This window comes from Methylobacterium fujisawaense (assembly GCF_014138435.1).
GTDB classification, from domain to species: domain Bacteria; phylum Pseudomonadota; class Alphaproteobacteria; order Rhizobiales; family Beijerinckiaceae; genus Methylobacterium; species Methylobacterium fujisawaense.
Genome location: NZ_JACJIM010000008.1, coordinates 166,579 through 222,740 on the forward strand (window position 1 = coordinate 166,579; position 56,162 = coordinate 222,740).

50 protein-coding genes, 1 tRNA gene and 1 pseudogene (2 of these 52 only partly in view) are annotated in these 56,162 nt (G+C 70.8%); 18 read left to right on the forward strand and 34 right to left on the reverse strand.

The features are described 5' to 3' along the window. On the reverse strand, positions 1–1,244 hold the beginning of the coding sequence (locus GGQ91_RS23525) for an amino acid adenylation domain-containing protein (RefSeq protein ID WP_182592960.1). Its footprint begins 1,702 nt before the window's first position; only the first 1,244 of its 2,946 coding nucleotides appear in the window; it begins with the start codon at positions 1,242–1,244; its stop codon lies off the left edge, out of view. Between the two features lie 185 nt (positions 1,245–1,429). On the opposite strand from GGQ91_RS23525, the gene GGQ91_RS23530 reads away from it, so the two are divergent. Genes GGQ91_RS23530 through GGQ91_RS23540 form a run of 3 tightly spaced genes read left to right on the forward strand, consistent with a single transcriptional unit; the run spans position 1,430 to position 5,206 of the window. Beyond that, the gene (locus GGQ91_RS23530) at positions 1,430–2,434 is read left to right on the forward strand and encodes a GNAT family N-acetyltransferase (RefSeq protein WP_246410877.1); all 1,005 of its coding nucleotides are present in this window, start codon (positions 1,430–1,432) and stop codon (positions 2,432–2,434) included. A gap of 31 nt (positions 2,435–2,465) precedes the next feature. Beyond that, positions 2,466–3,797 (forward strand): lysine N(6)-hydroxylase/L-ornithine N(5)-oxygenase family protein, encoded by a 1,332-nt coding sequence (locus GGQ91_RS23535; RefSeq protein ID WP_246410879.1) that lies wholly within the window; start codon positions 2,466–2,468, stop codon positions 3,795–3,797. After that, the gene (locus GGQ91_RS23540; protein WP_182592962.1) at positions 3,794–5,206 is read left to right on the forward strand and encodes an MATE family efflux transporter; all 1,413 of its coding nucleotides are present in this window, start codon (positions 3,794–3,796) and stop codon (positions 5,204–5,206) included. Before GGQ91_RS23535 ends, GGQ91_RS23540 begins: the two co-directional genes overlap by 4 nt. A 24-nt stretch (positions 5,207–5,230) precedes the next feature. On the opposite strand, the pseudogene GGQ91_RS28275 reads toward GGQ91_RS23540, so the two are convergent. After that, a pseudogene (locus GGQ91_RS28275) lies at positions 5,231–5,731 on the reverse strand (sigma factor); the annotation flags it as partial. 360 nt (positions 5,732–6,091) lie between these two features. On the opposite strand from GGQ91_RS28275, the gene GGQ91_RS23545 reads away from it, so the two are divergent. Continuing rightward, positions 6,092–6,487, forward strand: a complete 396-nt coding sequence (locus tag GGQ91_RS23545) for a DUF3307 domain-containing protein (RefSeq protein ID WP_043756514.1) — start codon at positions 6,092–6,094, stop codon at positions 6,485–6,487. 34 nt (positions 6,488–6,521) lie between these two features. Here GGQ91_RS23545 and GGQ91_RS23550 read toward each other — a convergent pair whose 3' ends face one another. Then, complete coding sequence (locus tag GGQ91_RS23550; protein WP_182592963.1) at positions 6,522–8,777, reverse strand: SLC26A/SulP transporter family protein; 2,256 nt, start codon at positions 8,775–8,777, stop codon at positions 6,522–6,524. A gap of 296 nt (positions 8,778–9,073) precedes the next feature. Here GGQ91_RS23550 and GGQ91_RS23555 point away from each other — a divergent pair, with 296 nt between their 5' ends. Next, entirely contained in the window at positions 9,074–10,501 is a 1,428-nt protein-coding gene (locus GGQ91_RS23555; RefSeq protein WP_182592964.1) for a hypothetical protein, read from the forward strand. 4 nt (positions 10,502–10,505) lie between these two features. Here GGQ91_RS23555 and GGQ91_RS23560 read toward each other — a convergent pair whose 3' ends face one another. From GGQ91_RS23560 to GGQ91_RS23625, 14 genes are all read right to left on the reverse strand, one after another. Next, on the reverse strand, positions 10,506–10,775 hold the full coding sequence (locus GGQ91_RS23560; RefSeq protein WP_043357569.1) for a hypothetical protein: 270 nt from the start codon (positions 10,773–10,775) through the stop codon (positions 10,506–10,508). A gap of 149 nt (positions 10,776–10,924) precedes the next feature. After that, complete coding sequence (gene ssuD / locus GGQ91_RS23565; RefSeq protein WP_043382379.1) at positions 10,925–12,100, reverse strand: FMNH2-dependent alkanesulfonate monooxygenase; 1,176 nt, start codon at positions 12,098–12,100, stop codon at positions 10,925–10,927. A 19-nt stretch (positions 12,101–12,119) separates the two neighbouring features. After that, positions 12,120–12,971 carry an ABC transporter ATP-binding protein gene (locus GGQ91_RS23570; RefSeq protein WP_043382382.1) on the reverse strand — a complete coding sequence of 284 codons (852 nt, stop codon included), beginning with the start codon at positions 12,969–12,971 and terminating at the stop codon, positions 12,120–12,122. After that, positions 12,971–13,753, reverse strand: coding sequence for an aliphatic sulfonate ABC transporter permease SsuC (gene ssuC / locus GGQ91_RS23575; protein ID WP_182592965.1), 783 nt, complete (start codon positions 13,751–13,753; stop codon positions 12,971–12,973). Before ssuC ends, GGQ91_RS23570 begins: the two co-directional genes overlap by 1 nt. Further along, positions 13,753–14,775 (reverse strand): sulfonate ABC transporter substrate-binding protein, encoded by a 1,023-nt coding sequence (locus GGQ91_RS23580; RefSeq protein WP_182592966.1) that lies wholly within the window; start codon positions 14,773–14,775, stop codon positions 13,753–13,755. The genes ssuC and GGQ91_RS23580 overlap by 1 nt, the downstream gene beginning before the upstream one ends. An 18-nt stretch (positions 14,776–14,793) precedes the next feature. After that, positions 14,794–15,753 (reverse strand): aliphatic sulfonate ABC transporter substrate-binding protein, encoded by a 960-nt coding sequence (locus tag GGQ91_RS23585; protein WP_182592967.1) that lies wholly within the window; start codon positions 15,751–15,753, stop codon positions 14,794–14,796. An 8-nt stretch (positions 15,754–15,761) separates the two neighbouring features. Continuing rightward, complete coding sequence (gene msuE / locus GGQ91_RS23590; RefSeq protein ID WP_043355222.1) at positions 15,762–16,337, reverse strand: FMN reductase; 576 nt, start codon at positions 16,335–16,337, stop codon at positions 15,762–15,764. A gap of 445 nt (positions 16,338–16,782) precedes the next feature. Next, the gene (locus GGQ91_RS23595; protein ID WP_043382391.1) at positions 16,783–17,145 is read right to left on the reverse strand and encodes a hypothetical protein; all 363 of its coding nucleotides are present in this window, start codon (positions 17,143–17,145) and stop codon (positions 16,783–16,785) included. Between the two features lie 145 nt (positions 17,146–17,290). Continuing rightward, positions 17,291–18,331: a sensor histidine kinase gene (locus GGQ91_RS23600; protein ID WP_043355225.1), complete on the reverse strand. Its 1,041-nt coding sequence runs from the start codon at positions 18,329–18,331 to the stop codon at positions 17,291–17,293. Then, entirely contained in the window at positions 18,318–19,826 is a 1,509-nt protein-coding gene (locus GGQ91_RS23605) for an ATPase domain-containing protein (protein WP_043355227.1), read from the reverse strand. The genes GGQ91_RS23600 and GGQ91_RS23605 overlap by 14 nt, the downstream gene beginning before the upstream one ends. A 272-nt stretch (positions 19,827–20,098) precedes the next feature. Next, positions 20,099–21,625, reverse strand: a complete 1,527-nt coding sequence (locus tag GGQ91_RS23610; RefSeq protein WP_182592968.1) for a carbohydrate porin — start codon at positions 21,623–21,625, stop codon at positions 20,099–20,101. An 84-nt stretch (positions 21,626–21,709) separates the two neighbouring features. Then, complete coding sequence (locus GGQ91_RS23615) at positions 21,710–22,636, reverse strand: Gfo/Idh/MocA family protein (RefSeq protein WP_075379945.1); 927 nt, start codon at positions 22,634–22,636, stop codon at positions 21,710–21,712. Position 22,637: 1 nt separating this feature from the next. Then, complete coding sequence (gene araD1 / locus GGQ91_RS23620) at positions 22,638–23,618, reverse strand: AraD1 family protein (protein WP_182592969.1); 981 nt, start codon at positions 23,616–23,618, stop codon at positions 22,638–22,640. Between the two features lie 72 nt (positions 23,619–23,690). Then, positions 23,691–25,298, reverse strand: a complete 1,608-nt coding sequence (locus GGQ91_RS23625) for an aldehyde dehydrogenase (NADP(+)) (RefSeq protein ID WP_182592970.1) — start codon at positions 25,296–25,298, stop codon at positions 23,691–23,693. A gap of 150 nt (positions 25,299–25,448) precedes the next feature. On the opposite strand from GGQ91_RS23625, the gene GGQ91_RS23630 reads away from it, so the two are divergent. Then, positions 25,449–26,189 carry an FCD domain-containing protein gene (locus GGQ91_RS23630; RefSeq protein WP_182592971.1) on the forward strand — a complete coding sequence of 247 codons (741 nt, stop codon included), beginning with the start codon at positions 25,449–25,451 and terminating at the stop codon, positions 26,187–26,189. Positions 26,190–26,229: 40 nt separating this feature from the next. Here the strand turns inward: GGQ91_RS23630 and GGQ91_RS23635 are convergent, their stop codons facing one another. Together GGQ91_RS23635 and GGQ91_RS23640 are read right to left on the reverse strand one after the other, a co-directional pair. Further along, the gene (locus GGQ91_RS23635; protein ID WP_182592972.1) at positions 26,230–28,029 is read right to left on the reverse strand and encodes an IlvD/Edd family dehydratase; all 1,800 of its coding nucleotides are present in this window, start codon (positions 28,027–28,029) and stop codon (positions 26,230–26,232) included. Continuing rightward, positions 28,026–29,189 carry an aldose epimerase family protein gene (locus GGQ91_RS23640; protein ID WP_182592973.1) on the reverse strand — a complete coding sequence of 388 codons (1,164 nt, stop codon included), beginning with the start codon at positions 29,187–29,189 and terminating at the stop codon, positions 28,026–28,028. The genes GGQ91_RS23635 and GGQ91_RS23640 overlap by 4 nt, the downstream gene beginning before the upstream one ends. A gap of 160 nt (positions 29,190–29,349) precedes the next feature. Between GGQ91_RS23640 and GGQ91_RS23645 the strand changes: the two genes are divergently transcribed. Beyond that, complete coding sequence (locus tag GGQ91_RS23645) at positions 29,350–30,675, forward strand: sugar MFS transporter (protein ID WP_053610134.1); 1,326 nt, start codon at positions 29,350–29,352, stop codon at positions 30,673–30,675. Positions 30,676–30,704: 29 nt separating this feature from the next. Next, positions 30,705–31,568, forward strand: a complete 864-nt coding sequence (locus GGQ91_RS23650) for an SMP-30/gluconolactonase/LRE family protein (protein WP_043352263.1) — start codon at positions 30,705–30,707, stop codon at positions 31,566–31,568. A 292-nt stretch (positions 31,569–31,860) separates the two neighbouring features. Here GGQ91_RS23650 and GGQ91_RS23655 read toward each other — a convergent pair whose 3' ends face one another. Further along, complete coding sequence (locus GGQ91_RS23655) at positions 31,861–32,082, reverse strand: DUF6894 family protein (protein ID WP_043382412.1); 222 nt, start codon at positions 32,080–32,082, stop codon at positions 31,861–31,863. 238 nt (positions 32,083–32,320) lie between these two features. On the opposite strand from GGQ91_RS23655, the gene GGQ91_RS23660 reads away from it, so the two are divergent. After that, on the forward strand, positions 32,321–32,527 hold the full coding sequence (locus tag GGQ91_RS23660) for a hypothetical protein (protein ID WP_043382414.1): 207 nt from the start codon (positions 32,321–32,323) through the stop codon (positions 32,525–32,527). Between the two features lie 562 nt (positions 32,528–33,089). Then, positions 33,090–34,154 carry a LacI family DNA-binding transcriptional regulator gene (locus GGQ91_RS23665; protein ID WP_236952898.1) on the forward strand — a complete coding sequence of 355 codons (1,065 nt, stop codon included), beginning with the start codon at positions 33,090–33,092 and terminating at the stop codon, positions 34,152–34,154. A 38-nt stretch (positions 34,155–34,192) separates the two neighbouring features. Here GGQ91_RS23665 and GGQ91_RS23670 read toward each other — a convergent pair whose 3' ends face one another. Genes GGQ91_RS23670 through GGQ91_RS23680 form a run of 3 tightly spaced genes read right to left on the reverse strand, consistent with a single transcriptional unit; the run spans position 34,193 to position 37,960 of the window. Further along, positions 34,193–35,941 (reverse strand): ABC transporter ATP-binding protein, encoded by a 1,749-nt coding sequence (locus GGQ91_RS23670; RefSeq protein ID WP_043382420.1) that lies wholly within the window; start codon positions 35,939–35,941, stop codon positions 34,193–34,195. A 13-nt stretch (positions 35,942–35,954) separates the two neighbouring features. After that, positions 35,955–36,719, reverse strand: coding sequence for a siderophore-iron reductase FhuF (gene fhuF / locus GGQ91_RS23675; protein WP_043382424.1), 765 nt, complete (start codon positions 36,717–36,719; stop codon positions 35,955–35,957). Then, the gene (locus GGQ91_RS23680) at positions 36,716–37,960 is read right to left on the reverse strand and encodes an MFS transporter (protein WP_043382488.1); all 1,245 of its coding nucleotides are present in this window, start codon (positions 37,958–37,960) and stop codon (positions 36,716–36,718) included. Before GGQ91_RS23680 ends, fhuF begins: the two co-directional genes overlap by 4 nt. A 222-nt stretch (positions 37,961–38,182) precedes the next feature. On the opposite strand from GGQ91_RS23680, the gene GGQ91_RS23685 reads away from it, so the two are divergent. The 3 genes from GGQ91_RS23685 to GGQ91_RS23695 all read left to right on the forward strand — a co-directional run bounded on the left by GGQ91_RS23685 (position 38,183) and on the right by GGQ91_RS23695 (position 43,198). Next, positions 38,183–38,401, forward strand: a complete 219-nt coding sequence (locus tag GGQ91_RS23685; protein WP_043356299.1) for a hypothetical protein — start codon at positions 38,183–38,185, stop codon at positions 38,399–38,401. Positions 38,402–38,554: 153 nt separating this feature from the next. Beyond that, positions 38,555–41,416 (forward strand): hybrid sensor histidine kinase/response regulator, encoded by a 2,862-nt coding sequence (locus GGQ91_RS23690; protein WP_075379937.1) that lies wholly within the window; start codon positions 38,555–38,557, stop codon positions 41,414–41,416. 6 nt (positions 41,417–41,422) lie between these two features. Beyond that, positions 41,423–43,198, forward strand: a complete 1,776-nt coding sequence (locus tag GGQ91_RS23695; RefSeq protein WP_182592974.1) for a sensor histidine kinase — start codon at positions 41,423–41,425, stop codon at positions 43,196–43,198. A gap of 228 nt (positions 43,199–43,426) precedes the next feature. On the opposite strand, the gene GGQ91_RS23700 is transcribed toward GGQ91_RS23695, so the two are convergent. The 3 genes from GGQ91_RS23700 to GGQ91_RS23710 all read right to left on the reverse strand — a co-directional run bounded on the left by GGQ91_RS23700 (position 43,427) and on the right by GGQ91_RS23710 (position 45,495). Next, complete coding sequence (locus tag GGQ91_RS23700) at positions 43,427–43,816, reverse strand: phage holin family protein (protein WP_043356297.1); 390 nt, start codon at positions 43,814–43,816, stop codon at positions 43,427–43,429. A 79-nt stretch (positions 43,817–43,895) separates the two neighbouring features. Then, positions 43,896–44,318 carry an RNA polymerase sigma factor region1.1 domain-containing protein gene (locus tag GGQ91_RS23705; RefSeq protein ID WP_182592975.1) on the reverse strand — a complete coding sequence of 141 codons (423 nt, stop codon included), beginning with the start codon at positions 44,316–44,318 and terminating at the stop codon, positions 43,896–43,898. Positions 44,319–44,400: 82 nt separating this feature from the next. After that, positions 44,401–45,495 carry an acyltransferase family protein gene (locus GGQ91_RS23710; RefSeq protein ID WP_043382429.1) on the reverse strand — a complete coding sequence of 365 codons (1,095 nt, stop codon included), beginning with the start codon at positions 45,493–45,495 and terminating at the stop codon, positions 44,401–44,403. A gap of 810 nt (positions 45,496–46,305) precedes the next feature. On the opposite strand from GGQ91_RS23710, the gene GGQ91_RS23715 reads away from it, so the two are divergent. The 4 genes from GGQ91_RS23715 to GGQ91_RS23730 all read left to right on the forward strand — a co-directional run bounded on the left by GGQ91_RS23715 (position 46,306) and on the right by GGQ91_RS23730 (position 48,284). After that, positions 46,306–47,085 (forward strand): hypothetical protein, encoded by a 780-nt coding sequence (locus tag GGQ91_RS23715; protein ID WP_182592976.1) that lies wholly within the window; start codon positions 46,306–46,308, stop codon positions 47,083–47,085. Between the two features lie 70 nt (positions 47,086–47,155). Next, positions 47,156–47,232: transfer RNA gene (locus GGQ91_RS23720), tRNA-Arg, on the forward strand. Positions 47,233–47,591: 359 nt separating this feature from the next. Continuing rightward, the gene (locus tag GGQ91_RS23725) at positions 47,592–48,089 is read left to right on the forward strand and encodes a hypothetical protein (RefSeq protein ID WP_182592977.1); all 498 of its coding nucleotides are present in this window, start codon (positions 47,592–47,594) and stop codon (positions 48,087–48,089) included. A 33-nt stretch (positions 48,090–48,122) separates the two neighbouring features. After that, on the forward strand, positions 48,123–48,284 hold the full coding sequence (locus GGQ91_RS23730) for a hypothetical protein (protein WP_182592978.1): 162 nt from the start codon (positions 48,123–48,125) through the stop codon (positions 48,282–48,284). Positions 48,285–48,693: 409 nt separating this feature from the next. Here GGQ91_RS23730 and GGQ91_RS23735 read toward each other — a convergent pair whose 3' ends face one another. The 5 genes from GGQ91_RS23735 to GGQ91_RS23755 form a co-directional block, all read right to left on the reverse strand. After that, positions 48,694–49,089, reverse strand: a complete 396-nt coding sequence (locus GGQ91_RS23735; protein ID WP_182592979.1) for a hypothetical protein — start codon at positions 49,087–49,089, stop codon at positions 48,694–48,696. Further along, positions 49,086–49,304 (reverse strand): hypothetical protein, encoded by a 219-nt coding sequence (locus GGQ91_RS23740; RefSeq protein WP_182592980.1) that lies wholly within the window; start codon positions 49,302–49,304, stop codon positions 49,086–49,088. The genes GGQ91_RS23735 and GGQ91_RS23740 overlap by 4 nt, the downstream gene beginning before the upstream one ends. 572 nt (positions 49,305–49,876) lie before the next feature. Further along, positions 49,877–50,740 (reverse strand): hypothetical protein, encoded by an 864-nt coding sequence (locus GGQ91_RS23745; RefSeq protein ID WP_182592981.1) that lies wholly within the window; start codon positions 50,738–50,740, stop codon positions 49,877–49,879. Next, positions 50,737–50,937, reverse strand: coding sequence for a helix-turn-helix transcriptional regulator (locus GGQ91_RS23750; RefSeq protein ID WP_182592982.1), 201 nt, complete (start codon positions 50,935–50,937; stop codon positions 50,737–50,739). Before GGQ91_RS23750 ends, GGQ91_RS23745 begins: the two co-directional genes overlap by 4 nt. A 185-nt stretch (positions 50,938–51,122) precedes the next feature. Then, complete coding sequence (locus tag GGQ91_RS23755) at positions 51,123–51,563, reverse strand: hypothetical protein (RefSeq protein ID WP_182592983.1); 441 nt, start codon at positions 51,561–51,563, stop codon at positions 51,123–51,125. A gap of 100 nt (positions 51,564–51,663) precedes the next feature. Between GGQ91_RS23755 and GGQ91_RS23760 the strand changes: the two genes are divergently transcribed. After that, complete coding sequence (locus tag GGQ91_RS23760) at positions 51,664–52,740, forward strand: hypothetical protein (protein WP_182592984.1); 1,077 nt, start codon at positions 51,664–51,666, stop codon at positions 52,738–52,740. Positions 52,741–52,849: 109 nt separating this feature from the next. On the opposite strand, the gene GGQ91_RS23765 is transcribed toward GGQ91_RS23760, so the two are convergent. The 3 genes in view from GGQ91_RS23765 to GGQ91_RS23775 are tightly spaced (at most 12 nt apart) and all read right to left on the reverse strand, a layout consistent with a single transcriptional unit that may run on beyond the window. Continuing rightward, a complete protein-coding gene (locus tag GGQ91_RS23765; protein ID WP_182592985.1) occupies positions 52,850–53,416 on the reverse strand; it encodes a hypothetical protein in 567 nt (188 codons plus the stop codon). 12 nt (positions 53,417–53,428) lie between these two features. Further along, complete coding sequence (locus GGQ91_RS23770; protein ID WP_182592986.1) at positions 53,429–56,104, reverse strand: bifunctional DNA primase/polymerase; 2,676 nt, start codon at positions 56,102–56,104, stop codon at positions 53,429–53,431. 8 nt (positions 56,105–56,112) lie between these two features. Then, positions 56,113–56,162: the 3' end of a hypothetical protein gene (locus GGQ91_RS23775; protein WP_182592987.1), read on the reverse strand. 463 nt of this gene lie beyond the right edge of the window; 50 of the gene's 513 nt are visible here — the last part of the coding sequence; its start codon lies beyond the right edge, outside the window; it ends in the stop codon at positions 56,113–56,115.

Consider the following 56,162-nt stretch of genomic DNA (forward strand, 5'->3'; position numbering starts at 1 on the left):
GGGCCGCCGATCGGCGCGTAGGGCTCGTCGAAAGTCGCGTCCGGCGGCACCGCCCAGATCAGCGGCGAGATCACGCATTCGGTCGGGCCGTAGCCGTTGATCAGCAGCCGGGGCTTCAGGGCGCGTCCGAGCCGCGCGAAGGTCTCCCGGGGCATCCCCTCCCCGCCGAAGGAGTAGACCTGGACCGAAGGGGCCTCGCCCAGGCGCTCGGCCCAGTCGGCGAGCTGGCCGATGAAGCTCGTGGGGAAGCCCGCATGGGTCACCCGGTGCCGGCGGATCTGCGCCAGGGTCTCGGCGGCGGTCCAGAGGTCGGGGCCGCGCAGCACGATGCAGCCGCCGGCCACGAGGGGCGTCATCCAGCGCTCGTGGGCGCCGTCGAACGCGAAGGACAGGACATGGAGCTCGCGCGACTCCGCGTCCATCGCGTAGGCCGCGGCCGTGGTCCGGCAGTGCATGGCGAGCGGGCCGTGTTCCACGAGCACGCCCTTCGGCATGCCGGTGGAGCCCGACGTGTAGATCAGGTAGGCGGCATCCCCCGGCTCCGGCATCACCGGGACGGCGGCGGCTCGGTCGGCTTCCAGGGCGGCGGGATCGAGCCGGGCGAGGCCCGCCGGAAGCTCCAGGCGCGCGGCGATCGCCGGCGTCGTGACGCAATGCGCGATGCCGGCATCCGCCAGCATCAGCTGCACCCGGGCGGCGGGGTATGCGGGATCGAGGGGCAGGAAGGCCGCGCCGGCCCGCAGAACCCCGAGCAGCGCCACGATCATCTCCGGCGACCGCTCCAGCGCCACCGCGACGCGGTCCCCGCGCCCGATCCCCCGGGCCGCGAGCCCGGCCGCGAGGGCGCAGGCCTGGGTGTCGAGCTCGCCCCGGGTGAGCGTCCGGTTCCCGAACACCACCGCCGGCCGCCCGGGCTCGGCCGCGGCGAGGCGGGCGAGCCGGGCCGGGACGCTCTCGCGGTCGGCGTCGGGGGCTGGCTCCGACAGGGGGACGGCTTCGGGTGCGTGCGCCGGATCGGCGATCCAGTCCCGCGCCGCCGCGATCCCGCAGGGGCCGTATGCCCGGCTCCAGCCGGCGGGCAGCGCCTGGCCGGCCGGCCAGAAGGCGCCGTGCCCGGCCCGGTCGAAGGCCACCACCACCGGTGCCAGGGTCCAATCCCCGGCCGCGTCCGCGGTCGTGTCCCCGCCCGTGTCCGCGATCGCCGCCTCGTCCGCCATCGCCGCCTGGCCGGTCTGCCTGTCCATCCGCTCGCTCCTGCGCCGCTCCGGGCCTCGATGAACTGACGGTTGAGGCGGGGGGCCGTTCACGGCGGCGCCCCGGGGCCTCCGGGCCGCCCCCGCACGAAAGGTCTGAACGCCGGGCGGCCCCATCCGTCAGGGAGGTGCCGGCGACACGCGGAGGACGGATGACGGACGCTTCGAGGCCCAGCATGTCCAGGGACGGGATGCACGACGACACGGCGCACGCCGACGCGCGGGTGCCGCTGGCCCTGGAGGGGACCCGGGAGGTGCCGGTGATCCGCCTCGCCGGTTCGGTCGAGCCGGCGGCCGCCGTGGATGCGATCCTGGCGCGCGCCGAGGCGCTGACCGCCGAGGACACGCGGGTCTTGCGCATCGCCGTGACGGCCGATCCGGCGACGACCGGGCGGCTGCTCGACCTCGGCGCGGCCCGGCGCAGCGGCGACGGGGTCGAGATCCTGCCGGGGCTTCTCTGGCAATGCGCCGCCCGCTGGCTTCCCGCGGTCCGGCCGCCGTTCCCCGAGCTGTTCACCGCCACGGACGGGCGCCGCCACCCGCTGCGGCCCGGGACGCCTGCCGGCACGGTCTACGCGCGGGCGATCCCCTGGCTCGGCCGCACCGTGAGCTTCCGCACGATGACGGAGCCCGGCGACGTCGCCCTGTTCTCCGCCTGGATGAACGATCCCCGGGTCGCCGCGATCTGGCAGGAGACCGGCACCCTCGCGGCGCATGCCGCCTACATCGCCAAGCTCCAGTCCGACCCCGCGACCCTGCCGCTGTTCGGCTGCCTCGACGGGAAGCCGTTCGGCTATTTCGAGCTGTACTGGGCGCGGGAGAGCCGCCTCGGGCCGCTCTACGAAGCCGGGCCCTACGACCGCGGCTGGCACGTGGCGATCGGCGACGAAGCCGTCCGCGGGCGGCCCGTTCTCTCGGCGTGGCTGCCGTCGCTGATGCATTACCTGCTCCTCGACGAGCCGCGCACGCAGCAGATCGTCGGCGAGCCCCGGGCCGATCACGCCCAGCAGATCCGGAATCTTCACGCCTCCGGCTTCGCGACGATCGCCACCGTCGACTTCCCCCACAAGCGGGCGGCCCTGGTCGCCCTGTCGCGCGAGCATTTCGTCCGCGACCGGCTCTGGGTGCCGGGCGCGGCCGCCGCCGACGCGGCGCCGCGGCCTCCCGCCGTGCCGGCCTAGACCGCCCCCCGAGCGAACAGAGATGCGAGCGATGACGGATCACCCCGCGACCGACGACATCATCGGCATCGGCTTCGGCCCGGCCAACCTGTCCCTGGCCATCGCCCTGCGCGACGCGATGGGCAACGGGCCGCCGCGGACGTCCCTGCGGTTCATCGAGCGGCAGGATCGGTTCGGCTGGCACCGGGCGATGATGCTGCCCGGCGCCGACATGCAGATCAGCTTCGTGAAGGACCTCGTGTCCCTGCGCGATCCGACGAGCCCGTTCAGCTTCCTCAACTACCTGCACGTGAAGGGGCGGCTCAGCACCTTCCTCAACCTCAAGACGTTCAACCCGTCCCGGGTCGAGTACAACGACTACCTGGCCTGGGCGGCGGACCATTTCTCGGACGTGGTCGCGTATGGCGAGACCGTGGAGGCCGTGCGGCCGGAGATCCGCGACGGCCGGCTCGCCGCCTTCGTGGTCGAGGCCCGGGACGGCGCCGGGACGCGCCGCCTGCGCCGCTGCCGTCACCTCGTCGTGGCCGCGGGCGGCGACCCGGCGATCCCCGCCCCCTTCGCGGCCCACGCGCAGGACCGGCGGCTGATCCACTCCTCCTGGTACCTGCCGGGGATCGCGCAGGCCCTCGGGGCGCCGCGCTTGGACGGGCCGGAGCCCCGCATCCTGGTGGTGGGCGGCGGCCAGAGCGCCCTGGAGATCGTCACCGATCTCGGCGCACGCTACCCGCGGGCGCTCGTCGACCTCGCGATCCGCGGGCCCGCCCTGAAGCCCGCCGACGACAGTCCCTTCGTCAACGAGATCTTCGACCCTGCGGCCGTCGACCGGATCCACGGCGCCCCCGCGCCGGTCCGGGCCGAGCTGATCGCCGCCCACCGCGCCACCAACTACGCGGTGGTCGACGCCGACCTGATCCAGGACTTCTACGCCACGCTCTACGAGCAGACGGTGAGTGGCGTGACCCGCTACCGGCTGCGGCGGAGCACCCGGGTGGTGGCGCTGGAGGCGGCATCGGAGGGCTTGCGCGCGACCCTGCGCGACGACGTCGCCGGCACCGAGGAGCGGCAGAGCTACGCGGCGGTGATCTGCGCCACCGGCTACCAGCGCGCCGCGGTGCCGGCGATCCTCGATCCCGTGCGCCCGTTCATGGCCGGCGAGACCGCGGACCGGCACTACCGCCTGCCGCTGGAGCGCGCCGAGCCCCGGGTGAGCCTGCACCTCCAGGGCTTCAGCGAGCCGACGCACGGTCTGACCGAGACGTTGCTGTCGATCCTGCCCGTGCGGGCCGGCGCCATCGCGCAGACGATCCTCGAAGAGGAACGCGCCGCCCGGGCGGCCATCCGGTCGGCTGCGGCGGCCCCGTGAGGCGGCCGGTCGATCTCGACCAGGACCGGGTCGTCGCCCTCGTCCTGCGGTTGTCGGGGCCGGCGATCCTCGGCATCTCGGCCCACGCGCTGCAGATGCTGGTCAATGCGTGGTTCGTGGCCGATCTCGGCGCGGCCGCGATCGCCACCATCGCCATCGCGTATCCGGTCACGCTGCTGGTCGCGGCGCTCGGCTACGGGGCGGGGATCGCGGCGGCCTCGCAGGTCTCCCGCGCCCTCGGGGCGGGGGACGACGACCGCGCCGCGGCCTCTGCCGGCCTCGGCTTCTGGCTGAGCCTGCCGGCCGGGCTCGCCGTCACGGCCGCGATCGTCGCCGACACGCCGTTCTGGCTGCGCCTCCTCGGCGCCGATGCCGCCCTCGCCGCGGAGGCCGCGCCCTACACGGCGCTCGCCACGGTCGGCACGGCGCTGATGCTGGTGATGATCGTCGGCGGCTTCATCGTGCGCGCCCAGGGCCATGCGCGCCTCAGCGGCGCAGTCATGGTCGGCAGCTTCGGCCTCAACATCCTGCTCGACGGGGTGCTGATCCGGGTCTGCGGTCTCGGCACGGCGGGAGCCGGCTGGGCGGCGATCGGCGCGCAGCTCGCGGGGGCGGCCGCTTACGGCCTGCATTTCGCCCGGGCGCGGGGGCCGGACCGCATCAGCGTCCGATGGCCCGGCAGCCGGGTCGGGCGGGCGGCTCTCGCCGAGGCCCTGACCCTCGCCGTGCCGGCCACCGGCTCCAGCCTCCTCGCGGCCTTCGCGATGGCGCTGTTCGTGGAGGCGGCCGCCCCCTATGGCGACGCCGCCGTCGCCGCGCAGGGCATCGCCCTGCGGCTGACCCTGGTGGCGGCGCTGCCGCTCCTCGGGACGATGGCGGGCGCCCAGGCCGTCCTCGGCCACGCCGCCGGTGGCGGCCGCCGGGATCGCCTGCACCGCGCCCTCGTCTTCGTGCTCACCGCCGCCCTCGCCTATGGAGCCATCGTGGGCGGCCTGATGATCGTGCTGGCCGAGCCCCTCGCGGGCCTGTTCGCGCAGGATCCGGGGACCGCCCGGGAGGGTGCGCGCGCCACCGCGATCTTCGCCGTGGCCTTCATGCCGGTGGGCCTACAGCTCACGGCCGCGACCCTGTTCCAGGCGATCGGCGCGCCGCGCCGGGCCGCCGCCGTGTCGCTGGCGGCGCAGGGGTTGGCGCTGATCCCGCCGCTCCTGATCCTGCCGCCGCTCCTCGGCTATACGGGGGTGCTCGCCAGCCGGGTCGCGGCCGAGTTCCTGGCCGACGGGATCGGCTTGGCGCTGATGCTCGCGTGGTGCGTCGGCGCGCGCCGGACAGGCGGCGCAGCGCCGGTCGAGGGCCGCGAGACAGTGCAGGTGGCCGCGGCGCACGAGGCCGCACACCAGGGCACGTGAGACCCCGAGCCGGGCCGCGATCTCGATCTGCGGAACGCCCTCGACCCGGTGGAGCTGGAAGGCGGTCCGCACCGGCTCCGGCAGTTCGGCCACCGCGGCCTCCACCTGCCGCAGGGATTCGCGCGACGCCGCGGCCGCCTCGGGGGTTCCCATCCCCGGGTCGGCCGGATCCGGGGCGGCATCGAGGCCGGTGAACAGGCGCCGCTCGAAGCCCTGCCGCCGAGCCCGGTCGAGGGCGAGGTTGCGCACCATCCGCCCGACATAGGCGGCCTGGACTGCATCCGCGGCCTCAGGCGGATCCGCGATGAGCCGGAGCAGCACGTCCTGCACCACGTCCTCGGCCTGGGCCGGGCAGCCGAGGATGCGGCGCGCGCTCGCCAGATAGGCGGCGCGATGGCGCTCGAACGCCGCGAGGTTCCAGGATCCGCCGGGCGGCTGCCGGCCGGAGCCGGGCACGGGAGCCGCCGTGATCCTCTGGCCGGAGAGGCCAGCGTCGTAATTCCGGGCCGCCACGATCCCGCTCACATTGTCCCGCCTGCGTAGCTCACGCAGCCGGGACAGCTATCATGCGGTCGATTTGGACAACAATGTCTATCTTCGTGAATTAGAATGATTAAAATATTCGCTGTTCGGGATGTTTTCGCAGCGATTATCGAAAAGATCTGATTTCCGGGTGCGAAGAAGGTCGTGACGACTTTCTAAGTCTTGAATCCTGCGGTCCGGCGTCTGGTGTCTGGCGTCCGGTGCCGGAGCGGCCGTGGGATCGGATTTCCGTCCGCGCCAGGGCCGGTCGGCGCGTGTATGCTGGCGGCCTGTCGATTCGGAGCGCGGGATGCGCATCCGAACCCTTCCCCGCAGGATCGCGTCAGGAGAGCCGGGGCCGCGATGCCGTCCGTCGATACGCTCGTCCCGGTGGGTGCCTTCGCGCTGCTGGTCCTCGCGTTCGCCGTGAAGCACCTCGCGGCGGATTTCCTGTTCCAGACCAACTGGATGGCTGAAGGCAAGCAACGGCCGTCCGCGTGGCTCGTCCCGCTCTGCGCCCATACCGGCCTGCACGGCCTCGGCACGCTGCTGATCGCCCTCGCGGTGAAGCCGGCCCTGTGGTGGCTGGCGCTGGCGGACTTCGCGATCCACACGGCGATCGACCGCGGCAAGGCGCTGGTCGCCCAGCGGACGCGCCTGCCCACCACGGATGCCCGGTTCTGGTGGCTGGTCGGCATCGACCAGTTCCTGCATCAGGTCACCCATCTCGGGTTCGCCGTGATGCTGGCGGCGGCCTGATCCGCGGTGCGGAGGGCGGGCGCCGCCGGGCGCGTCACAGCATCTCCGCCTCGAGCAGCCGGTTCGTGTCGGAGACCTTGCCGGCGAGTTCCAGCATCAGGAAGCGCTGGAAGGTGAGCGCCAGATCGGGGCGCTCCCGCTCCATGCGGGCGAGGCCGGCGCGGTCGATGCCGACCACCCGGCAGGGGCTCTCGGCGATGGCGGTGGCGGTGCGCCGGCCGCCCTGGACCAGCGCGATCTCGCCGATCACCGTGCCCGCGGTGGTGGTGCGCAGGCGCAGGTTTCCGCGGCCGGGAACCTCCATCTCGATGGAGACGACGCCCTGCTCCAGGAAGTAGAGGGCGTCGGCCGCCTCCCCCTGGCGCATCAGCGTCGCCCCGGCCGTCAGGTCGCGGACCGTCAGATACGGTGCGAAGTCGTCCGGCCCGAACGTGCTGCCCAGCCGATCGGCCATGTGCCGGGCGAAGACGGCGACCTCCCCCGGGCCGGCTCCCCCGGCCTCCGCCAGGAGGGTGGCCTCGGCTTCGCGCAGGGCCTCGTCCAGGGTGTCGCGGATCCGGATATGCGGGTCCGCGGTGAGGCCGTTGCGGGCGATCTGCAGGCGTGCGGCCGGATCGAGATGGACCAGCAGCACGTCGAAGCCCCGCTGCTCGGCGAGCTGGCCGACCTTGCGGAACGCGATGAGCGCCGAACTGTCGAGCCCGACCGTCTCGCGGAAATCCAGGATCAGGACGCGCAGATCCCCGGCCTCCGCGCCGGCGCGCCGGTAGATCGCCTGGGCGTTGAGGAAGAACAGGTAGCCCTGCAGGGTGTAGATCCGGGTGCGGCCGCCGGCTTCCTGCAGACGCGCCGCGGCGTCGGGACCGCGGATGACGCTGCTGCGCCGCTCCGCCCCAGAGAGCGACCGGCGGATCGCGCCGATCTGCCCGTACTGGACCCCGAAGATCAGGATCGCCAGCAGGACGCCGACCAGGAAGCCCGTGGTGGCTCCGAAGAACGCCGTGGCGGCGCACACGACCAGCGCGATGGCGATCTCCCAGCCCGGAAGGGTCCGGCAGGCGATGTTCAGGTTGAACAGCAGCCCGATGCCGATGGCGATCAGGGCGCCGCCGGCCAGCGGGCGGGGCAGAAGCGCCAGGGGGCTCGCGCCGACGATGAGCAGCGCCGCCATGACGGCCAGCGTCAGCCACCAGCCGAGCCAGTGGCCGCCGCCGATGTTGTGCAGCAGGAGCGTCGAGGTCCGGCCGAAGCCCATCGCGGAGCTGCCGAACAGGCTTCCGACCATGTTGGTGGCGCCGGAGGCGACGAACATCCGGTCGATGTCGAGGTCGCGCCGGATCTCCAGCTCGACGCTCACCACGTAGAGGATCTGGATGATCACTGCCACGACGACCAGGGTGGCGATCTTGGGCCAGATCGGCAGGAGCAGGTGCGGGTCGAAGGCCATGAGGCTGCCGATGGCGGGCGGCCGCAGCAGCGACCCCGCCGGCAGCGGCTCGATCAGCCATCCCGCGGCCTGCCCGGCGGCGACGCTGGTGCCGGTCCAGGCCAGTCCGAGATGGACCACGGCGAGACTCGACAGGATGACCGTGGGATAGGTCCCCCAGTGCCGGACGATCCGGGGCAGGTAGAAGGCGCAGAAGCCGATGCCGAGGGTCAGGGCGATGCGCGCCAGCGCTCCGGCATCGATCCGGCCCGGATCGAGGGCCGCCGGGTCGACGGTGCGGAGCAGGGCCGCCAGCGGATCGTCGACATGGCCGCCGATCTGCACGCCGCTGCGCAGGAACAGCAGCCCGACGCCGCCGAGGAAGCCGGCGAGCACCGGATAGGGCAGGAGCTGCACCAGCAGGGAGGCCCGCAGGGTGCCGAGCAGCGCGAAGACCAATCCGGTGGCGAAGGTCGAGACGCCGCAGGCGACGAGGACGAGCTGGCCCACCGTCTCCGGATCGGTCACGCCCGCCGCTTCCAGCTGCCCGGCGACGCCCGCGGCGATCGCCGCCTGCACGATCGCGGCCGCGCCGATGAAGGAGAGCGAGATCCGCGCGGTCCGGCGGAGCGCGATGAAGACGAGGCTGCCCAGCACGTAGGCCGCGAGCAGGCCCGACAGGCCGGCGGCGCGGCTCTCCGCCAGCGGCCCCGCGAAGATGAGCTGGGAGTAGCTGATGAGATCGAGCAGCAGCACCATCACGGTCACCGCCGCGGCGGCGCCGATGCGTGCACCGCGCAGCAGCCCCTCGCGGCCGCCGGCCCGGGAGGCGGTTCCGGCGGACGTCAGGTCGGGTGTCGTCATCGGCACGGCCTCCACATCGTGCAGTCTCCGGGACTGCCGAGACAGGTTCCCGATAGTCGCGCGGGCCGATCATCACAGAGCCGCAGGACTCGGAGTTCGGCCGCGCGTGTCCTAACCTGATGGCGGCCACGGGCTTAAATTATCGTGCAGGCGTGAGGCTGCCCGAAGGCAGCATCGGCGCGGGCGGCGGACCGACGAGGCCCGGTTGCGGCGCGCGGGTCCCGGTCCGGTATCCGGGATGCGATCCTGGACGGCGCGCCCGCACCTGCTAAGCCGACGGCGCCCAGGAGTCGCCGATGACCGCACCGATCCGACCCATCCGTCCCGCCTGCGCGGCGCTGCTGCTCGCCGGCTTCGCCGGGTCCGCCCGCGCCGCGGATGCGCCGTCGATCGCATGGCCCGAGCCCGGCGGCCGGGCGACGATCAGCCGGCCGCTCAAGGGATCGCCCCTCGCCGTCGGCGTCTCGTCCCGGACCGCGGGCGCCATCGACAGCCTGACCTGGGGCGGCACGCAGTTCATCAACGCCCGCGACCACGGCCGGGAGCTGCAATCGGCCGCCGCCTTCGACGGCTACGGCGAGTGCCTGAACCCCACGGAGGCCGGCAGCGATGCCGACGGCACCGGCCCGCGCAGCACGAGCCTGCTCACGGCCCTGCAGGTCGGCGCCGACACGCTCGAGACCCGGTCCCAGATGGCCTACTGGATCGGGCCCGGTGCGACGACCGGCAATTGCCCGAAGGGCCCCGGCCCCCATGCCGGGCCGCGCTCCAACGACGTCCTGGCCAAGCGCGTCACCCTCGGCGCCGAGGGCGTGGCCAACGCCATCGCGTACCGCGCCACCTACGTCACCGCCGAGCCGCATGCCTCCGCGACCTTCGAGGCGGCCACCGCCTACATGCCCCCCGACTTCGCGCAGTTCTGGAGCTACGATCCGGCGACGGGCCGCTCCGCGCCGCTCTCCGCGGGGCCGGCCGAGCAGGGCGTGCCGGTGATCCTGGCCAATGCCGACGGATCCCGGGCCATGGGCGTGTACAGCCCCGCCCTCCCCCAGCCGAGCGTGCCGAACGCGGGCTACGGCCGGTTCAACTTCGCGACCCTGCCGGGCCCCGGCAACGCGACGGTGAAGTGGAACTGCGTCTTCCGCGAGAACAACGTCCCGGCCGGGGCGCACAGCTACACCTGCTACGTGGTGGTCGGCACGCTGGAGGACGTCAAGGCGGGGATCGCGGCCCTGCGGACGGCGCTCGGCGGCGGGCCGGCCGCTCAAGCGCCGCAGGCTGCCCAAGCGCCGCGGGCCGCCCAAGCGCCGCGGGCTGCTATCGCGCCGCAGGCGGCCGTCGCGCCGCCCCCGGCCGCCCGGGCGCCCGGTACGGCGCTCTATGTCGGCACGCAGGGCGGCTGCAACGCCGGCGAGGTGACGATCGACCCGGGGTACAAGGGCTGCGCCACGGCACCGATCGGCGCCACTCTGGCGCAACCGGGTAACCCCGGCGACCCGCCCGTCTATGTCGGCACGGCGGCCGGGCTCGATGCAGGCCTCGTCACCAGCAATCCCCGCCATCTCGACGCCGGCACGCGGCCGATCGGCTACCTCGCGCGGCCCGGATCCGGGGGGACGCCCCTCTATGTCGGGACGCAGGCGGGGTGCAATGCCGGGGTGGTCTCGACCAACCCGGCGCATCTCGACTGCAGCGGCGCGCCTCTGGGCGTCGCCGTGCGGTGACGGTTCAGCGCGCCTCGCTGAAGCGCTTGGTCGCCCGCTGCTCCTTCTTGTAGGCGGTGATCGCCGCCGAGCAGTTGGGCGAGAGCTTCTTGAGATTGGCCTTGAAGCAGGCTTCGACTTCCGGGCCGCCCGGCGCGTAGGCGCTGCAGAAATCCATGTAGTCGCCGGTGCAGTACTGCTTGAGCGCTTCCCGGGCCGGGGATTGCTCCGCGAAGGCCGCGGCGGGGCCGAGGCAGAGACCGATGGCCAGCAGGGCCGTCTTGGTCGAAGTCATGGACATCCTTCACTCGTCCCGGCCGCGCGCGTACGGCGCGCGGCGATGGGCGGGGCGGATGGACGCCAAGGATGGCGTCACCATGACACCCGGGCAGCGCGAATGCAGATCAGCCATGCCCGGTCCCGGAGGGCGGCCCGATCCTCCGGTCAGTGCGCGCCGACGCGGCGGCTGGGCACGATGTCGTTGGCGACGATCTCCCCGAACGGGCCGTCGTTGCGGGCATTGGTGGCCGGGCGACCCGTGGTGGCGCGCAGCGGCAGCTTCGGGAAGACCAGCTCGGCGAAGCGGTAGGCCTCCTCCAGGTGCGGGTAGCCCGAGAGGATGAAGCGGTCGATCCCGAGATCGATGTACTCCTTCATCCGGTCGGCGACCTGATCGGCCGAGCCGACCAAAGCCGTCCCGGCACCGCCGCGCACGAGGCCGACGCCGGCCCAGAGGTTGGGCGACACCACCAGCTTGTCGCGCTTGCCGCCGTGGAGGGCCATCATGCGGCTCTGGCCGACGGAATCCTGCCGCTTCAGGGTCTCCTGCGCCTTGGCGATGGTGGCGTCGTCGAGCTTCGAGATCAGTTGCTCGGCTGCGTCCCAGGCCTCGCCCTCCGTCTCCCGGGCGATAACGTGCAGGCGGATGCCGTACGAGAAGGTCTTGCCCTTCGCCTCGGCGGCCTGCCGGGCGGCGGCGATCTTCTCCGCGACCTGCGCCGGCGGCTCGCCCCAGGTGAGGTAGACGTCGCAATGCTCGGCCGCCACCGCCATCCCGGCGGGCGAGGAGCCGCCGAAATAGAGCGGCGGATAGGGCTTCTGCACCGGCGGGTAGATCAGCCGGCCGTTCTCGGCGCGCAGATGCGCGCCCTGGAAGGTCACGGTCTCCCCCGCCAGCAGGCCGCGCCAGATCGTCAGGAACTCGTCGGTGACGGCGTAGCGTTCGTCGTGGGACAGGAACACGCCGTCGCCGGCGAGCTCCACCGGGTCGCCGCCGGTGACGACGTTGATCAGCAGGCGCCCGCCGGAGATCCGGTCGAGGGTCGCGGTCATGCGGGCGGCGGCCGAGGGCTCCATCAGGCCCGGCCGCACCGCCACGAGGAAGCGCAGCTGCCGGGTCAGGGGCGCCAGGGCCGAGGCGACGATCCAGGAATCCTCGCAGGAGCGCCCGGTGGGCAGCAGCACGCCGTAATAGCCGAGGGCGTCGGCGCCCTGCGCGATCTGCTGGAGGTAGCCGAGCGACACGTCCCGGGCGCCCTCCTGGGCACCGAGATAGCGCCCGTCGCCGTGGGTCGGCAGGAACCAGAGGACGTCGGCGCGCCCGTCGTGCGATGCGGTCATCGGGAAGCTCCGTTGCGGGTCAGGCGGCCTGCGGCGCGCCCAGAAGATGATCGAGAATACGGCCTTCGAGGCGTGCGAGATCCGGATCCCCGCGTCGGCGCGGGCGCGGCACGTCGACCCGCAGGTCGAGGGCGATCCGCCCGGCTTCCACCACGAGGATGCGGTCGGCCAGCGCCACCGCCTCGGCGACGTCGTGGGTCACGAGCAGCGCCGTGAAGCCCTGCGCCTGCCAGATCCGCTCGATCAGGTCCTGCATGCCGATGCGGGTCAGGGCGTCGAGGGCGCCGAGGGGTTCGTCGAGGGCGAGCAGGCCCGGCCGGCTCACCAGCGCCCGGGCCAGCGCCACCCGCTGCCGCTGGCCCCCCGACAGGGTCGCGGGCCATTGTCCCGCCTTGTCGCCGAGCCCGACCTCGGCGAGCGCCGCGAGCGCCCGCTCCCGGCGCTCGGCCCGGGAGCCGAGGCCCGACAGGCCGACCGCGACGTTGTCGACGACCCGCGCCCAGGGCAGGAGGCGCGGCTCCTGGAACATGATCCGCTTCGGCGGCTCCGACCGGCGGGGCGACGTCGCCGGCCCTTCCAGATCGATCCGGCCGCCGGTGGGCGTCTCCAGCCCGAGGATCAGGCGCAGCAGGGTGCTCTTGCCGCAGCCGGAGCGGCCCACCACCGCGGTGAACCCGCCGGCCGGCAGGAACAGGTTCAGGCCCTCGATGACGGCGGTGCCGTCGAAGCTCTTGTGCAGGTCGCGGACGGTGACGGCGATGCCGCGGCCCGCGGGCTCCGCGGGCGGGCGTGACGATGCGGATCCCCCGGCCTGACGGGGTGCCGATCCGGCGTCGGGAAGCGCCTCGCGGCGGACGGCGTCGAGCAGCATCAGGCGCTCCTGTAGGCGGGATTCCAGGCGAGGCAGGTGCGCTCGAGCTGGCGGGTCAGGGCGTCGGCGAGCTTGCCGAGGGCCGCGTAGATCAGGATCGCCAGCACCACGACGTCGACCAGCATGAACTCGCGCGCCTGCATGGCCATGTAGCCGAGCCCCGACGAGGCCGAGATCGTCTCGGCGACGATCAGCGTCAGCCACATGATGCCCAGGCCGTAACGCAGGCCGACGAAGATCGACGGCAGGGCGCCGGGCAGCACCACCCGGGCGAACAGCTCGCTGCGGGACATGCCGTAGACCCGGCCCATCTCCACGAGGCCCGGATCCACCGAGCGGATGCCGTGCAGGGTGTTGGCGTAGATCGGGAAGAACACGCCGAGCGCCACGAGGAACAGCTTGGCCTCCTCGCCGATGCCGAACCACAGGATCACCAGCGGGATCAGCGACAGGTGGGGCACGTTGCGCACCATCTGCACCGAGGTGTCGGTGAGCCGCTCCGACAGGCGCGACAGGCCGTTGGCGAGGCCGAGCGCGAAGCCGATGCTGCCGCCGATCACGAAGCCCGCGAGCGCCCGCAGGGTGCTGACGCCGAGATTGGTCCAGAGCTCCCCGGTCCGCCCGGCCTCCCAGCCGGCCCGGACCACGTCGAGGGGCGCCGGCATGAAGCGGTTGGAGACGAGGCCAGCCGAGACCGCGGCCTGCCAGCCGAGAAGGAGCGCCGCCGGCAGGAGCCAGGGCAGGGCCGTGTCGCCGAGGCGATCGAGCTTGGCGTTGCGCATCAGCGAGTCTCCACCCGATTCTCGGCCCGGCGCTCGGGCTGCGTCCAGACCGCGTCGGCGACCCGGATCGGTCGCGGCAGGAGGCCCAGCCCGTGGAACGCGTCGGCGACCTTCTGCTGGTCGGCGACCGCCGCGGCGTCGAGGGGCGCGACGCCGTAGGACAGCCGTCCCAGGGCGACGCCGAGAACCGGCGCGGGGATGCCCACCGCGGGGGCGAGTTCCGCCGCCACGGCGTCCGCGTGGCCCTCCGCCCAGGCATCGACCTCACCGATCGCCTTGAGCACGGCCGACACGATCTCCGGGCTGGAATCGGTGAAGCCCCGCCGGGACAGGTAGAACTGGCGGTTGGGGGCGAGCCCCTGCCCGTCGGCCAGGACCCGGGCGCCCGTGGCGCGCTCGGCGGCGGCGAGATACGGATCCCAGATCGCCCAGGCGTCGACGGAGCCGCGCACGAAGGCGGCGTTGGCGTCCGCCGGCGCCAGGAAGGCGAGCTTCACCCCGTCATAGGGCACGCCCGCCTGCGCCAGGGCGCGCACCAGCAGGAAGTGGACGTTCGAGCCCTTGTTGAGGGCGATGGTCTTCCCGCGCAGGTCGGCGACGCTGCGCACCGGGCTGTCCTTGGGCACGAGGATCGCCTCCCCCCGCGGCGCCGGCGGCTCGGTGGCGACGTAGCGCAGCTCCGGGCTCGCGGCCTGGGCAAAGATCGGCGGGGCCTCCCCGGCGGAGCCGAAATCGATCGCCCCGGCATTCAGCGCCTCCAGGAGCGGCGGCCCGGACGGGAATTCCGACCACGCCACCGTGACGCCCAGCGGCTGGAGCGCCGTCTCCAGGCTGCCGCGGCCCTTCAGCAGCACCAGGGAGCCGTATTTTTGGTAGCCGATCCGGATACTGCCCGCGGCCCGGGCGGGGCGCAGCATCGCGGCCGCCGCGAGGCCGAGCCCGGCGGACAGGAGCAGGCGGCGGTTCGGCGCCGGGCCGTCGGACGGCGGCAGGGCCAGGGCGCGGGGCATGCGGTCGGTCATGGCTCTCGGCAGTCGGTGTCAGCCGTTGCGGGCGGGGGCGGTCCAGACCGCGTCGGCGATCCGGATCGGCTTGGGGATCAACTTCAGGGCGTGGAAGCGGTCGGCGATCCGCTGCTGCTCGGCGGCGACCCGGTCGTTCATCGGGCCGATCACGTAGTCGGTCCGGTCCACCGCCCGGCGCGTGGCGGCGAGGGGCACGCCGGTGCCCTGCGACAGGAGGTCGGCGACGGCGCCGCGGTTCTGCGTGCACCAGGCCGCCACGTCCCCGAGCGCGTCGATCACCGCCTGGAGCACCGGGGCGCGGGTCTCCGCGAAGGGGCGACTCGCCAGGAAGTAGTTGTTCTGCGGGGTGATGTCGCTGGCGCGGGCCAGCACCCGCACCCCCTCCCCCTGCTCGGCGATGGCGAAATACGGGTCCCAGATCGTCCAGGCGTCGATGCTGCCCCGGGCGAAGGCCGCCGCGGCGTCCGCGGGCGCCAGGGTCACCGGCGTGATGTCGGCGTAGCCGAGGCCTGCCTTCTCCAGGGCCGCGATGGTCAGGTTGTGGGCGCTCGACGCCTTGGCGAAGGCGACCCGCTTGCCCTTGAGCTCGGCGAGGCTCTGGATCGCCGAGGCCTTCGGGAGCAGGATCCCCGCCCCCGACCCGCCGGCCTCCTGGGCGGCCGCGTAGACGAGGTTGGCGCGCGCGGCCTGCGCGAAGATCGGCGGCGCGTCGCCGGTCTGTCCGAAGTCGATCCCGTCGAGCGACAGGGCCTCCAGCAGCGGCGGCCCGAAGGAGAACTCGACCCAGCGCACGCTCTGGCCGAGGGGCTCCAGGCGCTTCTCGATGATTCCCTGCTGCTTGGCGACGACCAGGATGCCGTTCTTCTGGTAGCCGATCCGCACCACGCCGGGCTCGGCCGCGCGGGCGCCCCGGACCAGCGCCGGCGCGAGGGGCAGGGCCGCCAGGGCGGCCAGCAGGCTGCGGCGGTTAAGCATCGCCCGGCTCACTCGGCGGCGGCCAGGGCGAGGGGCGCGGCGGAGGCCGACCGGTGGACCAGCAGGGCCGCGAGCTGCCCGCCGGCCTCGGCGGCGCGGGCGCGCACGCCGGCCTCGGTGAGCACGCCGTCGCTGAAATCGGGATCGGAGGCGTAGACGGCCGTCGGGATCTGGAGGGCGCCGAAGAAGCCGAAGAGCGGCCGGAAGGCGTGCTCGACCACGAGCGCGTGGCGCGCGCCGCCGCCGGTGGCCACGATCGCCACGGGCTTGCCGGCCAGCGCCCCCGGATCGACGAGGTCGAACAGGTGCTTGAACAGGCCGGTATAGGCGCCCTTGTAGACCGGCGAGCCGACCACGAGACCGTCCGCCTCCTCGATCGCCGCGAGCACGCTGCGCGAAGACGCCGGGAGCTGGTCGCGGGTCCAGGCGGCGCCGAGGCCGGTTCCGGCATCGACGAAGTCGAGGAGGCGCACATCGAGGGGCGCCCGGGCGCCGGCCTCGCGCAGCACCGCATCCACCAGCGTCCGGGTCTTGGAGGGCCGCTGCACGTTCGCGCTCAGGCCGACGAGTCTCGGTCGTGTCATTCCGGGTGCCTTGCTGCGGGACAGGATGGCGAGCCGCCGCGATCTCGAAGAGCGAGGATGGTGCGGCCGGACATCCGAATAGGTCGATAGAATTGATCGCCCCACGTTCCGCCGTCAATGAAACGCGGTTCCCAATTGTCTCGCGAACGCAAAACGTTCTGCTCGAAACATCTCGACCCGGATGAGATTTTATCTCAGGATGCCGGGCGGACTCGCGCCGAAATCTTGTGCCGCGGCGGCGTGGTCGCGCGGGAAACGAAGCTTTCGTCTCCCGGAGGGCCCGGCGGGAGAAGGGCGCTCTCGCATTCCGCGGGGCTTTGGAAGGGCCTCGTCGGCCGGGAGCCCGGCGGGCCGGCAACCGGCAGACGCTCGCCCGTCGGCCGCGAACCCTGGCGGCCCGCCGGGCGGCGGGCCGGTTCCAGCACGCGCCCGGCCGGCGGTCCGTCTATTTGCGGGCGAGGAGATGCAGCACGGTACCGTCGTCGCCGTACTTGTCCCACATCTGCGCGCAGGCCTGCTCCGGACGCTCCCGGAACTGCGTCGCCTCCGCGTCGAGGTCCTGCTGCAGGGCGACCGAGCGCTTCTTCGTGAAGAAATCGGCGTGGTTGAGGTGGTTCTCTCGCGAGAACTGGCGGAAGCGCTCCGTGTCGATACGGACATTCGGGCAGTTTCGGGCGGCCAGATCGGCTTCGATGCCCGGACGCAGGGCCGGAATATCCTTCTGGAGCGCGGATCGCCGGGCTTCGGCCCAGGTGCCGAAGGCGGCCCAGGCGAGGATGGCGGCGACGAGAGGGGCAAACTTGGTCATCGAGAAACGTGTCGCTGTGCTGCGACATCCCAAATCTCGCACCTGCGATCGGTTCGACCTGAGCCGGAGGATGCACCACACTTCTGTGTGAAAGCGCACATCCCGCGGTCGGATCCGGGCCGCCGGGTTTCGAGAACCGGTGCGCTCAGTAGGTCGGGACGACGCGCGTCTCGGGCAGCGGCGCACGCATGGTGAAATGCAGGCCGGCCGGCTGGAAATCGAAGGCGATCTCCGCCTGGCACTGGAGCTTCAGGACGCGTTGCAGCAGCGTCGAGCCGAAGCCCTTCCGCGTCGGTGTCTCCGTGAACGGGCCGCCCCGTTCGGTCCAGTCGAGATGGAGCATGCGTGCCGCCGGCGTCTGCTCGACACCCCAGCGGATCCGGATACAGCCCTCCGGAACCGACAAGGCGCCGTGCTTGGCCGCGTTGGTCGTCAGCTCGTGGATGGCCATGCCGGTCGGGACCGCGAGGTCGCCCATCAGGTCGATCGGCGGCCCGTCCAGCTGGATGCGGGAGCCCTCGACGTCGTTGTAGGGCCCCAGCTCGTTCATCAGCATCTCGCGCAGGGGGGCCTGCTGCCAGTAATCCTCGGTCAGGAGATTGTGGGTCTTGGCCAGCGAGATCACCCGCGCCGAGAACGCCTCGTAGAACGCGTCCACGGTGGTGGCGGACCGGGCCGAAGCCCCGAGCAGCGCCTGCACCGTCGCCAGCGTGTTCTTCACCCGGTGATGCAGCTCGCGGATCAGGAGCGCCTGCCGCTCCGTCGTCCGCTCGCGCTCCTCGAGATGGGCCCGCGCCTCGAGCTGCCGGCGCTTGGCGCGATGGGCGGCCCGGGCCGCCATGATCAGGGTCGCCGGATGGAACGGGCGCTCCAGCACGCTCACGTTGCCCAAGAGGTCGGTCAACTGCGTGTTGGGCTCGGCGCCGCGCAGTCGCAGGAGGATGAACGGGAAGTCGGACCAGGGCGGCTGGGCGGCGATCCAATCCGCCAGCGCCTGCCGGTTCGAGGAGAGCAGCGCCTCCTCGGTCAGGACCGCGCAGGCGGCCGTGTGGAGCCGGGCGACCACCTCCGCGAGGCTGCCGCAGATCTGCGACGCGATCTGTCCCTCGCCGAGGATGGTCGCGGCGACGACGGCGTCGCGGCCCCCCGGCGTGAAGAGGAGAACCGGCGGTTCAGCGTCGGTCATCAGCCCTGTGGGTGGGCAAGAGGGACGACCGTTCACCTTCGAATGTCGGAACGCCGGTCATGATACCCCTGAACGCGCTGAGTGGTTCGCCAACGCGGATCCCGTCGGAGTCGATCCGCAACTCGCGGATCGCGTTCTCATGGCTGCCGGTCCGCTTCTTCACCACCGAGATCGCGCGCCGCAGCCGGCCATCGGCCTCGAAGGTGCGGAACAGCAGGATCGTGTCGCTGAGATAGGTCAGGTCGACATTGGCGCCCATCGCCCCGATCATGCCGTGCTGGGCCAGGACCAGGAGCGTGACGACGCCCTGCTGGTTCAGGTAGGTCAGCAACTCGTGCATCTGCAGGAGCAGGTAGTTCTCCTCCGGCATGGCGTTGTGATAGCCGGTCAGGGAATCGATCACGACCGTCGTCACGCCCTGGTGCTCGACCGCCTCCTGCACGATGTCGGCGAGTTCGCCGGGCGAGACCTCCGCCGGATCGATCTGTTCGACCCGGAGATCGCCGGAGGCGATTACGGCGTCGATCGGCATGCCGAGGCCGCGGGCCCGGCGGCGCAGCACGTTCGTGGTCTCGTCGAAGCTGAGGATCAGCACCTTCTCGCCGCGGGCGATCGCCGCGGTGACGCAGGTGAGCGCCACCGTCGACTTGCCGACGCCGGACGGGCCGATCAGCATCGTGCTGGTCCCGCGATCGATGCCGCCGCCGAGCAGCAGGTCGAGCTCGGGGCTGCCCGTGCCGCACTGGTCGTCGGCGAAGGTGCCGAGATGCTCGGCCGCGACGAGCCGCGGGAACACCGTGAGACCGCCGCGCCGGATGACGTAGTCGTGGAACCCGCCCCGGAACGGCGTGCCGCGCATCTTGATCACGCGCAGGCGCCGCCGCTCCCCGCCGTACAGCGGCGCGAGCTGTTCCAGCCGGATCACGGCATGGCTGAGACTGTGCAGATTCAGGTCGTCCGCCTCGGCGGTCAGATCGTCGAGGAGCAGCGCCGTGGTGTTCTGGATGAGCAGGAAGCTGCGCAGGGCGTGGACCTGCCTGCGGTAGCGCAGCGAACCCTGCGAGAGCAGCCGGATCTCGGACAGGCTGTCGAACACGACGCGCTGCGGCTTGGTCCGCTCGATCTCGGCGATCGCCATGCGGATGGTCTCGCCGAGTTCGAGATCGGACGAATGGACGAGGCTCTGCTGCTGGTTCGGGTCGAGGCTGAGTTCCGGCGCGATGAGTTCGAAGATCTCGATGCCGTCGAGGGACCAGCCGTGGCGCCCGGCGACGTTCAGAAGCTCGCGCCGGCTCTCGGACAGCGTGATGTACAGGCAGCGCTCGCCCCGCCGCACGCCGTCGAGCAGGAACTGCATCGCCAGCGTCGTCTTGCCGGATCCGGGCCGGCCCTCGATGAGGTGCGAGCGCCGGGACGCGTAGCCGCCGTCCAGGATGTGGTCGAGGCCGGCCACTCCGGTACAGACCGGCGCCGCGTCTTGATCGGTCACTGCCATGTCCAGGTCTCTGCCGTCGCCCGACGGGCGGGCAGCCCACCGACCGCGTGACGGAACGCGGAGCCCGGTCTCGTACACGAAGGAGCGCGCAGGGCGAAACCCCGTCCGCCGCGCTCCTGCGCCGGCCGAGACCGTCTGCGCGACCGTCGGCGCGACCGTCGGCGCGACCGGGACATCGGTCCTGCCGGACGGCCGCGCCGTGCGGCAGCCGGGATTGGCGCCGCGATGGAGGACCGGCGCCCGCATCCTGCGGGCGCCGGGGGGTCGCGCGCTCACTGGCTGCCCGGACCCTTCGCCAGGCCGGCCAGGGTGAACAGGTCCACCGACAGCTTCGCGCCGATCACGAAGGCATCCGGGATCGGCTTCGGACGGAACGGGAAGCGGGTCTGGTCCGGGTCGATCACGTATTGCAGGTTCGGCATCAGCCGCACCGCCGGGGTGAGCTGGATGCCGTAGCTCAGCTCCAGGATGGTCTGCAGGGATTCGACGTTCCTGGTGCCGAGCCCGAGCGCCGTGCGCGCCGCCCGGATGTTGGCCGTGCCCAGCGGCGAGAGCTTCTCCATGGCGAAGACGAAGCCGAGGGTGTCGTAGGGCCGGCCGGGGAAGGTGCCGGTCAGCACGGCGCCGCCCTCCAGGAAGTAATCCTGGGTCTGCCGGCCGCCGGTCCCGCCGAGCGCGACGCCGAAGACCGACAGGCCCTGGATGCCGTTCGGGTCCGGCCGCCAGACCATTTGGTCGAAGCGGGCGTAGACCGCCGAGCGGCCGAACCGGGTCAGCGGATCGAGGCCGCTGAAGACCCGGGCGCCGCCCCGCTGGTCGAGCACGGGATCCTTGTAGTCCGACCGGTCGAAGACGACGCCGACGCTGTAGTTGCGCGGCAGCGGGTCATTGCCGAAATTGGTCGAGTAGCCGACTTCCACCGGCACCAGGACACCGGTAGCGCCGTTGGTCGACCAGTCGATCCCGTTCTGCGTCGGCAACTGGTCGCGGGGGTTCACCTCGTAGATGCCGGCGTGCAGGAACACCTTGTCGTTGACCCAGGCCTTGGCATGGCCGCCCCAGGTGGCGATCGGCCAGTAGGTGAAGTTCGTCAGCTTGAAGATGGACTTCGGCGCGCCGCAGGTCGCGTTGTTCTGGAAGTTGCAGTAGAGCGGCGAGGCCAGGAAGTTCGGGTTGGCCAGCAGGCGGCCGACCTCGAGGTCGAGGCGGTTGTCGAACAGCTTCTGCTCATAGGACAGCAGGGTGAGATGGGCGGTCTGGCCGCCGCCGTAGATCTCCTGCACGCTGCCGTCGAAGCCGATGGAATCCTGCGCCAGGCTCCGTCCGTGGCGCTGGGTGACGACGGTGTGGACCGAGCCGCCGTCGATCCCCGCGAGACGCGCGAGATCGGCGTCGAGGCCGAAGGCGATCTGGCCGGCATAGGCCGATCCCTGGCGGATGCCGCCGGACGGGTTGGCGGCGAACTCGCCGGTGTAGTTCAGGATCATGCTGATCCCGTTGCCCAGATCGAGGGTGCCCGGCGGCAGGCTGGGCGGCGTCGCGCTGCTGCCCTGCACGTCGAGGCTGGCCGCGGCGCTGCTGGCGCCCGAGAAGCTCCGCGCCTCCCGGATGACCCGCCGCCGGGCGCGGTTCGCCCGGTACCGGGCCTTCTGCGCCGGATTCGCCTTCGGCCCCGGATTCACCAGCGACGGTCCCCCGTCCGGAGCCGTGGCTTCAACCTGTGCGACCGCCGGACACGCGCCCGCCGTGACCGTCGCGGCACAGAATGCGAGCGCGGCCCATCGCCTATACTTTCCCATGTGACTCCCCCTTAACCGCGCGGCCTTGCCTGGCTCTGTCGCGTTCGTGTCCCGCAGGGGGCCTCCCGGTCAGTCCGTGTCCGGTCAGTCCGTGAAGGCCTCCACCGTGCGGCGCTCGCCGCGCATGAAGGCGTCGGCGGCGTGGATCAGCGGATTCAGGTCGACGTCGCTGGCGCCGGAGCGGACCAGGGCGGCGAAACGGTCGTAGAGGCCGCGGTACTCCGCCTCGGGCGGGAGCGGCTGGTCGCGGCCGTCGATCGTCAGGACGGCCCCGCCTTGCGAAAGCACCAGGGTACCGTCGTCGGTCTCGACCCGGATGTCCCAGGTCTGCGGCCCGGTCTGGCGCCAGTCGAACCGGGCCCGGATCGGGGTGCCGGCGGCATCGGCGAAATGCAGGTCGGCGGCGATCGGCGCCTGCCGGTTCTCCGGCACCGACAGGGTCGCGCCGGTCAGGTGGAACGGCGGCAGGATATGCGTGGCGATGGACAGGGCGTTGATCCCCGGATCGAACACGCCCATCCCGCCCGCGTCCCAGATCCAGTCCTGGCCCGGGTGCCAGTGCCGGACATCCTCCAGCCAAGCGATCTCCACCGACCGGATCCGGCGGCCCGACAGCCAGCGGCGCGCGGGCTCCACCCCCGGCGCGAAGCGCGAGTGCCAGCTCGCGAACAGGCTCACGCCCCGGGTCCGAGCGGCCTCGACCAGGAGCCCGACCTCGGCCAGCGTCGCCCCCGGGGGCTTCTCGAGGAAGACGTGGCGGCCCGCCGCGATCCCCGCCAGGGCCGCCGCGAACCGCGCCTGCGGCGGCTGGCACAGGGCGACGGCGTCGAGGTCGCCGTGCGCCGCCAGCATCGCCTCCAGGCTGCCGTAGCTCGGCACGCCGTCGAGCCCGCCATGCCGGCTCGCCACCGCCACGAGGCTGTAATCCGGGGAGGCGGCGATGACCGGCAGATGCTGGTCGCGGGCGATCTTGCCGACACCCACCAGACCGATGCGGATCGGGCTCGCCATCTCAGAGCACCCGCACAGCCGGATCGGTGGGCGGGGCGGCCGCCAGGGGGTTGCGCAGGGGCAGCGCGAACGGCGCGGCCTCGATCTCGAACACGTCGCCGGGCCGGGTCGCGACGCCGTCGCTGAACGACAGGGTGGCGGTCCCGAAGAAGTGGACGTGCACGTCGCCGGGGCGCCGGAAGGGTGCGTATTTGAAGTGGTGCCGCTCCAGGTTGGCGATGCTGTGGGACATGTTCGCCTCCCCGGAGAGGAACGGCTTCTCCCAGAGCACGGCGCCGTCGCGCAGGATGCGGCTGGTCCCGCGCACGTCCGGGGGAAGCGCCCCGAGCCACAGCTCCGGGCCGAGGGCGGCCGGGCGCAGCTTGGAATGGGCGAGCCACAGGTAGTTGCCGCGCTCGGTCACGTGGTCGGAGAACTCGTTCGCCAGGGCGAAGCCGAGGCGCACCGGGGTGCCGTCGGCGTCGACCAGGTAGATCCCGGCGATCTCCGGCTCCTCGCCGCCGTCGCGGGCGAAGGCCGGCGAGACAAGCGGCTCGCCGGAGGCGACCAGGCCGGAGCCGTCGCCCTTGTAGAACCATTCCGGCTGCACGCCGGCCTCGCCCGGCGCCGGCTTGCCGCCCTCGACGCCCATCCGGAACATGCGCATCGAGTCGGTCGGCGCCGGGTCGGCCGCGGCCGCGCGGTGCATCGCGTCGCGGCCCTCCGCGGAGCCGAGATGCGTCAGGCCGGTGCCGCTCAGCATCAGGTGGGCGGGATCGGCGTGGTCGATGGGCGGCAGGAGCCGGACCGTGTCGAGATCGACGGGCGCGCCGAGTCCCGCCCGCTCCGCCGTCGCGGCCAGATCGTCCCCCGCCTCGAGAGCCCTGCGCGCCAGGGCGCGCACGCTGTCGACGCCGAGCACCCGCCGCGCCCGACCGTCGGCGAGCAGCGCGACCCCCCGCTGCCCGTCGGCGGCGCGGAATTGTAGGAGTGATCGTCCCATCTGTGTCCTCCCGGGGACGACCGCTTCGGGTCGTCCTGAACGCGCGGCCGTCGAGGGTCGCGCGGCGGCCTGTCAGCGGCCGGGTTGCGGATCGAGAACGCCGTCGATCCGGCGCGCGAGATGCCAGGGATTGTCCGGGCGCAGGGGCGGCGGCAGGAGCGCGTCGGGCAGGTCCTGGTAGCAGACCGGGCGCAGGAACCGTTCGATCGCCAGCGTGCCCACCGAGCTGCTCCGGCCGTCCGAGGTCGCCGGGAACGGCCCGCCATGCACCATCGCGGGGGCGACCTCGACGCCGGTGGGCCAGCCGTTCGCCAGGATCCGTCCGGCCTTGCGGGCCAGCAGCGGCACGAGCCCGGCGGCGAGATGCTCGTCCGCGCGGTCGAGGTGCAACGTCGCGGTGAGCTGCCCGCCGAGGGACTCGAGGAGCCGGGTGACCTCCGCCATGTCGGCGGCGGCGACCAGCAGCGCGGCCGGACCGAACATCTCGTCGGCGAGGGCCGGATCCGCGAGGACGTGGCGCGCCTCCGTGCGCAGCAGGCAGGCGGGGGCGCCCCCCGGCCCGGCGGCCGCCCCGCGCGCCGCGACCGTCACTCCCGGTCGGGCCGCCAGCGCGGCGACGGCGTGCGCGAACCGGTCGCGGATGTCCGGGGTGAGCATGGTGTGCGGCACACTCTCCCGGATCGCCGCGGCGGCGGCCTCCGCGAAGGCGTCGAGGTCGGAGCCGGCGATCCCGATCAGCAGACCGGGATTGGTGCAGAACTGCCCCGCCCCCAGCGTCAGCGACTGGACGAAGCCCGCCGCCAGGGACGCGCTCCGGGCCCGCAGGGCGCCGGGCAGGAGCACGACCGGGTTGACCGCGCTCATCTCGGCATAGACCGGGATCGGCTCGGGCCGGCCGGCGGCCACCCGCATCAGGGCGAGTCCGCCCGCGCGCGACCCGGTGAAGCCGACGGCCTTGATCCGCGGGTCGGCGACCAGGGCGCTTCCGAGGTCCGTGGACGGTCCCGGCAGGTAGGAGAACGTGCCCTCGGGCAGGCCGCCGGTGGCCACCGCCGCACGCACGGCCCGCGCGACCAGCTCCCCGGTCCCGGGATGGGCCGGATGGCCCTTCACCACCACCGGGCAGCCCGCCGCCAGGGCGGCGGCGGTGTCGCCCCCCGCCACCGAGAAGGCCAGCGGGAAGTTCGAGGCGCCGAACACCGCCACCGGGCCGATCGCGACGTGGCGCCGGCGCAGGTCCGGCCGGGGCAGCGGCTGCCGCTTGTGCTGCGCCGGATCGATCGTCGCCCGGATCCACGCGCCGGAGCGGACGAGATCCGCGAACAGCCGCAGCTGCCCGACCGTGCGGGCGCGCTCGCCCTCCAGCCGCGCCCGCGGCAGGCCGGTCTCGGCCATCGCCCGCTCGACGAGCGGCGCGCCGAGATCGGCGATGCCCTCGGCCACAGCTTCGAGACAGCGAGCGCGTGTTTCTGGTGGCGTCTCCGCGAAATGCGGGAACGCCGCCTCCGCCAGCGTGCAGGCGGCCTCCACCTCCCGAGGGCCTGCGGCCGAGAAGGCTGGCTCCAGGGGCGCTCCGGTGGCGGGATCCACGGCCCGGAAGAGCGCGGCTGTGGTCACGTCGGTGGCGCCGATCAGGACGCTGCCGCGGATCGTCACGGACCCTGGTGATTCACTACTCATACAATTAGGCTAGGGCAGTTCGCCTCCCGCCGCAAGCGCGGCCGTGTTTCCGGTGCAGGGGGTGTTCCTCTTTGCGCTCCTACAACTTCAGGATAGAATCGCGCCGATCCCGCCCCGACCGACCCGGTGGCCCGGACTGGAGGTGGACGAGTGAGGCAGGATCGCGGTCCGGAGAACGTCACGCTGCCCCTCGCCTCGGGCTCGCGCCGCATCCACGGCTCGGTCGCCCGCGATCTGGGGGTGGCGATCCTCGGCGGCCGCTACGCCCCCGGGGACGTGCTGCCCGGGGAGATCGAATTCTCTGAGAAATTGAACGTCTCGCGCACCGCCTATCGCGAGGCGATCCGCATCCTGAGCGCGAAGGGGCTCGTCGAGAGCCGCCCGCGCACCGGCACCCGCGTGAGCCAGCGCAGCCGCTGGAACCTGCTCGACCCCGACATCCTCGCCTGGGCCTTCGAGTCGGAGCCGAGCGAGTCCTTCATCCGCGACCTGTTCGAGCTGCGGATGATCGTCGAGCCGGCGGCGGCGGCGCTCGCGGCGGAGCGGCGCTCGGGCCTCGACCTCGCCCGGATGGGCCATGCCCTGGAGGAGATGGGCCGCAACGGCCTCGCCACCGAGGCCGGACGGGCCGCCGACCAGGCCTTCCACAACACGATCCTGGAATCGGCCCGCAACGGGGCGCTGATGGCCCTGTCGAGTTCCATCGCCGCCGCGGTCACGTGGACGACGATCTTCAAGCATCGCCGCCAGGGCCTGCCCCGGGATCCGATGCCCGACCACCGCGCCCTCTACGACGCGATCGTGGCGGGCGACCCGGCCGCCGCCCGGGAGACCATGACCGAGCTGGTCCGCCTCGCCCTCGCCGACACCGAGCTGGCGATGCGCCCCTGACGGAGCCGGCGGCGTCCGCGCCGCCGGCCCGGCCCTCGTCTCAGTGGTTGTCGCGCGGCACGCCCCGGGTCTGGGCGATGCGCTGGAACGCCTCGGCGCCCTCCAGGATGGCCCCGGTGTGCATCTGCCCCACGGCGGCGCGCTGCATCGCCTGCCACGGCGTCTGCGAGGCCGGATAGGCGTAGCCGCCCGCCGCCTCCAGGGCGCTGCGGCGGCGGGCGATCTCGTCCGCGTCGACCAGCATGTCGGCGGTGCCGCGGCGCAGGTCGATCCGCACCCGGTCGCCGGTGCGCAGGAGCGCGAGGCCGCCGCCGGCCGCCGCCTCGGGCGAGGCGTTGAGGATCGACGGCGAGCCCGAGGTGCCGGACTGGCGCCCGTCGCCCAGGCAGGGCAGCGCGTGCACGCCGGCCCGGATCAGCTGCGCGGGCGGGCGCATGTTCACCACCTCGGCGGCCCCGGGATAGCCGATCGGCCCGGCCCCGCGCATGATCAGGATGGTCTCCGCGGTGATGCCGAGGCTCGGGTCGTCGATCCGGGCGTGGTAATCCTCCGGTCCGTCGAAGACCACGACGGGACCCTCGAAGGCGTCCGGATCCTCCGGGTTCGACAGGTAGCGGGCGCGGAACTCGTCGCCGATGACGCTGGTCTTCATGACCGCGGCGTCGAACAGGTTGCCGCGCAGGACCAGGAAGCCCGCCGCCTCCTTGAGGGGCCGGTCGATCGGCCGGATGACGTCCTCGTCCTCGATCACGGCGCCGCGGCAATTGTCGCCGAGGGTGCGCCCGTTGACCGTCAGCGCGCCTTCCCGGATCAGGTCGCGGCGCATGAGCTGCGCCACCACCGCGGGCAAGCTGCCGGCGCGGTAGTAATCCTCGCCAAGATAGGTGCCCGCCGGCTGCAGGTTGACCAGCAGAGGCACGTCGAGCCCGTGGGTCTGCCAGTCCGTGATGTCGAGGTCGACCCCCATGTGGCGGGCGATCGCCGCGAGGTGGATCGGCGCGTTGGTCGAGCCGCCGATCGCCGAATTGACCGCGATGGCGTTGAGGAAGGCGTCGCGGGTCAGGATGTCGGAGGGCTTCAGGTCCTCGGCCACCATGGCGACGATGCGCTTACCGGTCTGGTAGGCGGCCTCCTGCCGGTCGCGGTAGGGCGCCGGGATCGCGGCCGAGCCGGGCAGCATCATGCCCAGGGCCTCGGCGAGCGTGTTCATCGTGGTGGCGGTGCCCATCGTGTTGCAGAAGCCGGTCGAGGGCGCCGACGAGGTAACGAGCTTGATGAAGCCGTCATGGTCGATCTCGCCGGCCGCCAGCATCGCGCGGGCCTTCCAGACGATCGTGCCGGAGCCCGTGCGCTGGCCCTTGAACCAGCCGTTGAGCATCGGCCCCACCGACAGGGCGATGGCCGGGATGTTCACGGTGGCGGCGGCCATCAGGCAGGCCGGGGTGGTCTTGTCGCAGCCCGTGGTCAGCACGACCCCGTCCAGCGGGTAGCCGAAGAGCAGCTCCACGAGGCCCAGATAGGCGAGGTTGCGGTCGAGGCCCGCGGTCGGCCGCTTGCCGGTCTCCTGGATCGGGTGGACGGGGAATTCCAGGACGATCCCGCCCGCCTCGCGGATGCCCTCGCGGATCCGCTCCGCGAGGACGAGATGGTGGCGATTGCACGGGGACAGGTCCGAGCCGGTCTGGGCGATGCCGATGATCGGCCTGCCCGAGCGCAGCTCCTCCAGGCTGAGGCCGAAGTTCAGGTAGCGCTCCAGGTAGAGCGCCGTCATGTCGATATTGTCGGGGTTGTCGAACCAGGCGCGGGAGCGCAGGGGCCGTGCAATCGGTCGGTCGGTCATTTCTGGGTCCGGTGAGCGGGGCTGGTCGAGAACCGGTAGGCGATCACGTTCCGGTAGGTCTTGCCGGGGTCGAGCCGGGCGGAGCCGAAGGCCGGCTGGTTCGGCGTGTCGGGGAAGAGTTCCGGCTCCAGCGCCAGGGCGTCCGACTGCCGGTAGGCGAGGCCGGATTTACCCACCACCGTCGCGTTGAGGAAGTTGCCGGCATAGAACTGCACCCCCGGCTGGTTGCTCGCCACCTCGAGGATCCGGCCCGATTCCGGATCCTCGACCCGCGCCACGAGGTGCGGCTCGGCCGTGGGCGCGTCGGTGACGACCCAGTTGTGGTCGTAGCCGCGCGCCCGCACGATCTGCTCGTCCCGCCCGTCGCGGATCCGCGCGCCGATCACCGTGGGCTTGCGGAAGTCGAAGGGCGTGCCGGCCACCGGCAAGTGCGCGCCGGTGGGGATCAGGGTGGCGTCGACCGGCGTGAAGCGCTCCGCCGGGATGGTCAGGGTCTGATCGAGGATCGAGCGGCCCGAGCCCTCACCCGCGAGGTTGAAGAAGCTGTGGTTGGTCAGGTTGACGATCGTCGGCTTGTCGGTCGTGGCCTCGTAGGTGACCGTCAGCGTGTCGGTCGCGTCGAGCGTGTAGGTGGCGGTGGCCGTGAGCGTTCCGGGATAGCCCTCCTCCCCGTCCGGGCTGACGTAGCGCAGGGTGACCGACGGGGCCGCGCCGCCCTTGACCGCGGTGATCGTCCAGAGCCGCTTGTCGAAGCCGGCCGCGCCGCCGTGCAGGGCGTTCGGGCCGTCGTTGGTGGCCAGCGTGTAGGTCTGGCCGTCGAGGGTGAAGCGCCCGGCGCGGATGCGGTTGGCGTAGCGCCCGACGCTCACGCCGAAATAACTGCCCTTGGTCAGGTAGGAGGCGAGGTCGGTGTAGCCGAGCACCACATCCGCGGCCTTGCCGGACCGGTCCGGGACGTCGAGGCTCCGCAGGAGCGCGCCCCACGACAGGATCCGGGCCGTGATCCCCTTGCCGTTCGTCAGCGTCACCTCCTCCACCGACCGGCCGTCCGGCAGGGTGCCGAACACCGTCCGGACCGGTTCGGCCGCCCGGACCGGAGCCGGGATCAGGCCCGGGATCGCCGCGCAGGCGCACAGCGCCAGGGGTCCCACTCCACGCATCGCATCCTCCCCTCGATGAAGCCGCCCGTCCCGCCGATCCTGCGCCGGCACGCGACGGGGACGCGGTTGACGTCCGCGAATCCGATATATACTCAGACAAATGAAATGGACAACATGGGACCGCCGGCAAGGCGGCCCGGAACGCAGAGGACAACGCCGGATGGCAGGACCGATCGCGACCGTCGGGACGACGGCGCCCCGGACGGGGGCGGAGGCCGCGCGCGACCGGGGCGCCTACCGCCCGGCCCTGTCGCTGCTGGCGAGCCTCTTCTTCATGTGGGGCTTCATCACGGTCATCAACAACACGCTGCTGCCGCACCTGCGCAGCGTGTTCGACCTCGATTACACGCAGACGACGCTGATCGAGTCCGTCTGGTTCATCGCCTATTTCGTGGCCTCGATCCCGGCGGCAAAGCTGATCGAACGGGTCGGCTACCAGCGCGCCCTGGTGGCGGGGCTGGGCATCATGGCGCTGGGCACGCTCGGGATGATCCTGGCCGCGCACCAAGTCTCCTACGCGATCACGCTCACGGCCCTGTTCGTGATCGCCAGCGGCATCACCCTGCTGCAGGTCGCCGCGAACCCCTACGTGGCGGTGGTCGGCCCGGCCGAGAGCGCTCCGGCGCGCCTCAACCTCGTGCAGGCGTTCAACTCCTTCGGGACGACCCTGGCGCCGCTGTTCGGCGGCTACCTGATCCTCGGGCGCTCCGCCGCGGGCAACGCCGCCGCCGGCACCATCCTGACACCGGCCGAGCGCTTGGCCGACGCGCAATCGGTGCAGCTGCCCTACCTGATCGTGGCGGCGATCCTCGTCGGTCTCGCCGTGATCATCGCCCGCTTCCCGCTGCCCGCCCTGGGCGGCGCCGGCGGCGCCACGGCCCGGGCCGTCAAGGCCGAGCGCGCCGGCCTGTCCCTCTGGCGCCACCGCAACCTCGTGCTCGGCGTGCCGGCGATCTTCATCTACCTGATCGCCGAGATCGGGGTGTCGAACCTGTTCATCAACTTCGTCTCACAGCCGGAGATCGGCGACCTGACCCACGCCCAGGCCTCGCGCTACCTGTTCCTGCTCTGGGGCGGCATGATGGTCGGCCGCTTCGCCGGCAGCTACCTGATGCAGGCTCGGGCGGCCGAGACCGTGCTGGCCGGGGCGGCGATCGGCGCCTGCGCGGTGATGCTGGTGGCGACCTTCGCGACCGGCCACTGGGCGATGTGGGCCCTGATCTCGGTGGGCCTGTTCCACGCGATCATGTTCCCGACGATCTTCACCCTGGGGATCCGCGGCCTCGGGCCGCTCACCGAGGAGGGCGCCGGGCTGCTGATCATGGCGATCGCGGGCGGATCCCTGGTGGTGGTGCAGGGTTGGGCGGCGGACCGGTTCGGGCTGCAGCATTCCTTCCTGATCACCGCCGCCTGCGAACTCTACGTCCTGTTCTACGCTCTCTGGGGCTGCCGCCCCGCCGCCGCGGCGCGGCCGGCGGGCGCCTGAGCGTCGGCGGGATCGGGGAGCGCTCTGCCATGGACCCGCGGATCCGCATCCTGGACCGGCCCCGGCGCGACCGGCTCGGCGAAGGCCCGATCTGGGTTCCGGAGCGGGGCTTGCTGTTCTGGGTCGACATCGAGGCCCCGGCCCTGAACTGGCTCGACCTCGCCCGCGGCGAGACCGGCACCCATCCGTTCCCGGAGCCGCTGGGCTGGATCATCCCCCGCGCCGGCCGGCGCGACTTCATCGTCGGGCTGAAGAGCGGGTTCGCGATCTACGACCTCGAGGCCGACCGGATCACGCCGATCGGCGATCCGGAGCCCGACGAGCCCGACAACCGCCTGAACGACGCCAAGGTCGACGGCGCCGGCCGGATCTGGGCCGGGAGCATGCACCAGGCCGAGACCGCGGCTTCGGGATCCCTCCACCGGCTCGATCCCGACCTGACTTGGCGGCGGATGGACACGAGCTACGGCGTCGCCAACGGGCCGACCTTCAGCCGCGATGGCCGGATCCTCTATCACAGCGACAGCGCCGCCCGGACGGTCTACGCCTTCGACCTCGCCGCGGACGGCACGCTGACGGGCAAGCGCGCCTTCCTGCGCTTTCCGGAGGCCTGGGGCTGGCCCGACGGGATGACCACGGATTCCGAGGGCTGCCTCTGGATCGCCCATTGGGGCGGCGGCCGGCTCAGCCGCGTGGATCCCGAGGGGCGACTGATGCGGGCGATCCCACTGCCCGCACCCAACATCACAAGCTGCGCCTTCGCGGGAGAAGGGCTCGACCGCCTGTTCGTCACCTCGGCCGCCCGGGGCGCCGAGCACGTGCCGGCGGCGGGGGCCCTGTTCGAACTCGATGTCGGCGTGACAGGCCTGCCGCCCCGCGCCTTCGGGGGCTGACCGGCCCGGCGGCCGTGGAAGGTCTTTCCCTGTGGCTGTAGCGTCCCCGGACGGCGGGGCCTGATGGCGACCGGGTTGTCCCGGGCGGCCGACGCGGTCCGTGCGGCGGCCCGATCCGCGTCCGCGCGGGCCTCGACGCAATCCTCGCAGGATCGTGTGGCCGCCTCATCCGGATGGGGGATGCGCGGTCCCCGGCCGGTCTCTACGCTCGCCACTTCTCCGAGACGAGATCACCTTCAGCCCGCCCGGCCCTGCCGCGGCGGGCTCCTTGTCGGATGTCGCCGACACGGCGCTACCGCCGAATCGGAAGCCGGCGGATGGGCCGCCCGGCGGTGTCGCGCACCACCAGGCTCCAGGAGCGGCCGGGATCGGCCGCGCAGACCTCATCGGCCATCTCGGCGATCACGCTGCGCGCCTCGGCCAGGGCCTCGTCCAGGCTGCCGACCTCGACGCCTTCCTCGTCGCGGATCGTTTCCTCGCCGCTCTCGACGTCGAAGTAGAAGCGCTCGGACACCGACCTCCCCCCTGCTGCCGCCCTCCGGCGGTCGTCCTGATCTCTCTACGTAGTCCGGAATATGACTGGGACCGGTCTTTGATCGGATAAACCTTAATGCATTTAAAACGCGGATTTGCCTGTATCTGTGCGAAGGCGGCCCAGTCTCGATTGAATTATCGATTATAAGAACCAGGCACGCCGCCGCCGATGTCCGATGGCTTGCTGAGGTGGCGCTCTTGGAGTCGGGACCCCTGACATGTCGACCTCCGCCGATCCGCCCAACGCGCGCGCCGAGAAAGCCGCGCTCCGCAAAGCCACGCTGCGGGCGCATATCAAGAACGTTCTGTCGACGATCCGCAGTCATCATACGGGGCGCGGCCGCGCGTCGATGCGGGTCTCGCGCTACACCCTTGGACGGTGGTTCCGGGGCATCGCCGCCGGAGCGAACCCGCTTTTTGCGTAGCAACGCTCGTCCGATGGACGTGTTTCTCAAGGCGCCGCGCTCCGGCGCTTCGAACCGCGTCCCATGGCCGAGACCGCCCGCCTCCGATCCCATATCCGTAGCGTGCTGCTCAGGCTGATGCAGCGGCTGCGCGCCCGGGCCGGCTGACGCGACAGCGGTCGGACGCCGGCCGTCGGGCGGCCGTCTTGCGCCCCTGCCCTCGGCTGCGGCGCGGTGGGGTGCGGGGGGCACGCCTGTGGATTGGGCAGGCCACGCGACACGCCCCGATTCCGCCTGGGGGCTTGCGTGGAGATCCTGCCCGGAAAACCTGCTTGGCGAACCGCGCCGTCCAGGCCGGGGACGGCGCGGCGGAGCCGCCGAAAATCTGAGGGATTGACCGGATTTCACGCCGAAACGACCGGTCTAGTGCTGACACGACCCGTCTTCGTTGCCGTGCCAGCGGCTTTATCTCCGCTCGATACAGATTTAGATTCGCGGGCCCAACGAGCCGGCACCGGGCCCGTCCCGGCGCGGGCGCGCCGTCCTGCCGGGCAGACCGGCTCCCGAGGTGACGATGGGCCAGATGACGATCAAGGACGTCGCCCGACGGGCCGGCGTGAGCTTCCAGACGGTCTCGCTGGTCCTGAACCATCCGGAGAAGGTCGCCCGGACCACGCGCGAGACCATCGAGACGGCCATGCGCGACCTGGACTTCGTGCCGAGCCTCGCCGCCCGGTCCCTGCGCAAGAAGCCCAGTCGCAGCATCGCCTGCGTGTTCTCCCTCGGGGCGCAGCCCGCCGATGCCGCGTTCCATCTGAGGGAGGAGGCCGATCAGGGCCTCGTCCTGCAGACCTTCGGGTACGTGACCGACCAGCAGGGCTATACCCTGGTCCACCGGTGTCGCCGCGGCGACGACCCGGACGGCCTGAGCCGGATCGCCAGCCTGGTCAGCGAGGCCCGGGTCGACGGCATCGTCGTCTTCGCCGACCGCCAGGACGACCCGCTGATCGGCCTGCTGCAGGCCAAGCGATTCCCGTTCGTCGTGTTCGGCCTCGACGTTCCCGGCACGCACTACGCCATGCAGGCCGAGCGCGACGCGGCCCGCGACGCCGTCCGCCACCTGATCCAGGCCGGGAGCCGGTCCATCTGCTTTTTCACGGGCGCGGGCGACGGTCGGCGGTGGCGTGCCGGGGCCGAGCGGTTCCGCGGCTACCGGGACGCGCTCGCGGAGGCGGGGCTGCCGCTGCGCGACGACCGCGTGGTGGCGTGCGACTGCACGTCCGAGGGCGGCTATCGGGCGACGCGCGCGCTGCTGGAGCGGCCGGACACGGGGTCAGGAGACCGGCCGGATGCCATCGTGGCCGCCAGCGATCGGGTGGCGTTCGGCGCGCTGAAGGCGCTGCACGAGCGCGGCGTGCGGGTCCCCGCGGAGATCCGCGTCGTGGGCTTCGACAACCTCACCCAGGGGGCCTACTCGGTCCCGAGCCTGACCTCGGTCGATGTCCCGACCCTCGACATGGTCCGGTTCGCCTTCGCGACCCTGGTCGAGCTGATCGAGGGGACGCGCGCGCCGGACGACCTCGCCCAGCGGCTGTTTCCCACGCGCCTCGTCGTGCGCGAATCGACCGCGGCGCGGCCGCAGGCCTAGGAGGCCGAGGCCGGCGTTCCGCGGCCCGTATGGGCGCCTCACTCCGCCGCGAGGATGCCCGTCTCGGGGTCGCCCCGTCCGAACTGCGCCGCGTGCAGGCGGCTGTAGGGGCCGCCGGCGGCGAGCAAGGCCGCGTGCCGGCCCTCCTCGACCACGCCGCCCTCCCCCAGGACCACGATGCGGTCGGCGTCCCGGATGGTCGCGAGGCGGTGGGCGATCACCAGGGTCGTGCGCCCGCGGGCGAGTTCGGCGAGCGCCCGCTGGATCTCCCGCTCGGTCTCGGTGTCCAGCGCCGAGGTCGCCTCGTCGAGGATCAGGATCGGCGGGTTCTTGAGGAAGACCCGCGCGATGGCGATGCGCTGCTTCTGCCCCCCCGACAGGCGCACGCCGCGCTCGCCCACCACCGTGTCGAGGCCCTCCGGCAGGCCGTCGATCAGCCCGCCGAGCCGGGCGCGCCGGGCGGCGGCGTCGATCTCCGCCTCCGTGGCGTCGAGGCGGCCATAGGCGATGTTCTCCCGGATCGTGCCGGCGAACAGGAACACGTCCTGCTGCACGATGCCGATCTGCCGGCGCAGGCTCGCGAGGGTGATGTCGCGGATGTCGATCCCGTCGACGGTGATCCGGCCCGCCTCGACCTCGTAGAAGCGCGGCAGCAGGGCGCAGAGGGTGGTCTTGCCGACCCCCGAGGGGCCCACGAACGCCACCGTCTCGCCCGCCGCCACCGCGAGGTCGAGGCCGGCGAAGACCGGGCGCCCGGGGCCGTAGCTGAAGCCGATCCCCTCGAAGCCGATGTCGCCCCGCAGGGACTCCACCGCGCGGGCCTCCGGCCGGTCGGTGATGTCGGGCGCGGTGGCGAGCAACTCCTGATAGCGGCGGAACCCCGCCACACCCTTCGGGTAGGTCTCGACCACGGCGCCGATCTTCTCCAGCGGCCGGTAGAACACCCCGACGAGGAGCAGGAAGCCCACGAAGCCGCCGGGCGTCAGGTCGCCCCGGACCACGAAGGCCGCGCCGCCGAGCAGCACGGCGATCTGCACGAGGCGCAGGCCCAGGTAGTTGATCGACAGGCCCGCCGCCATCAGCCGGTAGGCCTCGAGCTTGGTGTCGCGGTAGCGGGCATTGTCGCGGGCGAACAGGGCGCGCTCGTGGGGCTCGTTGGCGAAGGCCTGCACGACCCGCATCCCGCCGACATTCTCCTCGATCCGCGCATTGAAGGCCCCGACCCGGCCGTACTGGGCCTGCCAGTTGCGGGTCATGCGGCCGCCGTAGCGGATCGACACGAAGGCGATCAGCGGCAGGATCGCTGCCGTGATCAGCGCCAGCGGCGCGTGCACCGTGAGCATCAGTGCGAAGGCGCCCAGCAGCGTCATCACGGCGATGAACAGGTCCTCGGGCCCGTGATGGGCGACCTCGCCGATCTCCTCCAGGTCCTTGGTCACCCGGGCGACGAGATGGCCGGTCTTCTGGCCGTCGTAGAAGCGGAAGGAGAGCTTCTGCAGGTGGTCGAAGGCCCGTTCCCGCAGGGTGGTCTCGATGTTGATGCCGAGCACGTGGCCCCAGTAGGTGACCACCACCATCAGGCCGGCATTGGCCACGTAGACCAGCGTCAGCGCCGCGGCGGCGAGCAGGATCAGGCCCCAATCCTGCCGGGGCAGGAGGCTGTCGATGAAGCCCTTCACGGCGATGGGGAAGCCGAGTTCGAGCAGGCCGGACAGCACCGCGCAGCCGAAATCGACCAGGAACAGCGTCCGGTACGGCCGGTAATAGGCGAGGAAGGCCTTCAGCATCGCGCGGCTCGGATCAGCGTGGGGCGGCGCACGCGACGGGGCAGAGCGCGCCGCAGGACGGCACCCCCGGCAGGCGCTGGCGCAGGCAGCAGACGCGCCGCCGCCGGCACCCCGACGTCCCCGGACAGAGCGCCTGCGCCAGGGGGCTCCTAGCGCAGCCCGGGCCCGGACGCCATCCGAGGCAGGCCGCGACGTCGTCACAGGCGGCGGCGCAAGCGGGGGGCGCCCCGGCCCCCGCCCCGTCCCCGCCCCCGTCCCCGAGCGGGGTCCCGAGTTCCCGGGCGACGTAGTCGAGGATCACCGCCGCGTTGCCCCAGAGGATCCGGGGGGCGATGCCACATCGGGCGTGGCACAGCTCCACGAACGGGCGCAGATGCGCCTCCACCAGCCCGGTGAGGCCGGGCGCCGGGCAGGCCGCGCAGCCGGACCCGTCCGCGGGCAGGCGGAAGCGGCACGGCCGCCCCGCCGCGTCGAGTTCGAGGCGCATCGCATCGAAGGCGAGCGGCAACGGCCGGCCGAGGCGGACCAGGGCCGTCAGCGCCGGCGTCGCCAGGGCCGCGAGGTAGAACTGGCTCCAGTACGAGACCCGGATCCGCGGATCCGCGGTCTGGAACTCCGCGCCGAACCCGGCCCCGAAGGCCGCCAGCGTCGCGTCGAACACGTCCGGGTCGCGCAGGGCGCCGAGGGGCACCGCCTCCGGGCCGCCGGGACCGTCCGCGACGCCGTCCCGATAGGCCGCGAGCGAGTCGGGTATCTGCGCGGCGACCTCGGCGATCATCGCGCCACCCCGTCGGCCCGCAGGGTCCGGCCCACCGCGACGGCGAGCCACGCCACCGCGGCGGCGTAGAGCGGCAGGCTGGCGGCGAAGTAGCCCGGCCAGCCGACCCAGCCGGCGAGCGCCGGAGCGGCGACCCGCAGGGGCATGGCGGCGAAGAAGGCGGCCCCGAACAGCAGCGCGTAGTCGGTGGCGGGCCTCGGCCCCTGGGCCCACCGGTAGATCATGTTGAAGACCGGCACGCCCAGGAAGCCGCCCGCGACGAAGCTGAGCACCGTGGCGGCGATTCCGAGATCCGCCATCCGGCCGGCGCAGGCGACGGCCATCAGGCCCCCTGAGGCCAGGACGCCGAGGGCGCCCGCGGCGATCAGCCGGACCGTGCCGAACCGCGCGGCCAAGCCCCCCGCCGCCAGGGCCATCACCAGGTTCACGGCCGGCAGGACGGTGCCGGTGAGCGATCCGACCTGCCCGAGCGACACGCCGAGATCGAGGAGCGCCAGGGTGTTGGGCCCGGCGACGAGATAGGAGGCGGCGAAATAGGCCCCGAGGACGAGCACGCGTCCGGCCAGGCGGCGCAGACGCGCCAGCGCGCCCGACCCGCGCTCCAGGCTTGGCCCGGCCCCGCGCAGGCGCGCCTCCCCGTAGCCGAGGATCGGCAGCAGGCAGAGGGCGTCGAGCGCCGCGCAGGCCAGGACCGCCCCGTGCCAGCCCAGGCTGTCGTAGGAGCCGACCAGCACGCCGACCCCCAGGATCCCGCCCAGGGAGGCCCCGCACAGCTTGGCCGAGGCCACGTAGGCCCGCTCGTCCGCCGGGACGGTCTCGACCACCAGCGCCTCGAGGGCGATGTCCATGGTCGCCACGCAGGCGCAGGCGGCGATCGCCAGGGCGAGCAGCGCCGGGAGCGGCCAGGTCTCGCCGAAGCTCAGGGCGACCAGCAGGAGCACCGAAGCGGCCTGCGCGACCACGATCCAGCCGATCCGATGGCTGAGGAACGGCAGGCGCAGCCGGTCGAGGACGGGCGCCCACAGGAAGGTCAGCCCGACCGGCAGGTTGATCAGTTGCAGCAGGCCGACCTCGGCCAGCTCCACGCCCCGGGCCCGCAGGATCAGCGGCGCCCCGCCGGACAGGAAGCCGAGCGTGGCCCCGAAGGTCACGTACAGGCAGAAGAACGGCGCCAGCGGCCGCAGCCCGGCCAGGGCGTCGACGACCCGGGTGCCGATGGCGGGGCCGGCGGATCCGGTCACCGCGGCCCACACGCTGGTCTGAGTCCCGCGCCGTCCCGGAGGCTGCAGTTTATAATCACACTAATCTATTGATTTACCTCAGTTTTTGTTGTTTAGAGGGGGGCGGGTCTTGGATCAAGCCGGTCGGCAGATGCGGCGCGCTGTCCCCTCGCGGAGAGCGGATCCTGCGTTAACCTTCCGTCAACCATACCGCCGACAGAATCCCAGGCGGAGGGCAGAACCATGACCCGACGCCGGGATTTCGACGCGCTGAGCGAAGCTCAGATCGCCGCGGGACGCACGCAGAAGCGCTGGGTCGAGCCGAAGGCGGGGTTCCGTCCGGCCGCGCCGCAGGCCGTGGCCGACTTGCTCGACACGATCCAGCACGTGGCCGAAGCCGCTACCGGCGAGCGCAGCTTCCTGTACCTGCGCCCGCAGGCCGGCCGCCCCCGCGGGCGCTGAGGCGATCCCGCCCACGCTTCCGGCGCCCGGATCCCGCGGCGCACTGGCAAGGGCCGGCCGGTTCTGCAAAAACGCCGGTATGGCACCGCATCCCGCTCTCGAATCCGCCTGCGCGCGCGTGTCGATCGCGTCCGCCCGATCCGGCGGCGATTCATGAGTGTGGACGAGGTCGCGGATCTCCGGCAGCGCAACCGTGCGCTCGCGGACGAGGTCGAAGGCCTGCGTGCCGCCCTCGCGGCCCGGGCGGAGACAGACGCCGCGGTCGCACCGGCGGACGAGACCGCCTTCGGCCGCGCCTTCTGGCGCGCGCCCGCGCGGATCGACGCGACCCTGCCCGATCCCGACCCGGCACGGCTCGACGATGCCGAGTTCCGCAACCTCGCCGACCACCTGCCGATCCTGTGCTGGCTCGCCCGCAGCGACGGCTACCTGTTCTGGTACAACCGCCGCTGGCTCGACTATTGCGGCACCACCCAGGAGGCGATGGCGGGCTGGGGCTGGCAGGCTGTCCACGACCCCGCCGAGCTGCCGCGGGTCAAGGCGGTCTGGGCCGCTGCGATCGCCACCGGCGAACCGTTCGAGATGGTCTTCCCCCTGCGGGGCGCCGACGGCGTGTTCCGGCCCTTCCTCACCCGGATCGTGCCCCTGCGGGACGCCACCGGACGGGTGGCGCGCTGGTTCGGGGTCAATACCGAGATCGGCGCGCAGGCCCGGGCCGAGGCGGCTCTGCGCGCCTCCGAGGGCCGCCTGCGCCGGGCCCAGGAGGCCGGCGGCGTCGGCGTCTTCACCATCGACATCGCCAGCGACACCGTCCACGGGACGCCGAACTTCTTTCGCCTTTACGGGCTGCCCGAGCAGGACCGGCTCCCCGTCGACGTCATCGCCAGCCTCGTCAGCCCGGACGATGCCGGCCTGATCGCCCGGCGGGCCGACCGCGCGGCCGGCCGCGCCGCGCGGGACGTCGCCTACCGGATCCGGCGGGCCGATACCGGCGCGGAGCGCTGGATCGCCTGGCGCGGCGCGTTCGAGCGGGACGGCGCGGGGCGTGCGGTCCGGTTCGTCGGCGCGGTGCGCGACATCACCGACCACAAGGCCGCGGAGGGGCGCGCCGAGGCCAACGAGCGCGAGCTGCGCCTCATCACCGATGCGCTGCCGGTGCTGATCGCCTTCATCGGCCGGGACTACATCTACCGTTTCGCCAATGCGGCCTATCAGGACTGGTTCTTCCGCCCGGCCTCCGAGATCGTCGGCCGCGACGTGCGTGCGCTCCTGACTCCGGCGAATGCCGAGTTGCGGCGCACCTACATCGAGCGCGCGCTCGCCGGCGAGGCCGTCCTGTTCGAGGCGGCGTGGCCCCACGCGGACGGGCGCCACCGGGATGCCGAGATCCGCTATCTGCCCCGGCGCGATGCCGGCGGGGCGGTCGACGGCTTCCACGTGTTCGTCCAGGACATCACCGACCGCAAGGAGGTCGAGGCGGCGCTGCTCTCCGAGGTCACGCAGCGCACCCGCGAGCGCGACCGGCTGTGGGAGACCACCAACGACCTGATGGGCACGGCGGGGCTCGACGGCTTCCTCAAGAGCGTCAACCCGGCCTGGGCGCGCATGCTCGGCTGGACCGAGGCCGAGCTTCTCGGACGCCCGTTCGCGACGTTCATCGATCCGGACGACCATGCCGAGGCCGCCGCGGTGGTCGGGCGGCTCGCCGCCGGCGAGAGGGTGGCGGGCTTCGTCGACCGCGTCCTCACCCGCGCGGGCGACCGCCGGGTCGTGATGTGGACCGCGGTGCCCGAGCCCGGGGCCGGGCTGTTCTACATCGTCGGGCGGGACCTGACCGAGCAGCGCCGCGCCGAGGAACAGCTCCTGCAGGCGCAGAAGATGGAGGCGATCGGTCAGCTCACCGGCGGCATCGCCCACGACTTCAACAACCTGCTCACCGGCATCATCGGCTCCCTCGAGCTGATGCAGACCCGCATCCGGCAGGGGCGGTTCGACGCGATCGAGCGCTATGCCGGCGCCGCCATGGCATCGGCCAACCGGGCGGCGGCCCTGACCCACCGGCTGCTCGCCTTCGCCCGGCGCCAGCCCCTGGCGCCGCAGCCGACCGCCGCCAACCCGCTGATCGCCGGCATGGAGGAGCTCCTGCGCCGCACCCTGGGCGAGCGGGTGGAACTCGCCCTGGTCACGGCGGCCGACCTGTGGCTGACCCTGTGCGACCCGCACCAGCTCGAGAACGCCGTCCTCAACCTCGCCATCAACGCCCGGGACGCGATGCCGGAGGGCGGCCGCCTCGTGATCGAGACCGGAAACGCCCGCCTGGGCGACGCCGACGCAAGGCTGGAGGCCGGCGCGAGGGCGGGCTCCTACGTGAGCATCCGCGTCAGCGATACCGGGACCGGCATGAGCCCGGAGGTCGCCGCCCGGGCCTTCGATCCGTTCTTCACGACCAAGCCGCTGGGCCAGGGCACCGGCCTCGGCCTGTCGATGATCTACGGCTTCGCCCGGCAGTCCGAGGGGCATGTCCGGATCGAGTCGGAGCCGGGGCGCGGCACCGCCGTCACGCTCTATCTGCCGCGCCACCGCGGCGTCGCGGAGCCCGAATCCGTGGCCTCGGATCGCACGGTGCTGCACCGGGCGGCGCGCGGCGAGACCGTGCTGGTGGTGGAGGATGAGCCGGTGGTGCGGGACCTGATCGTCGAGGTGCTGGCCGACCTCGGCTACACCGCGGTCCGGGCCGCGGACGCCCGGGCGGGGCTCGCCCTGCTGCGGGGACCGGGCCGGATCGACCTTCTGATCAGCGATGTCGGCCTACCCGGCGGCCTCGATGGCCGACAGATGGTGGAGGCGGCCCGCCCGCACCGGCCGGACCTGAAGGTCCTGTTCATCACGGGCTATGCCGAGAACGCGACCTTCGGCACCGGTCACCTGGAACCGGGGATGCAGATGATCACCAAGCCGTTCTCCGTGGAGGTGCTGGCCGCCCGGGTGCGGGCGATGATCGCCGGTCGCGACTGACCGCCGATGCCGCTCCGCGTCCCACGCCCCGCCGCGCCGCCGCCGTCGCCGTCGCCGCCGCCGCCGCCGTCGCTGCCTCTCTCGCTGCCTCTGTCGCTGACGACCCGCATCCTGCTGCTCGTCCTGCTCGCCCTCGCCCCGGCGCTGGCGATCCAGGGCTACAACGAGGTCGCCCTGCGGGCGAGCCGCGACGCGGCCGTGCGGGCCGAGGCCCGCGCCATCGCGCGGGACGTCGCGGAGGATTTCGCGCAGATTTCCGAGCGGATGCAGCAGGCCCTCGACCTGATCTCCGGGGATGCCTCCGTGCAGACCCGCGACCCGGCGGCCTGCACCGCCTACCTGCGGCGCGCCGCCGCCCGGCTGCCGCACGTGCTGCTGATCGCCCTCACCGATCCCGAAGGCGCCGTGCTCTGCGACAGTGCCGGCTCCCCGGCGGGTTCCTACACGAGCCGCGACCGCGCCTATCACCGCCGCGCCCTGGAGACGGGCGGCTACGCGGTGGGCGGCTACGCGGTCGGCCTGCAGACGCGGCGGCCCTCGATCCACTTTGCCCGGGCCGTCCATGCCGGCGACGCGACGGCGGCCCCCACCGGCGTCCTCCTCGCCGCCGTCGACCTCGACTGGCTCTCCGATCATCTGGAACAGACGCTCCATCAAGCGGAGACGGCGATCACCGTCACGGACCGCGACGGCCTGATCATCGCCCGCCGTCCGGACGAGGCCGCCTGGATCGGCAAGCCGATCCCGCCCGACCAGCGCGCCATGCGGGAGATCCAGGGCAGCGAAGTCCGCGTCGCCGAGGGGCTCGACGGCCGCCTGCGGATCATCGCGGCCGCAACGCCGGACGGCCCGCTGGCGGGGGTGCGCGTCGTGGTCGGGCGCGACCATGCCGCCGCCTTCGCGGATATCGACGCCGCCACGCGCCGCGGGCTGGTGCTGATCGCCCTCGGGGCGGCGCTGGCGCTGGCCGCCGCCCTCGTGGCCGGGCGGCTCTTCATCCGCCGTCCGGTCGAGCGGCTCCTGCACATCGCGGCGGCTTGGCAGGCCGGTGATCTCGCCGCCCGCACCGGCCTGCGCGGCGCCACGGAGTTCGAACGCCTCGGCAGCAAGCTCGACGCCATGGCCGGCACCCTCCAACGCAGCACCGCCGCGCTGCACGCGGAGATCCAGAACGGGCGCGCCCTGCAGGCGCAGCAGGGCACGATGCTGCATGAACTGAACCACCGGGTGAAGAACACCCTGGCGACCGTCCAGGCCCTCGCCCGCCAGTCCCGCGGCTCAGCGGACGTCCTGGAGGCGCGGATCCTGGCCCTGTCGAAGACCCACGACCTCCTGACCCGCGAGGACTGGAGCGGTGCGTCCCTCCGCGAGGTGCTGGAGAACGAACTCAGCCCCTACCGGACCGGCGGCGACCAGATCCGCCTGGACGGTCCGGACGTCTCGCTGAGCCCCCGCGAGGTGCTCGCGCTCGGCATGACCATCCACGAACTGACCACCAATGCCGCCAAGTACGGCGCCCTCTCGGTCCGCGAGGGCCGCGTCCGGGTGACGTGGTCGCTCGCGCCGGGCGCGCGACATCTGCGGTTCCGCTGGGAGGAGAGCGGTGGGCCACCGGTGCAGCCGCCGACCCGGGTCGGCTTCGGGACGCGGCTGATCGCCGGCGGCGTGCGGCGCGAGCTCGCCGGCACGGTCGATCTCGCCTTCGAGCCCCAAGGCCTCCAGTGCCGGATCGACGTGCCGCTGGATCCGGGGCTCGGCACGATGCTGGCACCGACGGGCTAGAGCCCACGGGGTTCAGCAAGATTGTCCCGATGCGACAGGGCGTTGAGGCGACATTCTGATTGATCGGTTCAGCACATCCGGATCAGCCGGGCGCGATGGGCCGGCTCGCTTTGACAGGATGCGGAACGACGAAGCAGTCCCTCTGCCGACGAAGCGCTGGGCCGCTCGCGTCACGCGTGAACGGACGGGCATAGTCGCCTGACGGAAAAAGACCTTTCGGTCCCGGGATCAGGTGCCGATGCGTGTAACCTCCCGGACGTCCCGTTTCACCTGCCGCCATGTCCGCCAGGGTTCCAGGTTCGAGAGCGCCATCCGGCGCACGCCCATCCAGCCGAGGCCGAGCGCGACGGCCAGGAACGGCGCGGCGACGAGCAGCGCGGCCGGCGCCTCGGCACCGAACGGCACCGCCAGCAGCTTCACCACGGCGTCGAGGCCGAGGAAGAAGGTGACGATCAGGAGCACCGGGATCGTGCCGATGATGGCGACCAGCGATACGATCGCCCGGATGTTGCCGTCGATCTCCGTCCGCGCCAGCGTCAGCAGCGCCTCCACGTGCGCGGTCCCCTCGCGCAAGGCCGCGATCAGCAGGGCGAGGGTTCCGTCCGGGGTCTGACGCATGGATACGATGGTCCTCGGGGCCGTTTCCGGCCGTCCCGGGCCAACGGGGCCGCGGGCCGAAGCGTTCCGCCCCCGACGCTCACAGCATCAGGAGCACCGCGCCGAGGATCAGCACGGTTGCGAGGCCGGCCAGGATGACCGCCCGGCTGGCATCGGCCCGGTCGTCCCGGATCGGCTCCGGCGGGGCCGCCGCAGCGGATCCGGGCGCCGCGAAGGCGGCGGCGCCGTATCCTGCCTCTGTGGCCCGGTCCGGCGGCGTGCCGGGCTCGGGTGCCGGGAGTTCCACCGCGGTCGAGACCGGCCGGTTCGCCGGGGGGCCGACGGCCTCGGGCTCGACGCTCACGCCCGCCGCCTCCAGCTCCAGCATCACCAGAACCAGGGCATCGACATCCATGCGCTCGACGGGCAGCGCGGTGCGCAGATCGTCGGCCGTGATGGCGCCCCGGCTTCGGCCGAGGGCGATCAGCCGGTCGAGCGTGCCGCGATCCAGACCCTGCGTCATGCCCCGCCCTCCGCGTCCGCGACCCGATGGTCTATCGGGAACGCGCCCGGGCGGCCCCGGTTACCCGGCGGCGCGTCCGGCGCTAGGCGCTGAGCGCCGGACGCGCCGCCGGGATGGGGCCGGGCTCGGGGCTTGCGGCGGCGCCCGTTCCCGCGCGGAACCGGAGCATCGGCCGTTCGATCAGAAACCAGCTCAGCAGGCCGAGGGGCATGGCGGCCCCGAGCGCCAGGGCCGCGACCGCCCAGGGAGAAATGCCGGGGATCCGGGCGATCAGCAGGTTCTGCAGCGGCCAGGCGTAGAGGTAGAGCCCGTAGGACGGATCGATCTGGGCGGTGGCGCGGCTGAGGGCATTGGGACGCACCGCGAAGGCGAACCAGAAGATCAGATACCCGCCGAGGAGCGCGAAGGCCGGCTCGGCCAATGGCCGGCTGAACAGGAGCGGCACCAGCAGCAAGGCGGCGAGGCCGGCGCCGCGGCGCGTGTAGGCGATCCGGTCGGCGAAGAGCCGGAAGGCACCGCCGCAGCAGAACACGAAGGTGAGGCGGATCATCTCCGACAGGGAGCCGAGGGCATCCCCCGGATGCCCGATGGGCAAGTAGAGCCAGCGCAGGGCGAGGAGGATGCCGAGACCCGTGAGGAGACCGAGATAGCGCCCGCGCCGGCGCAGGGCGCGGGCAGTGCCGACGAGGCCGAGCAGCAGGTAGCAGCCGAACTCGCAGGGGATCGTCCACATCGATCCGTTGAGCAGCGGATAGGGCAGCCCGGCGAAGGTGCCGGGAACCACCGGCATGAGGAGCAGCGACAGCCGCGCCAGGGCCTCCAGCGGCGAGGCCGCCGCGAGGTCGCCGCCGCCCAGGGGCGCGACCACGGCGATGCAGAGCAGGGACGCCACCACGAAGGCCGGGTAGATCCGCAGCGCCCGCCGCATCAGGTAATCCGCGAAGGAGCGCTTGGCGCGGTAGCTCGCGGTGATCAGGTAGCCGCTCACGAGAAAGAACCCGTCGACGGCGATCTCCCCGAGGGACAGGGTGCCGAAGGCCTGCGTCAGCAACTCGCGCGACCGGTTCCCGTCCACGAGTTCGGGGGCGTGGGCCAGGATCACGAGGGTCGCGAACAGGAGGCGCAGGGACCCGAAATTGTTCGCCCGCGGATCCCGGCCGCCCGTCACCTCCGCCACCGCTGTTCGCTCCCGACCCCTCTGCCCGGTGTTCAGGGGTCAAGAAGCGGCGCGCGAAGGCAAGGACGCCGGCGCCACACCGGATGGGGATCGGGCGGCGCCGCGCGATGGGACGGGCGCCGTTGCACGGGCGACGCAGTCGGATCAGGGCATGGCCATGGCCCGGGCCCGCAGCTCAGCCGGACAGCGCGTCGCCCTCCGAAGCTGGAGGGGCCGACCCTCCAAGGTGCTGAGGGCTGCGATAGAATTCAGTCTCTGAGCCGATCGCCGAACTGCCGGTCATCGCGTGTGGCGCGCCCGCGGCGCCGTTGGGCCTCATCGGGCAACTCGCCGCGACCGCCTTCCGCAGCGGGCAAGCCGCGTCTGAAAGCCGCGTCCGTCGGGCCGGCACGATCGACGTGCGCCTTCAACGGCACTGTTCCTCCCTACACCACCCCAAGTGCCGCGCGAGATCCAGCCTGTCGGGCTCGTGTCGGTATCGGTACCTCCGCTGCCGCGCGGGTGACGTCCTGGACGATCCGGCGTGCCGACGCGGGTGTGCCTTCTGTCGCCACCCGCATGGTCGTCCCGAGCGCCGCGCACGCCCGCGAGCTATCGTCGACCACGACGCGGATGCCGGAAGCGCCATCCCTCGTCGCGCGTGTCGGGGGCGACGTCGCGGCTCCAGCGCGCGCCGCGCCTCCGTACCGACCGTTGCTCGTCCTGATCGAGGTGGAACAGCGTCTTGCGGTCGAGAGGCCGCCCCGTCGACCTCGGCCCAGCCCTCGTCCCCAACCCTGATCCCCAACCCTCCGTGCCCTCGTCGGATCCGTGGACCGCAAATCCGACATCGGTCTGGCTGTAGGCGAAGGTCGGGGACGCAACGCTTTCGAAACGAAACGCGCTCCCGACAACCGGCCGGTCGAAGGCGCTGAAGGCGGGCTCATCGTGATCGCGATCGTCGTGGTCCCCGGTGCCGGTTTCGGTGATGCGCCACGTGCCGCGCAGCCTGTCGTGGGCGCCGCTCCTGCGAGGACCGCATCCCGAATTCCGCGGCCGACTCCGACCACGGGGCCAACGCCCAGCCGCGAAGAGATCCGCGCCTGCGGCCGCCCGATCCGCGCCGCGATCCAGGCTGTCCTCGCCGAAGCCGTGAAGCCGTGCGAGAAGCCGGATCTCGACCGGGCCGCCAAGCACCGCGACCGGACCGATCAGGAGCCGCTCGACGACGAAGCGACCTTCGCCAGGCTCCGTGACGGCGCGCTGTTCGAGCCCAACAGGCGCGGGCGCCGCGTCATCTTTGACGCTGGCCCGTTCTACGCAGGCTTCGGCATCGTCGTGCAACCTGATGCAGAGGCCCCCTCCTTCTGGACGGCCGCTATCTTTCGTGGGCAGCCGCTCCCGGTCCGGCATTCCCGCGCCGCTGCTCTCTGCGGCGACGCGATCCCCGGGGCGACCCTCCCCGTCTCGATCGGGACGGGAGCGTTGTTGATCGCGCTCGCCCGTCGCCTGCGGCGGCGCACGCGCGGCGCGCCATGCGCCGGCTGCCCTGGCTCAACTCCGGTCAACCCGCTCCGGCGCGCGCCCGCGACGTCCCCGTCGAGGCGATGAGAGGCAGAGCGCGATCGTATCGGCGCCGTTGCGCTCCTCGCGCGCTTGGGCTAGGAAATCGCCACGGCCTGCACCCGTAGCTCAGCTGGATAGAGCGTTGCCCTCCGAAGGCAAAGGTCACACGTTCGAATCGTGTCGGGTGCGCCAAATTTCTCAATGACTTAGCCGAAAAGCGGCGGTCCGCTGATCGCTTCGGGTAGCACCGGGGTAGCACGCGGATTGAAAGCCGGATCTCGCGGCGGTCATTTCCGGTAAGCTCGTTCTAAACGCTTGGCTTGTTGGTTAGGGCTTTTGCGGCATTGCGAGGATCCCGAGGAGGCAAGCCAATGCCCCTCGCTGCTCACCCGCAGCATCACAAATTGCATAGGGTGGAGCTTTTTAAGGTTCAGGTTGATTGGGCATAGGGGAGGAAGTATGCCTCCCCTTTCCTCGTAACGGCTCTGACGTGTCGCTGCCGAGCGCGTAAAGGGCTGCCGATATCACCCCATTCAGGTCAGGGAAAAATCGTGGCCTTCGTTTGCACGGTCGATCGCGAAAAGGGGATGGGTACGTTTTTTACCCGCGGAGAGGCGTTCGCCGTCCTTATACCCATTGGCTATGATGACGATTTTGACGTCGATAAATCCTATAACCTACTGCTCGCTTTCGACCCCATGCCGACCGGTGAATTGGATTTCACATTCATCATCGTGGAGCACGATGGCGAAACCGACACTGAGTACCCTTATTGGTCAGCGCGGGATGTGAGCCATTTCATCGGCCGCGACGATCGAGCGCTCATTATGAGCACCCTTTTGGGCGCGCTGCGTCACATGCTCGACTCGCATAAGCCCTCTTTCGTGCATATGTGCACTCACGAAGCCGACGCCCCCGAAAAAGCAGACGAAAAATTCATCCGCATTGCGGATCTTTTCGAACGCTGCGGATACGTGGTAAGGGTTGCTGACCCGTACCACGGGCGGCGGATTTGGTGGATGGAACGATCCGTTCCGGATGCTAATTGAGCCCCATAAGAAATGTCTCTCCGGAGAATGCCCATGAACCGCGATCGTCAGATTGAGCTTTTGGTTGCAGCGCCCGTGCGCACCAATGAGCACGCGGTGGCTTGGATTGCTGACGAGGCCGTGAAGCGTGCAATCCGCATGAACCATGAGTTCATGCGGGATCTGAAGCACCCTCCTCGGAAGCGGGCGGTGTAAAAGCCCCGGCATCGTAGCGTCACGGAAACCCCGCTTCGGCGGGGTTTTTCATTTTGCAACCAGTTGCACGCGCTGAACCGGATAGTGGCCCTGGGGGATAGGTGGACTTTCCTCAACTTGTAGGATACCCTTGGACCCGAAATGGGACATTTCGGGTCCAAGGGTATCCTGCGAACATCGCCGGGCATTTTCTGCTAAGTTATTGTTATCTATAGATTTTTCATGGGATTTTAATCTGCTGGACGGTCCTGATCCTGTGCGATCCGCTCGACTTCGAGGATTGCGCGAGCCGTTAGCACGTCCTGAAATGCCTCGACCAACATGCCGGTTCTGATCGCTTCACTCGCCTAGGCAGATGCGCTGACGGGGTTCGCGAGTGCGATGATCGCGTGAGCGCAAGCCCGATCGGCTACGACGGCGGCGACGCAACGGGCTCGGGATGGTCGACAGCAGGAGCGGCAGGAACCTCGCGCTCGTCCTGAGCCGGCTCTGCGGCCGTGCGGCCCTCATACTTGTCGGCAACGCGCACGAGCATCCGCAGGGCGTTTAGGTGCGAGGTCGTGTCGGCCGCCGAGCCCGTATCAAATGCCGGGGTACCGTCAGCCTCGAAGAGCTTCCACTTCGAGCGGGGGCCGCTCGGCTTTAGGTCGATAGCGTAGGCGAGCAGCCGGTCGCCGCGGGTCGCACGAATGGCTTGACCGAGCGGGGTGAACGTCGTCGTGATTGGGGGCCTGCTCAATTCCAGATACCTTCTGAGACGCCGGATGACGATGCAACCCAAAAGCGTGAGAAAGTCGAGCCTCATACTCTCAGGACGAGCTCCGTGATCGTCAGGCCGACCGGTTTCGCAACGAGGAAGAGCAGGCCCGTCTCGATCGCGCGAAGGGCAACGAGCGGGAACGCGAGCACGGCCTTGCCGAAGCCGAGGATCGAGGCGCCAATCGCCCCCAGGACGGCCCGAGAGCCGCTGGAAGCGTCGAGAGCGACAGTACCCGCCGTCGTCCTGCCAACCTGCCCCACGGCCTTCTAAATGACGGCTAAACGTATGCGGCGTTCACGGACTCGCCTAGGCGAGTGCCGGCCAAGCTCGCTGGGAAGTTAGTTCTACCGTCCCCGTGCGATCCGCCCAGCGCTGAGGATCGCCTGAGCGGCCGTCTCAGCCGGGTCGACGACCGGGACCGGCTTCGTGGCGGGTTGACGGAGCGAGGGGAACACGGGCTCTCGAAGGTCAATCTTCTCGGCCAACTCCAAGAGAAGCCCCATCCCGGATTGCCGCGGCGCGGGCCGAGGCTTGGGGATCAATGGAGCAGTCGCTTTCGGCGTCGGCTTCGGAGCGGCGACCGGCTTCACCGCGGCGGCCTTACCTGCGACCCGTGCCGCCTCGACCTCCCGAAGTAGGTCGCTTCGAACGACAGCCCGAAGCGCGTCGACGCTCACGGGCGGCGGAAGGCCTTCCCTGGCCCGATCGTCGCACGCCTTCTGAAGGCGGCGCTCGACCTCGATCCTGATCTCGCTATCAAACATCTCTCGCTTTCCTAACTCTCGAACCCGCGCCGCTGCTCATGCTCGGCGCGGGTTGCGGCCGGTGTCGACTACCGCTCGGTCTCGCGCCGCGGATCGTCGTGGGGGGACGGCCCGAGCGCCGAAACGGGTGCGACCTTCCGGGGCCGAGTGCGATCGACGTAGCCGTGCGGCTCGAACCTCTCGACGGGCTTGCTCGGCGGCCAGTAGTCGGCTTCGCCGAAGCGCAGTCCCGGCAGGCACGAAATCGTCTTGAGAACCGACGGGCGGCTATCGACCCGCCGCGGTTCGATCCTAACGCCCTCGTGCGCCGGAACGGGCTTCCCATCTTCCCAGCGGATCGAGCCGCGAGGCGCATCCTTCACATCACCCCAAATGGTGCCGAGAAGCGCGCCTTCCGGGTTCGGCCAGGACGCGCGCCAGTGCTGCGGACCGGCCAGGAAGGGTTGAAGGGTCGGGAGGTCGATCGTCTCGCCCAGGTCACGGGCGCGATTGCGCAAGCCGTCGGCGGCCTCGGCGTAGGCCGACAGATCCGACAAGACCGATGCCAGCGCCGTGGCGAGGTCGGGGTACTCGGCGTCGAGCCGGGCCTTCGCCTGCTCGCCCTGACGGACCGCAGCGGCCACGTCGGCGCGGAACTCCGCAAGGCGCTCCGACTGAAGGGCCTCGGCGTGAGCGGCACGAAGCTCGCGGATCGCATGATTGGCGACCTGGACTTCGGCACGCGCAAGCGCAGTGGCCGCCTCGGCGGCGACGATGCCGGGCGCGTCGAGAGCGTCGAGGGCCGCCTTGTGCTTCGATCCGGAGGCGTCGACCCGAGCCTGAGCAGCGGCACGGGCGGCCTTCTGAGCCTCGATCTTGGCGGCAATCTCGGCCGACGCGACCGGCGGCGCGGTGCGAGCCCGGCCGGGGAAGAGCTTGTCGAAGATGTTCACGCGACACCCCCGACGGTGCGAGCCTTCAGGTACTTCACGAGTTCGACGTTCGGATAGAGCGCCTTGCGGGGAGAAAAGCGCACTACGGCCGGTCCTTCACCCTTCCGCTCCATCTCGCGCAACGTCGTGACGCTGACGCCGAGCAGTTCGGCGACTTCGGCACGGTTGCAAAAATCTTTGGGATTGACTTCGGCCATGATGAACCTTCTCGGCTGTAATTAGCGACAGGCTCCATTTGACCGCGCTTAACTGCGCTTGTCGGGGCTGTTCGAATCGCCCCTCCAAACGAAAAAAGGCGAGCGACCGAAGTCGCCCGCCAAGTCACTGAGGAAGGATCATAGTATGCCGCCCCCGCATCCGAGTCGCGGGGCCGATCGCGTCGCTATCCGGCGGCCCCCGAAGCGGTCGGCGCCTCATCCGACTGCCTAATCGCTTTCAAGTGATGCTCGCGGTAAGCGACTTGGGCGGTCAGCCGGATCGCCTCAGGCATTGTGAGGTCAAGCCGTTCGGCGATCGGTCGAAGCGCCTCAACGATCTCCGGCGGTAGGGCGCGTTCGGTCGGAAGAGGAACGAACTCGAACTTCAGATGCCCGAGCACAGCTTCGATCGAGTCGAGGTTTGGACGGTTCTTATGGCGCCAAGCCTTGATCGTCGGGCGGTTCACCCCCGACCCGGCCTCGACGGCGTCATAGGTCTGACCCTGGCGACGCATCTCGGCAAAGACGAGCTTCACATGCGGGCCGACCCGCTCGGGGATTGTCACCGTCGAGGGGCGCCGCTTCTTCGGCTTGATGGAGCGGCTGAAGGTTGGGGAAGAAGGCATGCGGCGATTTTAGTGATCGCCACCAGATCGAGGGAGATTGATCCGGTAGCACTCTACGTGCATGAGCGTTATCGAACGGTCTACAGGATTAGGGCGGGACATGGCTGAGGCTGGGTACAAGGAAGTGCAAAAGCGTCCCTCGCGCCTAATACGCTTCTCTGCCTTATTAATAGTTTCCGGGATCATATCCGGCGCGTCCGGACTGATAGTTCAGTATTTCAATCTGAGTATTTCCAAATCTAGCGCATTTGACCAATACTCAACTATATCTAATATCACAATTGCAGCACTTCTATTTGGCGTCGCCCTGTTTTTGCTCGGCATGCTCGCTTTCTCGGCCGCATATTTAAATGTATTTTCGTCGGAGGACAAGAATAATCCTGACGAATTAAACGAATTAATACTGGCTCTTCAAAGTCAGTTCGCTGAATTGGATTCCAAGGTCGCCGATATTGCTTCCAAAAACACGGATAAACAGATACTGGGGAATTATGAGAGAATATTCAAGACCGAATTTAAAGACAAATTTGATCAAAAATTTGGTAGATCTGCAAGTGAAATAATTAAAGACGCTTCATTGAAAGAGTACACGCCCCAGATTTATAAAGAAAAATCTTTTGGAAACTTGATGAATATGTCTGAAAATCACATCGGCGGACTACAGCGCCAAATTCAGTCACAGCTTAGGACGGCCAACTTCAACGTCTGGGCCGGATTGGCTTTTTCGATATTCGGGCTTATTGTTATGGGTTATATTGTATTTGAATTTAATACTGTGCGAGATTCTTTATCTGATTGGACGCAATTCTTGTTTGCGTTCATCCCAAAATTTACGTTTGTGCTCTTGTTCGAAAGCATATCATTCTTCTTCTTTAGAGCTTATCGCGAAGATAGGGCAATGGTTAGGTATTTGCGGAATGAGGCTACTAATATGGAGGAAAAAGCTCTGGGAATAATGGCATCCGCTCTCTTCGGAACTCCAGAATCAACTGCGACGAGTGTGACCGCACTCTTGGCGACAGAGCGCAATTTTATTGTAAAGAAAGGTGAAAAAACAATCATCGAGTCTATGCAGGGGAATAATCCTGTATTGTTCGAAACGCTGATCAATCAAATATTGAACCGGCTCAGCGTTGGTCAGAACTTGCGAGGCGGATCGCAGGCTGAGTCAAAATAAGCTAAAGAAATTTTGTATGTCTAGCGAGGAGGGGCGGTTGTGCGTCACCCGCTTGGGGTGCCCCCGTGGAGGGACCCAAGCGCATAGCAGCGCATTTCATCGCGTTCAGTCATGCTTTGGGCGCTGATCCGCTGACTTCGCTCTCGCACGCGCTCGCCGCGGCAAACATGGCGGCCCAAGCGTGGATCCGCTCACCGACAAGGCGTCCGACGCGCTCGAAAGAAGGCCGCACCCAAGCACCGCCAGCCCGCTTCGCCGTGATCCGCTCGATCGGCCCGAGCCCGCGTTCGCTCAACCAACGCTTTAACGAGTTCGGCCCTCTCGGCCCGTTCGGCAGAGCAACGATCTCAGTCGGCGCATAACGGCCCGCTCGCTTGACCTCGACGAGGCTGACGCTCACCCCAAGGTCTATATAGAAGTCTATATTAGACCCAAGGGTGAGCCTCACAGCTTCCGACATATTCTGAGCCGCTTTGGCGCTCGGCGCGAGGTCGGGGAACGCCGCCTGAATATCGGACGCGGCGGTCAGCACGACACCTTCAGCCGCCATGTCAGCCCATGCGCCGAGACGAACGGCTCTCCATTCCTCGACCCGATCAACCGTAACCGGCAGGGGCACGTCTGACACGATATCGAGGAAGAATGCCTCGTCGGGACCGCGGCGCAGCGGACGCAAGCGGCCGATCGCCTAAATCAACTGCCCCTCGCAGATCTGCCAACGCAAAGCCTCGACCGTCGGATCGGAATGGCGGTAGGGCTCGACCGGATAGCTCGACCCATCTCTGAGCCTGATTGCGCCGGGGACGCGCGCATACCAGCGGCGCTCACCCGGCTTCGGCATAGTATCGGCAGCCTCGACGGGGACGCCCGTCAGCGAGCCCGCGTCGGCCTCCATGGCGAAGATGGGCGGCATGGCCTGCCCGATTACGATCATCCCGGCGACCGCTTCCATGTCGTTCCGCCCCGACAGACCGTTGAAGTGGCCCATCACGACGTTCGCCGGCAGGCCCATACCGGTGAGACGTTCTTCCACCGCCGCTTGCGCCACGATCGCGATATCCCGAGGGTACGCCAGCGCCGCTCGGAGCACGATCAGACGCCGAAGGTCGTCGAAGGTGCGCGCATTGCCCTCGCCTTTTCCGGTCAGCCCGAGCTTCGTCGACGAGACGGGCGCGCCAACGATCTGACGCACGAAACGGTACGGGCTCCACTCGGCGGCGATTGACGCGATCTCGTCGACTTCGAGGCCAAGCACCGGCTCGATCACGCTCGGCGGGGGCGCGGTCGCGTCGAGGATCAGGGTCGGCGCCCGCCAAGAGGCATGTACGGTCGTGAGCGGCCGTAGCTCGATCATCCGAGCCCCGGACTCAGGATCGCGGGCCAGCCGTATCCGACCGCTCTTCGGCGTCTCACCGTCGAGAAACGCGGCAATTTCGTCCCATAAAACTATGAGGTCGCGCGCAAGCTTATTGCTCGCCCCGGTCTCGGCGGCTCTACGCTTGCGCTCCCGAGGCTCCATCAGTGGCGTAATGCCCGGATCGGCGTACCGGGCCTGCTCGAAGCCGCGGGCCGAGGCGGCGGCGTCAGCGGTCAGGCCAGCCGCCACCAAAGCCGCACGACACAGCGGCCCGTCTTCCGAGGCTCGTGCCGCGCGGATCAGCGCCTCCCGCCAAGCCTTCATCTTCGATGCGTTCTCAGGCCCGGCGAGAACGCCCGCACTCTCGATCTCGTCGAGGGCGCGCGAGACGGGTTTCTGAGGAATGCCGCCCGACACGAACGCCTCGTCGATCACGAGCGCGTCGACCCGTCCGATCGCCGCGGGAAGCGGCAGGAAGAGCATCGCATGCGTCACGATCCAAGCCTGAGGCATCGCCTCGCGCTGGCGCATGTACCCGCAAGTCTCGAAGTGAGGGCAGCGCACGAGGCGCCGGGCTTCCGCGTCGCGCTGCTCGCACACGGTCTCGGCAATGCTCCACGCGCCGGCCTGGCGGGCATCGGCGACAGCACTGAGATTGAGACACATCGGACTACCCGGCGCCTCAGGATCGAGCCGTTCCCGGCCGCGCCATACGTGAGCAATGATGCCTTGCCGCGCGAGCCGGGCTGCGATTTCGTCGCCGAGGTCCACACGCGGCACCGCGAAGACAACGCTCAGGCCGGCGCGGATCGCGCGGGCGGCGGCAGTAACGGCGGCGTCGGTCTTGCCGACCCCAGCCTCGATCCTGAAGATCCGCCCCCGCGGCACCGGCTGAAGGAGCGCGCCGCCGCCATTGAAGATCGCGAGCGCGTTCCGGTACTCGGGCGCGTAGCGCTCGAAGAACCCGTCGACCCCCGCGCGGACTGCGGCTTCCGCATCGGCAAGCGGGCAAGCCTCATTGGGGTAGGTCGGCGCCGCCATCTCGCGATTCACCGGAAGCTTCACCTTCCGTTGCTTCACTCGAACGAGTGCGGCACGGGCCTTCGCTTCGGCTTCCGCCTTCGTCCATTCCCGGCCCTCGACGGTGGTCCGAGCGGTCGCTAGGAAGTTGGCCCAAGCGGCATCGGTCAGAGCTTCGAGGGTCAGCGGCTCGCCCCGCTTAGCGAAGCCGCACGCGGCCCGCCACACCAAATTCGTAAGGTGCGCCTCGCGACCGTCGACAACGAAGCCTTCGGCGTCCCGCACGACCTCGGCCGATCCGCCGCCTTCGGTGCGCTTGCGGCTTGAGCCGGATGCGGAAAGGGGCAGGACGCCGTCTACAAGGCTCCGGAAGGCCGCGACTTGCTCGGCCGTAATCTCGGGCGCCTCGCCAGGCAAGGCCGTCAGCGGGCTTTCTGCGCCGATCCAGCGGTACGGGCGCAGGGTCTTCGGGTGAATGCCGAAGGCGACAAACTGTGAGCCGACGGCCTGAATGTCGATCCCGTCGCCAGCCCCGTTCAGCGCCTTATGCGCTTCTTTCGGCATAGCCTCGTACGCGCGGTATACAAGAAGGCGACGGGGAGCCCGCCCCTCGCGGATGAACGGCGTCGGCCCGAAAACTTCGAACGCCATGCCCTGGATCTCGTCGACAAGCACCGGGTCGGATACGTCGATATCAACACCGATGACGGAGCCGCATGGGATTCCAGTCCCTTGCGCGTCGGGGTGCTGACGCGCCCAAGACTCGATCGCGTTGCGTTGCGTCTTGGCGAACTCGTCAAGTTCGTCTTCTGAGCGATAGACGGCGAACATGTCCCACGACTTGATCGCGGGACGTTTGCCGTCGGACTTGTGCTTGCCGTCGTGGGGCGTGATCGGGATCGACGCCCAACCGTGCTCGCGCATGCGGGAACGGACTTCGAGCGCAGTCAGCCGGTCTACACCGGAGCGCGGGGGCTCGGAGATCATGACGGCTCTCAGCGAGCCGCGGGGGAGCTAACAACGGTCTTGGCCGCGGCGGGCGCGA

Bases quoted from the DNA above. Each gene is read 5' to 3' on its own strand.
- ssuD (WP_043382379.1), bottom strand. From the start codon at position 12,100: ATGACCGCATCGCACGACGGGCGCGCCGACGTCCTCTGGTTCCTGCCG.
- GGQ91_RS23545 (WP_043756514.1), top strand. From the start codon at position 6,092: ATGCCGTCCGTCGATACGCTCGTCCCGGTGGGTGCCTTCGCGCTGCTG.
- GGQ91_RS23760 (WP_182592984.1), top strand. From the start codon at position 51,664: ATGGCTGAGGCTGGGTACAAGGAAGTGCAAAAGCGTCCCTCGCGCCTA.
- GGQ91_RS23550 (WP_182592963.1), bottom strand. From the start codon at position 8,777: ATGACGACACCCGACCTGACGTCCGCCGGAACCGCCTCCCGGGCCGGC.
- GGQ91_RS23640 (WP_182592973.1), bottom strand. From the start codon at position 29,189: ATGCGTGGAGTGGGACCCCTGGCGCTGTGCGCCTGCGCGGCGATCCCG.
- msuE (WP_043355222.1), bottom strand. From the start codon at position 16,337: ATGACACGACCGAGACTCGTCGGCCTGAGCGCGAACGTGCAGCGGCCC.
- GGQ91_RS23705 (WP_182592975.1), bottom strand. From the start codon at position 44,318: ATGACGCAGGGTCTGGATCGCGGCACGCTCGACCGGCTGATCGCCCTC.
- GGQ91_RS23585 (WP_182592967.1), bottom strand. From the start codon at position 15,753: ATGCTTAACCGCCGCAGCCTGCTGGCCGCCCTGGCGGCCCTGCCCCTC.
- GGQ91_RS23695 (WP_182592974.1), top strand. From the start codon at position 41,423: ATGCCGCTCCGCGTCCCACGCCCCGCCGCGCCGCCGCCGTCGCCGTCG.
- GGQ91_RS23660 (WP_043382414.1), top strand. From the start codon at position 32,321: ATGTCGACCTCCGCCGATCCGCCCAACGCGCGCGCCGAGAAAGCCGCG.
- GGQ91_RS23635 (WP_182592972.1), bottom strand. From the start codon at position 28,029: ATGACCGACCGACCGATTGCACGGCCCCTGCGCTCCCGCGCCTGGTTC.
- GGQ91_RS23535 (WP_246410879.1), top strand. From the start codon at position 2,466: ATGACGGATCACCCCGCGACCGACGACATCATCGGCATCGGCTTCGGC.
- GGQ91_RS23755 (WP_182592983.1), bottom strand. From the start codon at position 51,563: ATGCCTTCTTCCCCAACCTTCAGCCGCTCCATCAAGCCGAAGAAGCGG.
- ssuC (WP_182592965.1), bottom strand. From the start codon at position 13,753: ATGCGCAACGCCAAGCTCGATCGCCTCGGCGACACGGCCCTGCCCTGG.
- GGQ91_RS23750 (WP_182592982.1), bottom strand. From the start codon at position 50,937: ATGGCCGAAGTCAATCCCAAAGATTTTTGCAACCGTGCCGAAGTCGCC.
- GGQ91_RS23735 (WP_182592979.1), bottom strand. From the start codon at position 49,089: ATGAGGCTCGACTTTCTCACGCTTTTGGGTTGCATCGTCATCCGGCGT.
- GGQ91_RS23650 (WP_043352263.1), top strand. From the start codon at position 30,705: ATGGACCCGCGGATCCGCATCCTGGACCGGCCCCGGCGCGACCGGCTC.
- GGQ91_RS23690 (WP_075379937.1), top strand. From the start codon at position 38,555: ATGAGTGTGGACGAGGTCGCGGATCTCCGGCAGCGCAACCGTGCGCTC.
- GGQ91_RS23770 (WP_182592986.1), bottom strand. From the start codon at position 56,104: ATGATCTCCGAGCCCCCGCGCTCCGGTGTAGACCGGCTGACTGCGCTC.
- GGQ91_RS23555 (WP_182592964.1), top strand. From the start codon at position 9,074: ATGACCGCACCGATCCGACCCATCCGTCCCGCCTGCGCGGCGCTGCTG.
- fhuF (WP_043382424.1), bottom strand. From the start codon at position 36,719: ATGATCGCCGAGGTCGCCGCGCAGATACCCGACTCGCTCGCGGCCTAT.
- GGQ91_RS23685 (WP_043356299.1), top strand. From the start codon at position 38,183: ATGACCCGACGCCGGGATTTCGACGCGCTGAGCGAAGCTCAGATCGCC.
- GGQ91_RS23625 (WP_182592970.1), bottom strand. From the start codon at position 25,298: ATGAGTAGTGAATCACCAGGGTCCGTGACGATCCGCGGCAGCGTCCTG.
- GGQ91_RS23580 (WP_182592966.1), bottom strand. From the start codon at position 14,775: ATGACCGACCGCATGCCCCGCGCCCTGGCCCTGCCGCCGTCCGACGGC.
- araD1 (WP_182592969.1), bottom strand. From the start codon at position 23,618: ATGGGACGATCACTCCTACAATTCCGCGCCGCCGACGGGCAGCGGGGG.
- GGQ91_RS23560 (WP_043357569.1), bottom strand. From the start codon at position 10,775: ATGACTTCGACCAAGACGGCCCTGCTGGCCATCGGTCTCTGCCTCGGC.
- GGQ91_RS23730 (WP_182592978.1), top strand. From the start codon at position 48,123: ATGAACCGCGATCGTCAGATTGAGCTTTTGGTTGCAGCGCCCGTGCGC.
- GGQ91_RS23570 (WP_043382382.1), bottom strand. From the start codon at position 12,971: ATGCTGCTCGACGCCGTCCGCCGCGAGGCGCTTCCCGACGCCGGATCG.
- GGQ91_RS23605 (WP_043355227.1), bottom strand. From the start codon at position 19,826: ATGGCAGTGACCGATCAAGACGCGGCGCCGGTCTGTACCGGAGTGGCC.
- GGQ91_RS23595 (WP_043382391.1), bottom strand. From the start codon at position 17,145: ATGACCAAGTTTGCCCCTCTCGTCGCCGCCATCCTCGCCTGGGCCGCC.
- GGQ91_RS23700 (WP_043356297.1), bottom strand. From the start codon at position 43,816: ATGCGTCAGACCCCGGACGGAACCCTCGCCCTGCTGATCGCGGCCTTG.
- GGQ91_RS23615 (WP_075379945.1), bottom strand. From the start codon at position 22,636: ATGGCGAGCCCGATCCGCATCGGTCTGGTGGGTGTCGGCAAGATCGCC.
- GGQ91_RS23530 (WP_246410877.1), top strand. From the start codon at position 1,430: ATGTCCAGGGACGGGATGCACGACGACACGGCGCACGCCGACGCGCGG.
- GGQ91_RS23645 (WP_053610134.1), top strand. From the start codon at position 29,350: ATGGCAGGACCGATCGCGACCGTCGGGACGACGGCGCCCCGGACGGGG.
- GGQ91_RS23600 (WP_043355225.1), bottom strand. From the start codon at position 18,331: ATGACCGACGCTGAACCGCCGGTTCTCCTCTTCACGCCGGGGGGCCGC.
- GGQ91_RS23610 (WP_182592968.1), bottom strand. From the start codon at position 21,625: ATGGGAAAGTATAGGCGATGGGCCGCGCTCGCATTCTGTGCCGCGACG.
- GGQ91_RS23665 (WP_236952898.1), top strand. From the start codon at position 33,090: ATGACGATCAAGGACGTCGCCCGACGGGCCGGCGTGAGCTTCCAGACG.
- GGQ91_RS23670 (WP_043382420.1), bottom strand. From the start codon at position 35,941: ATGCTGAAGGCCTTCCTCGCCTATTACCGGCCGTACCGGACGCTGTTC.